The sequence below is a fragment of the Dehalococcoidia bacterium genome (assembly GCA_003597995.1).
Taxonomy (GTDB): Bacteria; Chloroflexota; Dehalococcoidia; order Dehalococcoidales; family UBA1222; genus SURF-27.
Genome location: QZJY01000059.1, coordinates 1 through 54,137 on the forward strand (window position 1 = coordinate 1; position 54,137 = coordinate 54,137).

Here is a 54,137-nt window from a genome sequence, read left to right on the forward strand (position 1 = left end):
CAGTTCCATGCCTCATATTATATCCCTAAGAAAAAGATGCAGGGAGAACTTCATCCCTCGACCTTACGGTCGGGGAATTAAGTATGGAAAGTTAAATTAGGTTCGTCCGCTCAATGCAGGCTAAAGGGTATTGCTCTTCAATTCGCACAACAGCTCTTTACAGAATCCAGCACCCATATCCGGTGCCGGCCTGCGGAAGAAGGTGGTGTGCAGCGGCGTGATAGAGATATAGCCGTGCTCGACAGCCCAGATATCACTGCTGTCTGGCGATTGATGCTCCAGTTTGCGTCTCACCAGCCAGAAATAGTCGCGCCTTCCGTCATTGCCTTCTTCCACGCTGTCGATATGGGTTTTATGCGTCGGCTGAGTCATAACGATGCCCTTGATTTTGGGAAGCGGCACGTCCGGCAGATTTACATTGAGGAAAATGTCGCGCGGGAGAGTTCCACTTTTAATGTACCCGACCAGCAGCCGTACCAAATTTGCGGCTGTTTCCAGGTTTTCCGTATCAGAGTGTCCCACTGAAACAGCAATGGCCGGCAGGTTGCGCAGGTATCCCTGCAAGGCGGCTCCTACTGTGCCGGAGATAAGCACATCGTCACCCAGATTCTGACCGCTGTTGATGCCAGAAACCACAACTTCAGCCGTGGTAGCCAGTTTCTCAAGCGCCAGTATCACGCTGTCGCTGGGCGTACCTTCTACGCCATATGTGTTGACGTCCGGTACAATTGCAGCGACCTTACGCACTCTGAGCGGTTGGCGCAGCGTAACGCTGGTGCCGGTGGCGCTCTGCTCGCGGTCTGGGGCAACAACCACGATACTATCGATTTTCTTAAGTTCGGTGGCAAGAGTCCACAGGCCAGGGGCAAAAATTCCGTCGTCATTGCTGATAAGAATCATAGCATGTGAAGGATACCATATCGACAGATCAGGCTCAAAACAAGGAGAACCGTATTTGTTTGAAACTCGAAAACCCATTGTGCTATTATATGGCACTTGGTTGCCATAAAGATGGATATAAAAGCCAGTAATACCGCATCTGATCATAACAAATTCAAGAGTGCCCTTTTAAACAAGGACACGTTTTGTATTACATGGGAGCAGGTACCCGGGCGGGGCGCTTCCGAGAAAGAACGCGAAACCATACTGCAAAATTCCGAGCTGGCGGCACGCGGAGGGCGCATTCATGCCATCAGCGTAACTGACAGCCCTGGAGGCAGTCCGACCTTTTCAAGCGGCACGCTTGGAATTGAGATACGCAAGCTGGGTATCGAATCCCTGGTCCACCTGGCCATGCGCGATAAAAACCGCAACGAAATTGAAAGCCTTTTGTACGGCCTGGCCGCCGTAAATGTGCGTAATCTGCTGGTGATATCCGGGGATTACCCCGCCAGAGACGGGTTCGAAGGGCGCGCTCACCCGGTATTCGACCTCGACCCCACCCATGTCATGCAACTGATTGACAGGATGAATCACGGGCTCAAGTATGAGAGCATGGGCAAGACGATTACGCTGGCGCCGACGGACTTTTTCGGCGGCATAGCTGTTTCTCCCTTTAAACAACTGGAATCTGAATTGATGTGCCAGTACTATAAGCTGGACAAAAAAATCCGAGGTGGCGCCGGTTTCGTCATAAGCCAAGTAGGTTATGATGCCCGCAAGGCTCAGGAACTTATTCTGTGGCTTAAGGAAAAAGGGTATGAGATTCCGGCGCTGGCAAACATATATGCGCTCAGCTATCCCGCGGCCAAACTCATGAATGAGAATAAAATACCCGGCTGCGTGGTAACTGATAAGCTGCTGGCCCAACTGGAAGAGGAGAGAAAAGCGCCCGACAAAGGCAAATCCGCCCGTCTGCTGCGCGCCGCCAAAATGTACGCTATCGCCAGAGGCCTGGGATACAAAGGCGCCCATTTCGGCGGACACGGCATGACCTACGACATGATGGAATACATCCTGCAAAAAGGCGAGGAGCTTTATCCGAAGTGGCCTGAACTTGTAGCGGAGTTCGATTATCCCCAGCCCGATGGCTTCTACCTGTATGAGAAAGATACAAAGACCGGATTGAACACAGACAAGGCATCGAAAAGGCCGTTCAAGGGTAGGAAAACATTGCTTACAGGGTTCTCCCGCGCCCTGCATGAGATTTTCTTTAACCCGCAGCACCCGCTTTTTAAACCTTCGCAGAAGGTATTTCAAACTATAGATAGCTCAAACTGGATGCGCAAGACCTTCGAATTTCTGGAACATCAGGGCAAGGGAGTCTTTTTCGAGTGCCTGCGCTGCGGCGATTGTTCTTTGTTCGACACAGGGTATCTTTGCACCACGTCCCAGTGCCCGAAAGGCGAACGCCTGGGGCCTTGCGGCGGCAGCTTCCAGGGCTGGTGCGAGGTTTACCCGGGCAAACGCCAATGTGTGTGGGTAAGGTCTTATACCCGGCTGAAAGCCTACCGCGATGAGGATAAACTGTGCACCTTCGTTATCCCGCCGCGTGACTGGGAGCTATGGCAAACTTCCTCATGGATAAATTTCTATATGGGGCGCGACCACACCGCCAAGAGACTGGGCGTCAATCCTCCCATAAAAAAAGCCAAAAAAGCGCGCCCTGACACCAATTCCGCCTGACTCAAGCCAGTATCCCGCTTCCGTTGATTCTCTAATCTTTTGTAGAATCCCCCTTCGATTGCTGACCTGACCTTCTGCATGATACTCTACACCTATCGCCATGAAAACGAGTGACTTCGATTATCATTTACCACTTGAGCTTATCGCTCAGACTCCGGTTGAACCACGGGACAGCTCACGTCTGTTAGTGCTTAACAGGTCTGATGGCTCAATGTTGCATCGCAAGTTTCAACAAATAACCGACTTCTTAAAAAGCGGCGACGTCCTTGTCATGAACAACAGCCGTGTCATTCCGGCCCGCCTGCTCGGCAGGAAAGCTGACACAGGGGCAGCCGTGGAGATACTCCTCCTCAGGCGTTCGGCTCTTTCCTTCGCCTGGGAGGCGCTGGTCAAACCGGGCAAGCGGCTGCCAGTGGGCACTGTCATCAATCTCGGAGAGGGTAGAGAGCCATCAGTCAAAGCGGAAATCCAGGCTGTGTTGCCCGACGGCCTCAGGGAGGTCAGCTTCTCCGATGAGCGCTTGCTTCCCGAACTCGGGCATATTCCCTTGCCGCCTTATATCCATACCCCCCTTAGCGATTCTGAGCGCTACCAAACGGTTTACGCCAGAGAGTCCGGCAGTGCGGCGGCGCCGACAGCAGGTCTGCACTTCACCCCGCAACTCCTCGCGGAGTTAAAGCAGAAGGGCATCGAGTGCCTGGAAACGACGCTTCACATTGGCCTGGACACCTTCCGCCTGGTGCAGACGGAAGACCCCACCCAGCATCATATCCACCGCGAGTACGGCATCGTCTCCGCTGAGGTGGCCGCCCGTGTTTCAAAAGCCAAAGCTGAGGGCAGGCGTGTCATATGCGTGGGGACGACATCGGTGCGCATTCTTGAGTATGTCGCCCGGAAGAGTACAAAAAATACCCTGGACTCATTTGAGGGGTGGGTGGACCTGCTCATCCTGCCCGGCTATCGCTTCCGCATCACCGACGCCATGCTTACCAACTTCCACCTGCCGCGCTCGACACTGCTCATGCTGGTGAGCGCCTTCGCCGGCGCGGAACAAATCAAGAAAGCCTATGACGAAGCCATCGAGGGAAAATACCGTTTTTATAGCTTCGGCGATGCTATGCTTATCCTTTAATCTATTCCCACTAGGCCGTGTTTTATTTGCACTGGCTCATGGTTATACCGATGAAAACGAAAAAGGCTACGAAAACGAGCCCCGCCACTATCAGGAGCACCAGGCGCGTTGATTGCATGGGCTGGGCGCCAGACTCTTTCGCGATTTGACTGAGGGCTTCGGCGGAAGGGATTTCCTCGGGCGCGAGGATGCCGTCCTTGGTCCACTTGCGGTAGAGACGCCTTAGCCTCCACTGCCCGCTGACGAAATCCTTGAGCGGCTGGAGGGTCATGGACATCCAGACCGTGATTTTGGGCCACAACGGCTCTCCGGAGGCCTCGGGCGTTGTGGAGGGGACGACGTGCATGGTCGGCAGCAGAGGATGTGCCGGCTTGGGCTCAGGTTTGGATTCTAAATATGGTGACGATTTGACAGACGGTTCCGCTACCTCTTCGTTTACCAGTTTGCTGATGTCCTCGCGGCTGGGCATTGGAGGAGGGGTGGCCGTTTCGGTTACCTTAGGGGTTGCCAGCTCGGTGATGTCTTCACGGCTGGGGGCGGCACGGCGCACGGGTATCTCACACTCTGGAGGAGGCGGAGCAGCCTGGGGCTGTTCTGCTTCGGTGCCACCTTCTAGTAGAGTAATTCTTTGGCCGCAGCGCAGGCAGAACTGAGAACCGGGCGGGAGCTTCTGACCGCAGGCGGCGCAGAAGGATACCTCCACAACGGGCGGTTCCTCGCTTACAGGTTGCGGGACGTCTTTGAGGGCAGTGGCAGGCGGAACCGTTGACGTTTCATGGCGCGGAGGAACTGTTTCTTCACTGGCAGGCGGCGGCTCTTCATGCCGGACAGGCTTTTCTATCACAGTCTGCGGGATTTCCTCCGGTGTTTCAGACGGCGGTTTACTGGCCGTTTCTATCACTGGTGGCGTGATTTCCCGCTGGAGCCGTTCGCGATTCTCCCTCTCCCATCTCATGTACGGCGTTTCTTCGATGTCCGTCTTGGAGACTTCCGAGCGAGCGCTGGCGAGAGTAGGTTGCTCCGGTTCGCAGCTGACGGGTGGTGCTTCCTCGACCACATGGAGCGGGGTTTCCTCGCGCACAGGCGCGGCAGGAGGCTCCTCCGGTTTTGGCGCGACACCGGATTCTGCATTTGGGGCTGGCGCGATATCTTCATCCTTTTGAAGGGGTAATTCTGCTTGGGGTTCAACCATGCGTTGCTCGCAGTAAGGGCAGATAATGAGTTCTTCAGGGGTTAATTTGATGTATATCTTATGCCCGCATTTAGGACATTCCATAACAGACCTCCAAGCGAGTAACTACATTCGTTGCGATTATAACACAGGCCATTTTGTAATGAAAACCATCCGCAAGATTAGTCTCTTAGTGCCCGGAAGCACAGGGTTTGGCTGGAGAAATATACGCACCATGGAGGCCACTACAGGAATAATAAATATTCTTCTCCCCTTTTGCGGGGGAGTTAAGAGTGAGGGGTAAAGTCATTGAATCTCAACTGAGGCAGGTATGGACTGCCTGTGGTTTTCAGGCTATAATCACGCATGATGACAGAATTGCAGGTTCTACTAACGCAACCTGAGATTGCTTCCGCCGTCAGGCGTCTGGCCGGTGAAATCAGCAGCGACTACCGCGATAAAAATCCTCTTGTTCTCGGTGTTCTCAAAGGCTCCTTCATTTTTTTGGCCGACCTGGTGCGCCTGCTCGATTTCCCACTCGAGGTGGATTTCGTCACACTTTCAAGCTATAAAGAGCAAACCGAGAGCTGTGGCGATGTTAGCATGGACAGGTGCTTTGCTGCCGATATCAAAGACCGGCACGTGCTGGTGGTGGAAGACATCGTGGATACCGGCCTTACTCTGCATTTTTTGCTGGACCACGTGCACGCGGAGTCGCCTGCCTCGCTCCGCCTGTGCGCCCTGCTGAATAAACCTTTGCGGCGTAAGATTCCCGTCAGCATAGACTATCTGGGATTTACCATTCCCGATAAGTTCGTCGTCGGCTACGGCACGGACTGCGCCGAAAAATACCGCAATCTTCCCGATATCCGCTGTATTGAAAATGGAGATTGATACGTTGAAGCGAACATTGGAACTTATCGAGGTGGCGCGAGGACTCAAACCCGCTGACCTTATACTTTCCAACGCCCGCATCGTCAACGTTTTCAACGGCGAAATTGAAAAGGGAAACGTAGCCATCTATGGCAGTCAAATCGCCGGCATCGGAGATTATCATCTTGCGCGGGAAATTATCGATATAAAGGGACAATATCTTGTTCCCGGCCTCATCAACGGACATACGCACGTCGAAAGCTCGATGCTGGATATCGGGCAGTACGCCAGCGCAGTCATCCCGCATGGCACTCTGGGCGTCGTCACCGACCTGCACGAGATAGCCAATGTAAGCGGAATCAAAGGCATCGATTACATTTTGAGCGCTTCTCGCCATCTCCCTTTCGAGTTTTTCGTGATGGCACCTTCGTGCGTGCCAGCAACCCACCTTGAGACTTCGGGAGCTGGCATCGATGGCAAGGCATTGAGACATCTGCTGAGGCGCAAAGAGGTCATCGGCCTCGGCGAGATGATGAACTACTCGGGCGTCCTCTCCGGCGATACAAACGTTCTGGATAAGATTGAGGCTTCACGAGGCAAGCCTGCCGACGGTCATGCCCCCGGTCTAAGTGGTCGCGACCTCAACGCCTATATCGCCTCCGGAATCTCATCCGACCATGAATGCGTAACGCTTGAAGAGGCATGTGAAAAGCTGGCTCGCGGTATGTACGTCATGATACGCGAGGGTTCGTCCGAAAAGAACCTGGAAGCCCTTCTGCCGATGGTTACCGACTTGACGTATAAACGCTGCCTGTTCGTAGTGGACGACCGTAGTTGCACAGATCTTTTACGCGACGGCGATATAGACGCGGTAGTGCGTAAGGCCATCCGGCTTGGTCTAGAGCCTGTAAGGGCTATTCAACTGGCAACCATTAACACAGCCGAGCGCTTCGGGCTGAAACGTATTGGCGCCGTAGCGCCGGGTTACCTTTCTAATCTAATTGTCACGACGGATTTGAATCGTTTGGATGCTCGTCTAGTCTTTCATCGAGGGAGACTGGTCGCTCACGACGGTCAGTTTTTATATAAGCCGAAGGCAAACAGCAAACGAAATCTCGAAAATACGGTCATGGTCAAGCCTTTCGGCCCAGAAGCACTACGTTTTACTTCTCCAGGTGAGGCCTTCCCCGTTATCGAAGTCATTCCTGGCCAGATAATCACGCGCAAGCTAAAACTAAAGGTAAGGCGCGACCAAAACGGATTCATTATCTCCGACGTGGAACGGGATGCCCTCAAGCTGGTGGTCGTGGAACGGCATAAGGCCAGCGGCAACATTGGCAGGGGATTAGTCAAAGGTTTCGGCCTTAAGCGCGGCGCGCTGGCGTCCTCTGTGGCTCACGACTCGCACAATATCGTGGCTGTAGGGACAAATGATATAGACATACTGACCGCCATTCGGGAAGTCATCGCCATGCAGGGGGGCCTGGCAGTAACTGGGGACGGACGCATCCTGGCGAGCTTGCCTCTGTCCGTGTCTGGTTTGATGTCGGATAGACCTCTAGCGGAAGTAGTTAAGAATTTCGCCTGCCTGGAGGAAGCCGCTAAAGAGCTTGGTTGCGGATTAGCCGCTCCCTTCGACGCGCTCTCGTTTCTGGCCTTGCCGGTGATACCGCAGCTGCGGCTGACCGACATGGGGCTGGTGGATGTAAATGCTTTTAAAATAATCCAGACGTAAAGAGAAAACTTACCCCTCACCTTTTCCCGAATACCCCGACCATTGTGGTCGAGGGATGTAGTTCGCCGCGAAGCGGACCGAACGAAGTTCGTATCTGTTAATACCCCGATCGTAAGGTCGTGGGAAGTTTATTCCCGAGAACACTTCTCTCAGATATCAGGGTTGCCGCAGGACCCTTGTTACTCGCCAAACAGCTACATTACTGAGTCGCAACGATGATAATCATCACAACCTTGGTGTAGACTATGCCCATGAAGATAAATAGCAGAATCCAATTGGCAGTAGAAAGCTTGATTCTTAGCTTTCCCAGAAAAGCATAGGTTTTACCACCGACCACAGGTTGCATTAACTCAAAGAAGATAAGTATGGCGATAAGAACTATGGCGACAAGGATACCAACATTGAGTCCCATATCCGCGCCAAAGGTAGTCTGGTAATAGGTCATGCTGATCATCGAACTCATTATCGATGTAGAAAATGAGGCAAAACTAATAAAGCTCGACCAGATCTGCGGAGGATACGGCGGTGTGGAGATCTCCATTCGGTCATTCCCGAGTTCCGACTGGGTCTTAACCAAGAAGTTCAGTTGCTGGCCTGTATCGAGAGGATTCCTGTAGGCGTACTGGTAGGTCTTGCTGGCCCCGGGGGATAAAATGGTCTCCTGGTCTTGCAGAATCGAGCCGTTAATAAAAAACTGGTAGCTGACCGGCAAAGCGCGTGAGGATGGGTTGTTCAATTTAAAAGTGACTACTACCGGTTCTCCCTGTCTGGGTACTTGCGGCATGACTGCCATAGATATCGGGGAAGACGTATCTCTTACTGACAACCAGAAGCTGCCAAGAAAAACTATGGTCAACCATACCATAATTAGCTTAAATGTTGCGCCTTTGGCAACGCTTTGTTCCATAGCTCATTCCCCTACTGCCGGCAGACCTGAAAGTTGTCGGTTGTCCCACGGCCTTTGCGGTCGCTTCACCTGCCGCAGGTAAACATAAGCAAATATGATAAACCATATCGGGAAAAAGATATATATTGTCCAGGAATGGGCTGTCTGCAGGGCATTCCATCCAAAATAATAGCCAACCAACAGCAGAAACACCATCCTGAAGAAACTCTGAAACCAGGTGCCGACCAAACCAGAAAGAAAAATCCAGACGGCCTTCCGCGGTGGCAGGGGCATGTCCAGCATCATCAGAGTGAACAAGGCCAGGAAAACTCCCATGGTAGCCGGCCCGGCACAGGCAGCGGTAATGGCTACCGATATAGTTCCGCCGCCGCTAGTAACAAAGTTTACCCATTGCCCTTGGTTTTGAAACGAGTACCCCAGCGCGGTCAGCAGACCTATCACGGGTGTAATAGCCGCGCGGGAATAGGCTTCTTCAAAAAACCGCTCGATAACCAACGGGGCGGAAACAGCTAGTCCGTAGATGACAAGGCAGATGGCAGGGAATCGGCTTCCCTTACCGAAAATGATGGTGAAAAGGCCCAGCGATGCCAGCAGAACCTGGAACACCAGGAAATCGCGTGAAAATGGTACCAGAATTGCCGTTGCCAGCATAACCAGACCCAGCAAGGCATATGCCGGGTTTGTTCCGAGGTTCATCTGTGCCCAGACCACTTTCCTTTTCAGCCACAGGAATAGCAGGCATAAGGCCAGTATTCCCCATGGTGAGGCATGGAACTGTCCGAATATCCAGTCGGGAGAGAGCATCACAGGCAGGCTGCGCCAGAATTCGCGGAAGAAGATGGCAGAGAGCAATAGAGCCAGAGCCAAAAACCCTAGCAGTTTGGTGGTTGCACGATTGCTGAGCCATGCTCGTGAATTTTTTATAATGGTTGCCATCATTTTCATTTCCCAAATAGATATGGCATAACTGCGACCAGCAGCACATTGCCGACGGCATGGGCCATAATCGGTGCTAGCAGACTTTTTGTTTTCAAATACAGGCCACCCAGAAAGAGCGCGGCAATGAATACAAAACCCAGTTCAGCAATTGAGCGCCATGTCAGATGCATCACGGTAAAAAGGAATGAGGCGCCGAACAGCCCCCAGCGCCATCCAAAGGCCTTGACAAGGTCTTGCTGAATCAGGCCGCGGAATAAAAGCTCCTCGCCCAAACCTACAAACAGGAGCATATACGCAAAATCCCGCAGGAAATACTGTAACTCAAATGTGGGGAAGGCTGCAGCCGGTCGGAGCACGAAATATTCGGCTACCCCCAGCGGAATACCAATAAATGTGCCTATCAGTATGTATTTCAGCACTTTTTGCTTGCTGATATTGAAAATTTGCTTCAGGTTCAGCTTGTGGCTGTAAACGTACCACAGGCAAAGCACCAGGATGCAGGAATAAACCGCCGGGAGGAGATACTGTTGATTGATGAAGAACCACGGCAGGGAAGATGTGAACAGGATATACAGCGGGATGAGGGCCAGCGACTCAGCGCAGCTGGCTATATTCTCGTCAAAACGTAGAGCGGAGAGCACGAAATAGATGACCATCGCCAGAACAAGCGCAATAACGATGCCATAGGCTACGTTCTGATAGGTGAATACGTATTCGCAGACAGCTATGGTAACTGCAATAGCCACAATGAACCAGGCCTGCCAGCGTCTGCTCCTCGCCGAGCCATCGGGGTGCGCCCGGATGGTCCCCTGTGTAACTTCTGATGCGATTCTGTCCATGATTTACCTTAGATAATAGGTGCCCTGTTCGAATGGCGCGCCCTCGCCATCCTTGCTAATCTTGACCTGCATCTCTCCATTCGTCAGGTCGCTTGCAGGGATCTGGTGAATATAGGTAAAAAGCCCCCCGGAAACTATCTGGCAGCTCTCTTGATAAGGCTTGCCATCCACGTTGATATAGATATTGTATCTGGCATCCTCGCTGGCGTGGTTGGTGATATCAAATTGCAGAATCCACCCATTTGCCGTTTCAATCAGGCTCTCACGGGATATCTCGGAGTATTTCGGCGCACTTCCCATCAGTGGCCAGATGAAAACGCGTGCCAGGAGCACTCCCAGTACCACCAGTGAAATAGCGAGGAAAATTCTAAACTTCAACAAGAGCCAGCCTCTTCTTTTTCATCCAGTAGTAAATGGCAGAGCAAAGCCCGGCCACAGCGATAGCAGCAAATATAGTGGAGAATTCGGGTATGGCGTCCGCCTGGACGGTGAAACTGTGGTCGGCCAGGGCATTTGCCCAATTCGCATCGTAGGTATCCGGAGCTATGTTGCCTATATAGCTCACCACCGCATGCCATGTGCCCGCATCGGACGTGCCCATGTAAGTAGTAAAGAGAATTTGGGCGTCGAGATTGGAGCCATCAACCCCATCCACTACTAGTTTTTTATGGGCATCGTCAAAGCCACCACCGCCCCCATCGGCATCGTAGAACGTAACATGATATAGCGCACCCGAGGTAAGGTTGACCGAACGCATATAACCTGTGGTTTCCGGGCTGCCGAAAATATCATCCGGCACAGTCCGTTCAGCGTCGTTATAGGACAACCAGTTTAGCTGCCCTACCGCAAAATCGCTGAATGCCGTCAGTCCTGTCGTCTGAATTGTCGTAGATGTCCGCGTGCCCACGGTCGGATATGTCCAGCCGCCGGTATATTTTCCCACGATAAAGAGGCCGGTGCTGGCTCCGCCGTCTACTTCACCGGAAACAAAGGTAAACGTCGCAGTGTAGTTATCAAATGCAAGGCTGCCGTCTTGCGTCATAGTCCAATATGCATTAACGCTCGCGCTCGAATCAATGGCGGAGGTAGCGATATTGCCATGTTCTCCGTTGGCCGAGTTGACGGTCAGGTTTCCCGCGACGCTGACGTTGCCGAAGGCTACGGTCACTGGGTTATAGTAACTGGCTGTGCCCACCTCAAAGGTTCTGGACGTAGCACCCGTCGCCACGTTCTTCTGCAGGTTGCCGTTGACATAGCTGCTGCTGCCGCCGGAAACGCTGCCGGTTGAAGCGATTGAAAGGGTATTGGCCCCGGTGGTGACTATGCCGCTGGTCAGGGTCAGTGTGTAGTTTATGGTTTTGGAGCCGCCCAGGGTGATGCCGGAAGCGTTGTTGATGATGACGCCGCCTGTGCCGGTGAACGTTGACGGGAACTCTGAGTTGGTAGTTTGAGCGGCACTTCCCTTGTATTGCAATGTAGCTGCTGCGCCGTAGGAGAGCGTGCCGGTTACGGTAGTTGTGGCCGTACTTTCTATTGAAAGAATGCCGTTGACGGTAGTTGTGCCGGCTGGAAATGTTTTTGCGTTAGAGCCGGAGAGAGTAAGGTTGCTATAAGTTGTTGCTATCACTGTCTGAGTGCCGGCGCCACTGTAATTGACTGTATTACCGGCCACGGTTGCGGTCAGAGTTGTGATTGTAGGTACGGTGGGAGTAGTGCTGATGTTAAGCGTGCTCGTGGAGGTGGCATTATTAAAACTGGTAATTGTACTCGAACCGGAGTGGTTAACTATACCACCGGCATTGTTGGTGATGCCGGTAATTGCTCCCGAATCAGTGATGTTGATTGTGCCTGTGTTGGTAAAATTGGCAAGAGCGGTGGTAGTTGTGCCCGCGGCAGAGCGGTTAATGATGCCCGCATTAGTAAGGGTGGTAATTGCACAAGAACCAGCGCCAGCGCCGCTGAGGTTAAGTATACCAGTTCCACTGTTTGTTAATGTACCTGCTCCGGTCAGAGCTGTGCTAACTGACAGGGTGCCGTTGTTGGTATAAGTGCCTGTTACTGCGACATTAGCAATTGAAGTAGTAGTAGACCCGCTTATTACCTTGGTCGCGCCGGAAAATGTATGGGTACCTGCGTTGGCAGTGAAGGTAGTGGCGTTATTCGTAAGGTTGCCGGCCAGGTCTATGCTTGCTATTCCGGTTTCGTTCCAGACCCCTCCGGAATTGAGTGTAACGTCTCCGGTAAAAGTTTTGGTCCCTTTATTGGCAAGCGTCAGTGTACCGGTAACTGATGTGGTTCCTGTAACGCTGAGGGTATAACCCTTACCCGCACCGGTGGCGAAAGTAGTTCCACTTCCAACATCAAGATTGCCGCTGACAGTCAATGCCGCTTTAGTCGTCGCGGTTGCCGTCCCGCTCAGTGTAAAGTTGCCACCTATGGATGTGATAGCGTTTCCCATAGTCTTGGCACCGCTGCCGAAGAGAGTAAGGCTGTTGGGATAAGCCGCATTTAAAAGAGTTTGTGCGGTGCCACTATAGTTAATGTCACCGGCTGTAAGAGTGACTGAGCCGCCCTTAATGGCAAGGCTGCCAGAGATAAAGAGTGTTCCTGCACTTTTATTTACTGTGACACTACGGAATGTGTTGGCACCGGCGACCGTCTGGTCGCCGGTGCCGTTGAAAGTGATAATCCCTCTGTTGGTGGTAGTCCACGTGCCGCTAAAGCTCCAGTTGCCGCCGACGTTGATGGCGGAGCCCTTGCCTGAGGGGGTGATTGTTCCGGCACCGCTGACATCGCCACTAACGGTCAGTGCGATGTTGTTGGTTATTGTAAGGGTACCGGTTACAGTTATACTGGCGCAAGCTGAGGCCACGTTGACTGTGATAGGGGAGCCCACTGCAATTGTGACTATATCACCGGCAACGGGGATTTGCGCAGGACTCCAGCTTGTGGTTGCATTCCAGTTGCCTCCTGCTCCGGTGCTGGTTATGGTCGCTCCGCGGACCGGCGCCGGCATAAGCACCAGCCCTGCCAGGCCAATGCTCAGCGCCAATAAAAACGAGAGCGCCAGCCTTGCCGCCAGTGAAACCGGCAAGACAAAACAATTTATCTTTAGCCGCATACGCGCCATACTTTATTTTTCATCCCCCACCTCATTCTACAATCAAGAGGTGTTCAGTGTGATTGCTCACACAAGAAATAATTCTAAAATTTTATAAACGCTTCAGTATAGCACCTACTGAACCAGCCTGGTTTCCAAAACACTACCTTTGCCGCCAGCGTGGCAGATAAAATTGTTAGTATTGCTTTGGAGATTTACAATCATTTCAATTCGAAGCATTTTAGTGGTTTGCCAGGGCGTTGTAAGTGACCACCATCACTATTTATCAGGTTTCTCGTCATGCAGCTCGTGCAAATGCGCAAAACATCCCTCCCGGGTGTAATACTTACCTATTCTATTGTTTTCTATATTATCGTGAAATCATTTACCATATATAACTATAAAGGGACACAGAAATGCATAAGGTGTCTAAATATACCGAATGAGCCAAAGCGGCTATGGCTTTGGCTCATTGTTGCATTGACTCCAATATTTTTAGTACACATTAGATATTTTTAGTATATATTAAGTACATAACGTTAGTCAAATAAATAAGAACAGATGACCTACTTCAAGCACGGCATGTCTCCAGATTACAATAACCCTCAGAAACAAACGGAGATCGCGCTTCACTAATCGAATAAACAAAACACCACCTTGACAAACAGCGGCTGGGCAAATAGAATTAATCTGCAGGCGACCGTGGAGACACGGCGTCGAGCTTTTTAGGTAATCGGACAATTTAGTCGCTTGGATCGCAAGACCGAGACGGCAGGTAATGGAGCTATTCGACCTCCGCCGCTTTCTCGGTGGAGGTTTTTGTTTTGAACAGGGATTTGCCCCGTCTGGGTTTTATCGGCGCCGGAACGGTAGCCACTGCCTTGGCGTGTGCTCTGCACGGCAAGGGCTATCCTGTGATGGCAGTTGCCAGCCGCAGCTTTTCATCGGCGCAAAGGGTAGCGAAACTTATCCCTGATTGCCGGCCATGCCCGTATAAACAGCAGGTCATCGATTGCTCGGACATAATTTTTATCACCACTCCGGACGACGTTATCGCGCGGGTGGCTGGAGAGCTCAGGTGGCAGGCGGGCAAGAGCGCCGTGCATTGCAGCGGGGCGGATTCAAGCGGAATTCTAAGCAAAGCCAAATCCGATGGCGCACAGACCGGCGTTTTCCATCCTTTGCAAACGTTCGCGGGAGCGCAGCGCACAGCAGAAGCTCTGTATGGTATCACCTTTTCCCTTGAGGCCGAAGAGCCGTTGCTGACACAACTTAAGCAGATGGCGGAAGCACTCGGAGGGCGATGGTTCGTCCTTATACCTGATGCCAGGGTACTCTATCATGCTTCTGCTGTTATGGTAAGTAACTATCTGGTCACGCTGGTGAAACTGGCTACGGAGCTGTGGCCCGATTTTGGCGTAACGCGCGAAGAGGCAACCAGGGCGCTGCTTCCGCTTATTAAAGGCACAGTCAATAATATAGAAACTCTCGGCTTGCCGGGCTGCCTCACTGGGCCTATTTCAAGGGGCGATACGGGGACGCTCAAAAAGCATTTACAAGCACTGAGCAAGAGACACAACGTCATCACATCCGCCTATTGTGAGCTTGGATTACAGACCGTACCTGTAGCCCTGAAAAAGGGCAGGATAGACGCATCGAAGGCTCAGGAGATCGTCTCTATTCTGTCTAACTCGGCAAGCGAAAGGAGCAAAACATGAGAACCATGCTGAAGAGTAAGATTCACCGGGCGCGCGTGACGGGCGTGCATCTGGATTATGAGGGCAGTATAGCCATCGACCGCGAGTTGCTGGCCGAGGCCGACATACTGCCTCACGAGCAGGTGCATATCCTCAACCTCAATAACGGGCAGCGCTTTACCACCTATGCCATCGAAGGGGAAAAAGGGCAGGTGGACCTCAGAGGAGCGGCGGCAAGACTGGCGCAGAAGGGCGATATCGTCATCATATTGACTTATTGCCAGATGCAGGATGAAGAAGCCCGCAGCTACGAGCCAAGAGTGGTCTATGCCGATGAGCAGAATCGTATCAAGGATAAAGTCCGGCAACTGTTTTCAATGGAGGTTGACGAGTAGGTGTAGGGGCACGGCATGCCGTGCCCGTTCGAAGTCCGTCTCCTCTCCCCTCAAGGGAGAGGAGACAAGGTGAGGGTGAGAGTTGGGATGTTGTAATTCGGATGGAGGAAATCCCATGCGCGTGAATATTAACCAGATAAAAGAAATGAAGCAGAATGGTGAGAAAATCGCCATGCTCACCGCATACGACTATGCCACTGCAAAGATAGTAGATGAGGCCGGCGTGCCGCTCATCCTGGTGGGCGATAGCCTGGGGATGGTGGTGCTAGGCTATGATTCTACCATCCCGGTGACTATGGACGTCATGATTCATCACACTAAAGCGGTATCTCGCGCTGTGAAAAACGCTATCGTCATCGGCGACATGCCCTTCATGAGCTATCAGGTGAGCATTGAAAAGACTCTGGAAAACGCAGCCCGATTCATGCAAGAGGGTGGTGCGCAGGCAGTCAAGCTTGAGGGCGGTGTGAGCGTGGCCGCGACAGTAAAACGTATCGTGGACTGCGGCATTCCGGTCATGGGACACATCGGCCTCACTCCCCAGTCCATCCATCAGCTTGGCGGTTTCAAAGCGCAGGGAAAGACTCTGGAAACCGCCGACCGTTTAATTAAAGATGCGCTGGCGCTGGAGGAGGCGGGAGCTTTTGCCGTTGTCCTGGAAACAATGCCGGCGGAGTTGTCGCGACTCATCAGCCGCAAGCTGAGCATACCGACTATAGGCATCGGTGCCGGAGCGGGCTGCGACGGGCAGGTGCAGGTTATCAGCGATATGCTGGGTCTGTTCACCGATTTTGTGCCCAAACACGCCAAACAGTACGCTCATATTGCCGACATTATGTCGAGCGCTGTGTCGCAATACGCCCAGGAAGTGAAAACAGGCGTTTTCCCAACCGACAAGGAAAGCATCTCGATGGACGAGACCGTTCTGGCGAAACTCGAAAGACGGAATAGCGAATGAAAGTAATACGAAATGTCGCCGGGATGAAGGCGATTCGTAAAACGTTGGCCGAGCCTGTTGGCTTCGTGCCGACTATGGGCTTTCTGCATGCAGGACACATCTCTCTGGCGAGCCAGTCAAAGAAAGATAACGCTTCCACTATTGTCAGCATCTTCGTCAATCCCACCCAGTTCGGGCCCAAAGAGGATTTCGATAAATATCCCAGGGACGAACAGCGCGACCTCGCCATGCTGGAAAAAGCGGGGGTGGATATTACTTTCCTGCCCTCAGCACACGAGATGTATCCGAGTGGTTTCAATGCATGGGTGGAGGTTGAAGGCATCACGACGAGGCTGGAAGGAGCTGTACGCCCGGGGCATTTCAAGGGAGTGGCAACAGTATGCAACAAACTCTTCAACATCGTCCAGCCCTCGAAGGCTTATTTCGGGCAGAAAGATGCCCAACAGGTGCTGGTCATCAAAAAGATGGTGTCCGACCTGAATATGAATCTAGAGATTGTGGTCATGCCGACTCTGCGCGAGGCCGACGGCCTGGCCATGAGCAGCCGCAACTCCTACCTCAAACCAGACGAGCGAAAAGCGGCGACGGTGCTCTACCGCGCCCTGCTCAAGGCTAAAGAAATGAGGCGGGCGGGCGAGCACAATGCGGAGAGTCTCCGCGAAGCGATGACTGAGCTCATACAGGCTGAACCTCTGGCTAAAATCGACTACGTCTCAATCGCCGACGCCGCCACCTTGCAGGAGCTTGAACATCTACACTCGCAGACGCTGGTTTCGCTGGCGGTCAGAGTCGGCGAGGTTCGTCTGATAGATAACGTTTTGCTACCTTGAGCCATCCCGTGGCATGTCCTCGATGTTGACACTCAAGACTACTAAAAGATACAATATCAAGTCGTGCCGAGGTAGCTCAGCTAGGTAGAGCAGCGGACTGAAAATCCGCGTGTCCCCAGTTCGATCCTGGGCCTCGGCACCACTAGTCGCACATTGAAAACTTGACAGGCTTTCGAGCCGGAGTGGCGGAATAGGCAGACGCGACAGTCTCAAAAACTGTTGAGGGGCAACTCTCATGTCGGTTCGACCCCGACCTTCGGCACCATGAAACGCCGGTACGGTGCCGAGTTGTGTAGTGGTAGCACGAAGGACTTTGAATCCTTTTGCCCAGGTTCGAATCCTGGCTCGGCAGCCAGATTTTATACTCCCCGATAGCTCAACGGTAGAGCGGGCGGCTGTTAACCGCTAGGTTCTAGGTTCGAATCCTAGTCGGGGAGCCAATTTTTAAAGGCTCAAATGATGGAGACACAGCAATACTTTGTCTATGTCTTGCGAAACCCTCAAGGCAGACTATACATCGGTTTTACTACCGACCTCCAAAGACGCTTGCAACAACATCAAAATGGCGAAACAGGCTGGACGAAAAGATACCGTCCTTGGGAATTAGTGTACCATGAAGTATATTCCAACCGCTCAGAAGCCATAAAACGAGAAAGAAGCCTGAAGCAAGGAAAGCGGAACCAAGAGTTACGACAATTCTTAAAACCAACCTTGGAATGGTAGAGCGGGTCCTTCGGCTGAAGGATTAACCGCTAGGTTCTAGGTTCGAATCCTAGTCGGGGAGCCAGTTTTTCTAGAGGTGAATCTTGAAAGTTCTCGGTATTGACCCAGGCACCACTTCATTTGACCTCTGTCTATTAGAGGACAGGGAAGTCAAATACGAGGAAAGCCTGCCCTCAGTTGCTGTGGCGCAGTGGCCTGAGGAAATAGCCCAAAAATGCCTCGACCTCAAGCCGGATGTCCTGGTAGCCCCCTCCGGCTACGGCCTCCCCAACCGGCGATTGGGCCAGCTCAGCCGGCAGGAATTGTTTGAAACCACCCTCGTCCGCGAAGGAGAAAGCATTCCTGTTCTGGAGGGCATGAAAAAGCTTTTTGCTATCCTCAAGGAGGCCGGCACCGATGCCATTTTCCTCCCTGGAGTTATTCAGTTGCCTACTGTCCCCAGGTGGCGCAAATTCAACAAGATAGATATGGGCACCGCCGATAAAATGTGTATCGGAGCCCTTTCGGTGGAGATGACTGCCTCCGCGAAGGGCGGGTATTCCCATGTCAACCACATCGTGGTCGAGCTTGGCGGGGGTTACAATTGCGTTATGACTATCAAAGAGGGAAAGATTGTCAACGGCATAGGCGGTACTCTCTTCCCCGGGCCAGGTTACAGAAATGCCGGGGCGATGGATGGTGAAGTCGCCTACTTGTTAGGAGCCTTTGAAAAAGGGCTGCTTTTCGAAGGCGGCGCTGGCTATCTGGCCGGCATTGAGAATCTGGATATCGCCGCCTTTAACAGCGAGAAATATCCCGACGCCTTCAACAGTTTCATCGAAGGCATCCTCCTGGCCGTGTGTAGCCAGCGCTCCCTGCTGCCAAGTCTGGAGGTATACATATCCGGGCAATTGAGCAAGTATCCAAATATATATAACCCCATCATGAAACGCCTTGAAGAGTTGGGTTATGTGGTAAAACCATTGCCGTTGCTTTCCCAGGGTAGCAAGGCAGCGGCACAGGGATACGCCGTCGTAGGCAACGGGCTGTCCGGGGGCGTATATAAACCACTGGTCAGACATATGATGATAGATAAGGCATCAGGCTCTGTGCTGGATTACATTTATTGGAAATTGCCATGAACAATCCGGTATACATAGACTGGGCAATCGCCCGCAAATGTAACCTTAGTTGCCAGTACTGCGTCGGCATGGAAGAATCCGAGCTATCGCGCGAGCAAGCGGTCAAGGTAGCCCGGGATATTATCGAGTTGAAGCCCCGCTGGGTTATCCTCGAAGGCGGCGAGCCGTTGCTGCGCGGCGATATCTACGATATAGGTGCCATGTTCAAAAAGAATAGTATCGAAGTTTATGTCATAACCAACGGCAATGCTTTCACATCGGAAAAGCTGAGCAAGCTGGCATCTTTTGCGCCAAAAGTCCTTTTCAGTATTGACGGTGCGACTGCCGGCACTCACGAGGCCATTAAAAGGGGCTCTAAATTCGATACCGCTCTGAAATGGGCCAGGGAGTGTGCCTCGCTGGGCATCTTTCAGGGAATCACTGCCGTGCTCTCCAGGCAAAACCGCGCGGAAGTCAAGGGCTTCATCGACCTCACTGAAAAACTGGGGGGGAGCGAAATTATATTCTTGCCGCTCAAGCCTTTTGGCGATGACGCATCGAGCTTGGAGTATTATCGACAGCATGCTTTATCGCCGCAGGAACAAGAGGAAACCATCAACGAGATATATAGCTATCCAACCGGTATCAATATTTTCTATGACGAGCCTTTTTTGTGGAATATTTCGTATAAACATGACCTCCGTCTAAGCCAGACCGACGGCGGAGTCACCATCCCCGATGTCGCCGGCTGTGCCTCTGCCTGCTCTCTCTATATCCAGACCATGGGCGATGTCAGGCCATGCATGTTCTCGCCGCGCGAGTTTTCTTTTGGCAATGCCGCCAGAGAGCCTCTAAAACAAATATGGCAGAGGATGCAGGCGAGCCAGCTACTTACCGCCTGGTCTGACCAGAAAACGAGAAGCGGTGCTTGCGGGCGGTGTCAGAAGTTTGAAAGTTGCCACGGATGCCTGGCGCGCACGGTCAGCATCACCGGAGATAGACACGGCAGCGACCCTGCCTGTCCCCTGGCCTGTTCTCCAGCCTGCCGTTGATTAATCCGGTTCCCGCATGAAGTCCGGCACAAGCTGACTGATTATAGAAAGCAGGTTAATAAAATAGTCCGTTTTCTATATTTTATGCCCCTTGACTGGCTGCCTTTGATAATCTATTCTTTGGTTTAATGGATACGACTCTCGCCCCTGCCATTGATATCAATAGCGTTTCTTTCAACTACGGCAAGCTCAAAGCCCTGGACAACCTGTCCTTGCACATATCAAAGGGCATCAGTTTCGGCCTGCTCGGCCCCAATGGAGCCGGAAAAACCACCCTCATCCGCCTGCTGGCCGGGCTTTTGACGCCTCAATCCGGCAGCGTCAGGATAATGGACAAAACACCTTCGCGCCGGACGGCGCTTTTGACTGGCTACATGCCGCAGCTTCACTCGCTTTATAACGAGCTTTCCATACAGCAGAATGTAGGTTTCTTTGCCTCTATCTACGGCCTGAAAGGGAAACAAAAGCAGGGCCGTATTGAGGAGGTTATCCGGCTGGTGGAACTGTGGGACAGGCGCAGAGACTCCGTGCAGAACCTGAGCGGCGGCATGAGGCAGCGCGTCAGCCTGGCCTGCGCCATTGTGCACAATCCTCCCTTGCTGTTGTTGGATGAACCGACTGTCGGCCTCGACCCGGAGCTGCGAGTAACCTTCTGGGACTACTTCGCCAGGCTTACGCAGCAGGGCACTACCCTGATAATATCCAGCCACACTATGGACGATGCCGCTCATTGTGACCGTCTGGCTTTTATCAGGCAGGGGCGTGTCATCGCCAGCGGCACGCCGGATGAGCTGCGCAAAGACACAGGGGCTCCTGACGCCACTCTGGAAGATGCGTTCCTCTATTACATCCGCCACGGAGAATTCCCCCATGCCTAGATTTGCCTTTCCTATTGCCGGGCGCATCATTCTGCAACTCGGACGCGACCACCGTACAATGGCGCTGATAGTTTTAGCCCCCATTCTGGTCATGACGCTTATCGGCCTCAGTTTTCCGGACAAAAGCCAGTTCAATTACATAGCACCCGCTCTGCTGGCGACCATCGCGCTGTTTTTCAGTTTCCTCATTACCGGAGTGACTTTCCTGCGCGAGCGCTCGCAGGGCACTCTCGAGCGTTTGATGGCCTCGCCGGTGTCGCGGCTGGATGTGGTGCTGGGCTACCTGTTCGGATTGTTCGTTTTCGCTTTGCTGCAAACGCTGATAATATTCTTCTTTACCATCTATGTTTTAAACGTCACCTATCGCGGCGACCTATGGCAGATATTGGTTTTCCAGCTTGTTGTCATCATGGGTTCGGTCAACCTGGGGATATTCACCTCCACTTTCGCGCGTAACGAGTTTCAGGTCATCCAGTTCATACCCATAATCATTCTGCCGCAGGTATTCCTGGGGGGCATCCTGTGGCCGGTGGAACAGATGCCGAAATACCTGCAATATCTTTCAGACATCCTTCCGCTCACCTATGCGGTAAAAGGGCTGCGCGACATCATGCTCAGCGGTAAGGGTTTGTTGGATGTGGGAGTTGATCTGGGAGTGCTTGTCGGTTTCACTATTTTAACCTCCATTCTAGCTGCTACTACACTCAGGAGAGGAGCAAACTAGCTCCCTTTTCGCAAAGTGAAAAACAAAGACTAAAGAGATGTCCTGATTCCTCGACTGGAGGCCGTTTTTGCGCAGATGGTGGCTTAACTGGAAGCTGTGGACTGGCTTCCTCGCTTTGGCGGGAGCTATCGCTGTATTCTTTTCACTTAATTCAGACACGCCGCGTCTGGCACTTTTCTGGGTTTTTGGCCTGGCCTTCGGATTTATCGTTCAGCGCAGCCGTTTTTGTTTCGTTTCCGCCATCAGCAACTTCTTCCTGTTCAAAGACGTCAGGCTTCTAAAGGGCATACTGGGCGGGCTTTTCGTTGCCACTATCGGCTTTAGCATTATCATGTACCGCCAGGTATCCGACCCGTCCTCGGGCATTCCGGCCACCGCCTATGTCGCCCCCTTCGGCTGGCATCTGGTTCTGGCGGGGCTGCTTTTCGGTCTGGGTATGATGCTGGCCGGTGGCTGTATCATGGGTACGCTTTATCGCATCGGCGAAGGCGCGGTGACCTCGCTAGTAGCTCTGCTGGGCATCATTATCGGCATGGGTGTGCTGCAACACAACTGGTCATGGTGGTGGAACAGCTACATCTCGCACCTTCCTAATGTCTGGCTGCCGGCTCATATCGGCTGGATACCTGCCGTGCTTCTGACACTGGCGGCCATCGGCCTGCTTTACTGGCTGGTATCCTCCAGAAAGAATCCTGATGCTGATGCTGTTGCTGATGATTCCAAAACGAGTGCGGAGTCGGTGCCTCTCAAATCCCGTCTCTCAGGAGTGGGCAAAGGCATTTTTGTCCATCGCTGGCCGATGGCTCTCAGTGGAGTCATACTCGGCGTTGTAAATATCCTGCTTTATCAGACGGCAGAGCGCCCCTGGGGGCTTACCGGCGAGGTGATGCGCTGGACGCAGAACGCGCTGGACGTGGTGCGCCTGCCCGCGCCTCCCCTTGCCACCGTGCCGGGTACCTGAGTGGTCTCCGCCGCGCCGGGTCAGTTGACCTGGGGATTGATGCTCAACGGAGGGCTTATTCTCGGCGCGCTCGTGGCCGCCATGTTGTCCGGTGATTTCAACCTGCGCTGGCCGCGCCAGAAGGCCGTCTATCCGCGCGTCTTAATAGGCGGACTGCTCATGGGTTACGGCGCCGGGCTGGCCTCCGGCTGCACCGTGGGAGGCTTTTTCTCCGCCGTGCCGTCACTGGGCCTAAATGGAGTCGTATTCGGAGCCTCCATACTTTTCGGCGCTATCATCGGTTTGCAGGCGATTAAGAGGATAGGTTAAATCCTGTAAGGGTATGCGGCTCGCTCCCATTTCTCAAACATTACGTAGTTTGTGTATAATATATTATCACTAGCAAGGAGAAACATATGAAACGTTTACTGTTGGTTTCGGCGGTTATTATCATGGCTTTCGCCGCAGCGTGCGGAGGCGGCTCTTCAGGCACCACTGCGCCTTCGACCACTGCCTCATCGACAGCAATGCTGGGAACTCCGGTGGCAGTCGAAGGCGGCGGCACATACTGGAGTATCACACCGGCGCAGCTTCATTCCATGAGTCCGAACGATTTATTCATAGTGGATGCCGATACCGCCTACATGGGCGAGATAGCCAACACCTCCCTCTTTATCAACTCTGACACCGTAAGCCAGAATCTGGATAAATTTCCATCCGACAAGGCGACCAAAATCGTCGTTTATTGCGCCGCGGGAGTAAAGAGCAAGGTTGTGGCTGCAACGCTGGTAACAGCAGGCTACACGCGCGTCATGCAGCTTGAGGGCGGCATTATAGCCTGGCAGTTGCAGGGGTATCCCGCCACCAACAAGACCAGGACGATGACCTAGGCCGCCGCCCCGACTAACTTAAATAATAGAGGCCGTGAGTTTTGGCTCGCGGCCTCTTTGTTTATTTACGTTATGTCAGTCTAATACTGCGCGTACCACTGGGAACCGCGCATGATGCTGTTGATGAACGGCCATAGCCAGAAGACAGGCCAGACAAAGTAGGAGATGTAATACATCCCGGAGGTGACATACAGGGCGGAAACCAGGATCGACAGCAACAGGCAGATGAAGAACTTGGCGCGGTCTCTCTTGAAGGTATACAGCCAGCTCCAGTAGCCGAAAAAGAATGCCAGGATGATTGCCGTGGATTTGCTCTTGCTGCCGTATCGCTGTTGGGCCTGCATCATATTGTTATATGGCATGGGCTGAGGCGGAGGCGCGTAATTTGGATAAGGAGCCTGCGGAGGCGGAGCGTAACCGCCGTAGGGCGCTTGCTGGGGCGGAGGAGCATATACCGGGGGCGCCATCGGTTGAGCGGCTGCGCCGCAGCGCGGGCAGAAGCGTGTCCCGTCCTGGTACTGTGTGCCGCAATTGCTGCAAAAAGCCATATTCCCTCCTTTTAGCTATTGGGGAGGATTATACATTATGGCAGGCACTAAATGAAAGAGGGCATTTACGGATAGGAGGAGATACGGTATTTGCTTACTTAAAAAAGCTGGTGTTAACGTTATGACCATTAAAGACTTGGGCAGATGGAAAAGCTTGGAGATGGTGCAGAGGTATACTAGGTCGGTAAAGTTTCGGGATAGCCTGAAGTTTTATAAAGCTACTTTGTCATGACATTGAAGTTAAAATATAATCAATTGTTAGCACAAATAATGCAGAAAACAAGCGGACAGCGTGTTATAATAAGCCGGGTTTTGAAATAGGAGTTAGCTGTGCCCTTATGGTGATTTACTCAGCCGAAAAGGGGGCAAAAGATGAGTTGGTATCTTAAAATATTGAAGAAGTGCGCAGTCTTCAATGGACGAACAGGACGCAAAGAGTATTGGGTATTCGTCCTTTTCAATGTAGGTATTATATTTGTCTTAAATGCGGCCTCTTTAATAATCCTCTCCTTGCTTCCTAGGTCTTCTCCTATCGATTTTCTAGGGGTTTTCCTGCTTAGTCTCGTTTTATATGGTTTGGCTACCCTTAGTGTGACGGTTCGCCGGCTCCACGACACGAACCACAACGGATGGGTGTTGCTTGTCCCCTTTTTGAGTTTTATCGGATATTATTTTTCGCACTATCCGCTTCTTGCTTCGTTATGTAGTTTGGGGAGTATTTATGTAATTGTGTTGTCGGTCAGGGGTAGTCAACAGGGTGAGAATAAATACGGTTTAAATCCAAAGGGTAACCCTGCTCTAGCACAACACAAGACAGCACCGCACAACAAAACACAAGAAAAGGAAGCTAAAGAAAGAATATCAAATGTTGTTTCGACGGTGGCCACTCCAAGGAGCGCAAAGGAAGCTAATCAATATAAGGTTAACAATAACAGGAAAATTGTTGGATACTTGAAGATTGCTTGTCTAGTATTTATCGTTTTATTAGCGTCCTCCAGCATTTTATTGTTTTATCAAAACTCGAAAATTAAAGAACTTCAAGATAATATCAACTCTCAAAGAAACACTACAGCCATTTCCTCACCTCTACCATCGACAACATTAAATCAAACCACAATCTCCACACCAACAATAATGATTGGGTTTTCGGGGGTAACCACCAATCGCATCGGTGTTGCATCTCCCAAGACCCCTGAACAATATTATACTTTCCTTATAGTTACTTATACCATAATAAATAATGGTTACAGTCAGTTTTCAGTCAGTCCATTTTACTTCAACGTCATGATTAATGCGATTAAATATAATTACGATTCATCATCCAATTACGTGGATAAATATTTTCCTACCGTTACAGTAATGGAAGGTGGAACTCTCACTGGCCAATTGGCATACCAAATTCCAAGCTACCCCGCAAACGTTTCTTTCAACCCAGTCTATGAAGGAGTCGCCAACTACAATATTCAATGGACTCCCCAATCAGGCGTAGCAACCCCTACGACTTTCATATCTAACAACTCAATTGAGGTTAAGTATTCCCAGGGTATAAATAATGTTCCGCCTTTATATATGCTGAGTGGTCTGAAGCCAAGTGCAGGATACGATTTCTTTTCTGTCACCTATACGATACGCAATAATAGTCCCGATGGGTTCTTAGTTATCCCGAGTGATTTTCACATCATTATTGATTCAATAAAATACAACTATGATACGGCTGCTTCTGGTGATAAGACGAAGGCTTATTTGGGAGTTAGTTCCACAATGGTAGTAGTGTTAACGTATCAAATCCCTATTCCCTATCAGGGTTTTAGTAACCTTAGTTTTAGCCCAACTTGGGACGATTCGGTTTCGGGCGGCTTTTTTGTATATTTTGTTAAACAATAACGCTAGTCGAGTTTTTAATTGTTGTTTGTCAATGTTAACGATATGAGTAACCAACAATTCGCTGATATTCCGGACAAACTTAAACTTGTACTTTTCAGTTTAGCTGAAGAAGTTCAAGGCGAAATTCAGCCCAACAAGTGCGTGTTTGAACTATCTGAAGACCAAGGAAAATACCAATTGAGAGTAATAGGGGGCAACCCTGGCATCATAGCATGGGCAACCAACGACCCAGATTGGCTCAAATTAGAAACTGAGGATTCAAGACGCACACAGAATCTAATAATCAACGTCCGAGGGGATTTGGTTCCCGAAAAGTGGAGAAATCCCTCAGCCCCAATGCCCGCTTTTGATAGAGTACTTTCATCAATGGATTTTTCGCTTAGGCCAGCTTTCAACTATGCCCCATGGGTTGAAGATTATGGCGAACTGTCATTCGAACTAATCCCTTTTGGCTTAGGCACAGGTGCTGGATGCGTCATAACAGGTAGAGACGGGCCTATGAGCGGATATAACACAGCTTTGAAAGTGCTAGTGGTCGCTGCCCAGAAATGTTTACGCAAATGAATTGACAAGCTTACTAACGAGTACTAGTAGCTGAATTCGCATGGTTATCTTGACGGATAGAACCCCATGATTCGGCAATGAGATAGTGAATCGCCAACGTTTTAAGACAAAAGGGTACTTCTCAACAACCTAGTTATACATTTTAATCGTTAGATTTTGCCACTAATGTTTTTTAATAGTGTCGTTAAAAAGTTCCTTATCTATTGCCTTGCGCACAAAAAAAGAACAAATGATATATAGGACGATGCCGCCTACTAAAAAATACCACCAAAAGGAATAATCCATGAGTAACAATATCCCAGAACTTATGGATGTGCCGATCAACAAAAAAACAATTACTGTGCTCCATGGACGGCCAACCTGCACTACCCGCCCCCGCAGAACAAGTGACAACCACCAAACACCCATTATGATGCCGATGATACCAAAGGCTACATTCATCTTAGCCTCCATTGATAAAACTTCATCTACAAGAAGATTTTGGCGTGATTAATAACGATTATAAAGCATGTTTGATGGAAGTCAAGAAGCGCCATCTGATATTTAGTCCCGCAGGGTAGAATAAAAACTGATAACATTTTAATTAAGAGGGAAAGAAAACCAAGAGAAGAGCAAAGAATGAGAAAAAGTTAAGCGGTTAGTTAAGCAAAGCAAGAGGTTTTAAAATGAGCCGCCCGGGACTCGAACCCGGAACCTACTGATTAAGAGTCAGTTGCTCTGCCAGTTGAGCTAGCGGCCCAGACAAAGGTAAAGTGTATCAAAGAATGGCTATCTTGGCAACTTTGGTAGGCAGCTTTCTCCCTTTGGCAAAAGAGCCTGCCCTGAGCCTGCCGAAGGGGAGATTGAGAGGGATTTTCCCCGTATCGTTCTGAGAATCTGCCCAACGTGTAGTGGCGAGGCATGCCTCGCCCTCCCGTTTGAGAATAGCATTCGTGCTTGGAATGAAACGTTAATATGACAAAAACCTCTTGCTATCCTCCTGAAAAGCCATGCTATTATTTTACCTGGGAATCCGGTATCCGCTTTTTGCCGGAAATTTGCGCCGATTGGAATCTCATTCGTTTTTTGCCGTGCCTGAAAAACAGGAACGAATACCCCGGACGCCGCATTTGATCGAGAATTGAGTGCGTGGGCGCAGGAACGAAACATCAATCACGACGAATTCCTGCGTGACGTTTGAAAAACCATTCAAGGCTAAATGGGAAACCAATCGTCGTTTCAGCGACACGGCGCCCATGCTTCCCTAAAGCTAAGTTTTGGGGCGTCGTTTCCCGAAAAGAGCTGCCCTCGGAAAACGAAAACGGATCGTAGGGGCGCGGCGTGTCGCGCCATCCGACCGGGAGTAGGGGCGTCCGGCTGGACGCCGTTTGGGTTATCCGGCGGCGCGGGCTAACTCGTCGGGGTTGGTGAAGCCCGATGCCTGCTCCACGAAAGCCGCGAGAGTGGCGCTCTTTGCCCGCAGTGCCTTCAGGTTATCGGCGATGGGATTTTCGAATCCCGGCTGGTCGGCATAGCTGCCGTAGAAGGCGAAAAAGGCCTGGTTCAGCTTGCGGATGAGGTAGCCGTGCGAAGCCAGGATGAGCCGCTGCTGCTCCATGTAGGCCTCGGCCTGCGTTATCTGTCCCTGCGCCAGCATGCTGTCCACCGTCAGTCGCGTGTTGCGCATAAAGCTGTTGAAATTAAAGGTGGGCGGCGCGCTATCCCCGCCCGACGATGAGACAGGAGGATAAAAGCTGGCATAGTACGTGTCATAGATAATGTCTGCGACTTCATGGCTCACCATGCCGGCCAGCGTCTCGTTCATGGTGGCGATATAATCAGGCCCGTGGAAACCCAGCGACTCCAGCCCGTAGCGGAAGCCCAGCGGCCGGAAGAAGAAGTACTGGTGCAGCCACTCCTCCACGGCTGTGCTGAGGGCGAAGCGCAGCCCGTAGCGGTTGGCCACGAAAGACGGATAAGTGGCGATGCCTCCCAGGTCAACTACCAGCGCCGAAACGTCCAGCCCAGAGACTGAATCTTCCAGTTTTGAGATGTTGTCCAGGCTCAGATTGTTATTGAGGGTGACGGTCGTTAGTCTTGATATATTGCCGCGTGGCGAGACCACCAGCAGTTTGGGCGGCTCCTGCAAGCGCAGCTTGACGGGCGGGAAGGTGGATGTCAGGTTCAGGGTGCTGTCCAGAGGGTTGTAGATGCCGAGTGAGTTGAGCGTGACGCGTAACTGGCTCTCTAAAACCCTCTCGGCCTGTGTAGTCAAAGCGTCTCGCTGTTGTTCCAGAGCGTCAAGAGCGTCCTGATGCGCTGAAAGGTCTCCGCTTTTTATTCCGCTGGTGATGGCCTCGATGGCCTGCTGTTCGGCGTTTATGCGCGACATGATATCAAAGTAGTCTACAACTACCCGTGCCTGGTCGGGTGTGGCCTTGTCTTTATCCGAGAAGACTTCATCTATTTCCTGGGATAGAGCCTTGACCTCCCATTTGAAGATGCTGAAGCGGTAGGGCGAGACGATATTGCCCAAGCGGCTGTCGAAAGTGGCGTTTGAGCGGCAGCCACCCGCCACCATCACAGGCAATAGGAGCAAGGACAGGGTGAGCGTAAGCTTATAACTCAATGAACGGCGCGGCATTTGGCAATATCTCCGATGTGACCTATAATCTTAATTTAGTATATAGCATCAGGCAGGTGACATGAAAGATTATTACAAGATACTGGGCGTGCCGGACAACGCTCCCCAGGATGACATCAAGAATGCCTTCCGCAAGCTGGCTTTCCAGTACCATCCCGACAAGAACCCCGGTAACGAGAAGGAAGCCGGAATCAAGTTCAAAGAGATAAGCGAGGCCTACGCCGTGCTGGGCGACTCCGTCAAACGCAAGCAGTACGACCTGTCGGGCAAAGGCATGTACGCCGGGGCGGATTTCGGCAACTTCTCGCAACAGGATATCTTCCGCGACAGCTTCGCCAATCAGGCGGTATACACCGACATGGCCTCCATGTTCCGCCAGGCGGGGTTGCGCTTCGACGATGACTTCCTCAACAGCACTTTCTTCAACGGCCAGAACGTGGTCTTCCACACCTTTAACTATGGAGGCGGCGGCAGCCCGCAAAATGCCAATCCCGCCAGCGCCATACCCGCGACAGCCTTCGGCACAGGTATAGGCGGTAAAGCCACGCGTTTCGTCATTAAGAAACTCTTCGGCGTAGATTTGAGCCCGGCCAAGAACCTCGACGCGGTGACCGAAATCCGTCTAAAAGCCAAAGAGGCTGCTAGAGGCCTGGAGAAAGAGGTCAATGTCAAGCGCGATGGTGTGAAAAAGAAGTTGATAGTAAAGATACCCGCCGGCATCCAGAGCGGCACGCGCATAAGGCTGAAAGGCATGGGCAAGCAGGAGGATGGTCGTAGCGGCGACCTGTACGTGCGAGTCAGGGTATTTTAAGCATCGACCAACGGGCGTTTGGAATTAATCCATCCCCGAGGCCGTGCGCGCCAGTTCCCAGGCGTACTCGTAAAGGTGCATGCCCTTGCTGATGGCCAGCATCTCGCCATCTTCGACGCCTATCTCCTGCGCCATGTACTCTTTAAGGAGCTGCATGGCCGCCAGGTTGGAGGGGAAGCCGGCCCACAGGTCCCACGAGCGGAAGTAAGCCACGAAATGCAGCTTTCCGTACCTGATGCGCGTGTCTATGCCGCGCAGGCAGGGAGGGTCAGTAAGATATATGGATTTGGCGTCGCCCACCGCCATGTATCCCTGGTTCGTGTTAAAGCCGTCCTCTTTGTACATCTTGATGACTTCAGCAATTTGTGGCTCCAGATACTGGCCGTAGGTGTACTGCTCGCCCTCCGCCCGGTTGGCCGTCATCAGGTAGGGCAAATAGCTCTCGATATACTCCATGGTGGTGGGAGCCGGCACACCTGCCGGCACGTCCGGGGTTAAAGGGCGTGTCCCCGGATTCTTAATCTGCAACACTGCCAGATCAAGCTCTTTACGCCGCTGCCCGGCATAACTGCCTCGTTCTATTTTGTATTCAAACCCTTTTTCGAGCGTTTTTCTCAGGCAAAGAAACCAGGCTTCCGACAGGTCACGGGCTTCGATAACGGAAATATTCAAGAGACGCTCCTATCATGATAGATTTGATTACCGCCTGAAAGCGGAGAGAAAACGGTCTTGATATGCCTCGAAAAGCCCCCAGCGCTCCAGCTCCTGTTGCAGCTCATGCGGTTTGATGCTGCCTTCCTTGAGGCGGCGGAACATATCCTCTATGTTGAGTCTGGCGTCGACCGGCACGCCCTCCTTGATGCCCAGCAGGCCGCGCGAGTGGAAATCCGCTAGGTTGCCGCCCAGCGAGGCGCTGGTCAGGTCGAAGATAAATTTCATCAATGATACATCCCAGAGGGTATCCTCGCCCTGGATGATGGCCGCCAGCGGGTCGTTGCGCGCGTCTATTTCAGCATTGAGTTTGGACAGAACGTCTTCCAGTCCGTTGGATATGATGTCCGTGCTCTGTGGCTCGTTGCGATAGGTATAGTAGATACCCGGAGCGTCCGCCCCCTGCGTCTCTATGAGTTTCTGGAAATAACGCTTGGCATCCGCGCTGAATCCGTCCAGCCGCGACAAATAGTATGGCGTGACGATACGCGGGCGGTTGGCTATAACGCGCCCCATGCGCACTACTGTTTCGGGCTCATTTTCCTGGGCATAGACCGGACGCGTCAAGAGATAATAGCTGATGTTGGTCACGCCGAAAGTGGCAAGAGTTTGCTTGGGGTGACGCAGCACCTGTGTCCGGCTTACCGCTTGAGCCAGCCTTTCTTCTTCGTTCATAGTCTTCAGAATGCTATTTTACCTTGCTCATCTCGTGTTTGAACTCTTCGAGGAGTTTGATATATTGCTCGTCCATCTGCGCTGCGGCGCGCCGCCATTCCTCCTGAAACTGCGGCAAAGTTTCTACGCTGATGCCTAAATCTGTATCGGCATGGGAGCCGAGCTGCTTGCTTACCGCCTTTTTGAGCTTGGCTTCGAATTGCTGCTTGAGAGCCTCGTACGTCTGCTTGCGCTGTTCGGCTCCCTGGGCAGTGTAATGTCCCAGTATTTGTTTCATCTGGTTTAAGAGCTTGGTGGCAGCATTCTTGTCTTTCTTTATGGATAACACGCCGTCTATAGCCTTTTTGTTGCGGTTCTGGATTGTCTCATTTACAGGAAGCTGGATGTTGGAAAGCAAAATATCCTCGACGCCGCTTCTGACGTACGGCTGGGCTTCTTGGGTATAATTAGATAGAGCGGACGCGATATCCTGCCCGTCCTTGAGGTATTTGAGAGCAAGTTGCTCGCCCTCTGGCACGAACTTCCATTTAAGCCTGTCGCCTTCGGTTACCGCATCCAGAGCGGCAATCTTTTCCATGGCTATCTCGCGGGCGCTTTTTATTTCATCATTCATGCGCATTACTCCATCAAAAGGGAGCCTCCCATTTATTATTATACAAGATGGGCGCTAAATGAATAAATACCTTCTTGGCTATATTTTGTTTCGTACATGGTTTAATATGCCAAATAATGTAGACCGAAAAAATGTCGCTAAATTCAGGCGCATCTCGCCGGTGGAACTTTTGAAAGCAGCGAAGCTGAAAGTCATTTTAGTCGTTGAAGACCAAGAGGCTTGTCGCTTAGGGCGTGGGATGGGTTATCAGCCAGTATTCCAGGCTGTCCGCCAGCGCCAGCCAGCTGGCTTCTATGATGTTGGTGGAGCTGCCCACCGTGCGCCACTGTTCAACGCCATCGGTGGACTCAATTAATACCCGCACCTGGGACTCGGTGCCTGTGCTTTCCTCCAGGATGCGCACTTTGTAGTCCACCAGTTTGATGGCCGCAAGCCCTGAATAGAACTCCAGCAATCCCTTGCGCAAGGCATTGTCCAGCGCGTTTACAGGGCCGTCACCTTCGGCGGCTGTGTGCATCAGCTTGTCGCCTACTTTGACCTTCACCATAGCTTCGGATAGCATGTCGCCGTCGTGCATTTCAGCACCCTGCCTGCGTTCCTTTTCCACCACCACTAGGTAGTCCACCAGTTCAAAGGGAGACTTGTATCCCGGTTTGGCACGGTGCACCAGTAAATCGAAGGAAGCCTCGGCGTTTTCATACTGGAAGCCACGGCTTTCGAGATATTTTACTTTCTCCAGCAGTTCGGCAGCCTCCGGCCCTTTGGCGGGAAGCTCAACGCCTATCTCCCTGGCCCGTTGAACGATGTTAGCTCTTCCCGACAGCTCTGATACCAGTATTCGGGGTCGGTTGCCCACCAGAGCGGGATCGATATGTTGATAAGCCCCTTTCCATTTTGAAAGCCCTGAAACATGCAGACCGCCTTTGTGACTGAAGGCGCTGGCCCCTACATAAGGTAAAAAAGCTTCCTGTCGCAGATTAGCCGTCTCGCTGACGAAGCGCGAGACTTCTGTGAGACGCCCGAGCTGTTCATCCGAGACGCAGTTAATACCCATCTTGAGCTTGAGAGCGGGGATGATGGAACACAGGTTGGCATTGCCGCAGCGCTCGCCGAACCCATTGATGGTGCCTTGTACCTGCGCCACACCCTCGCGCACCGCCGCCAGCGTATTGGCCACTGCCAACTCCGCGTCGTTGTGAGCGTGGATACCGAGAGGGGTCTTAACCGATTTTTGCGCGTCATTGATGGCAGAGATGATGTCCGTCGGGAGAGTTCCCCCGTTAGTGTCGCACAGAACCAGGCACTCCGCTCCTGCTTTTTCAGCCGCCTTAAGCACCTCAATAGAGTAATCGCGGTTGTCTTTGTAGCCGTCGAAGAAATGTTCGGCGTCCAGGAAAACAGTGAGCCCCTTGCTCCTGAGATAGCGGATGGAGGAAGCCACCATTTCGAGGTTCTCGTGCAGCGTCGTCTCCAGCACTTGTGTTACCTGCTGGGCGGAACACTTGCCCACGATGGTGACCGCGCCCGTACCGGCTTCTATGAGAGCTTTAAGGCCGGGGTCATCCTCGGGTTTAATGCCGTGGCGCCGCGTGCTGCCGAAGGCGACTAAAGTGGCATTGCGCAGGTGCAGTTCGCGCGCCAGGTTGAAAAACTCGCTGTCCTTGGGATTGGCGCCAGGCCAGCCGCCCTCGATGTACTGCATGCCCAGTTCGTCCAGTTTGCGCGCTATGGCCAGCTTGTCCGCCGCCGTGAAGGAGATGCCTTCCCTCTGCGCGCCGTCCCTGAGCGTGGTATCGTAAAGCTGGACTACAGGCACTATTTTTGCCCCTTTAACTCTTTCACAATCAGGCGGCCCATTTCCGACGTGCCGACCTGTTTCTTGCTTGTGCCTATTATATCACAGGTGCGATAGCCTGCCTTGAGCACAGCAGAAACTGCTTTCTCCACAGCCTTAGCCTCATTTTCCAGGTTAAGTGAGTAGCGCAGCAGCATGGCCAGGCTGAGCACGGTGGCGATAGGATTAGCTATATCTTTCCCCGCGATGGTGGGGGCGCTGCCGTGTATTGGCTCGTAGAGTCCGAAGATACGTTTGCCTTTGGCCGGTATGCCAGCAAGGCTGGCTGAGGGAAGCATACCCATCGAGCCTGCCAGCATCGAGGCTTCGTCAGTAAGAATGTCGCCGAAAGTGTTTTCCGTCACCAGCACGTCGAAATCGCGCGGGGTCAAAATGATGCGCATGGCGCAAGTATCCACCAGCATGTGCTCAAGTAAAACTTCGGGGTAGTCCTTGGAGACCTCGAGGGTCACTTGCCGCCACAGGCGCGATGATTCGAGCACGTTGGCCTTATCAACCGAGGTGAGTTTCTTGCGCCGCCCGCGCGCCAGCTCGAAGCCAGCTCTCACGATGCGCTCGATTTCCTGCTCGGTATAATACATGGAGTCCACGCCCTTGCGTCCGGTTGAGGTCTCCCAGCGCTTCTTGGGCTTGCCGAAATAGAGGCCGCCGGTCAACTCGCGCACGAAGATGAAATCGGCGCCCTTGATGACCTCAGGCTTGAAGACTGTGCCGTCCGCCAGCTCGTCATACACCTTGACCGGGCGCAGATTGGCAAACAACTTGAGTCCTTTGCGGACGGCCAGTAATCCGTTTTCAGGTCGCTCTTTTATTTTTGGGTCGTCGAATTTGGGGTCGCCTACTGCACCGAACAGCACGGCGTCGGAGGATTTGGCCAGCTTGAGCGTTTCCTCCGGCATGGCCGAGCCGGTCTTGTCGATGGCGATGCCGCCAATGAGGCCGCTTTTCACCTCAAACTCGTGGCCGAAGATGCTGCCCACGGCTTCCAGCACCTTAACGGCCTGTGCCACAACCTCGGGGCCGATGCCGTCGCCGGAAAGCTGCGCTATCCTGAACTTCATTTCACACTCCCGGCTATCTTCTTTTTGGTGTACTCCACCAGCCCGCCCGAGGCAATTATCTGGGACATGAACTCGGGATAGGGTTTGGCCTTAAAGGTCTTGCCTTTGGTGACATTATTGATAGTACCTGTCTCCAACTCGATTTGCAGTATGTCGCCTGCTTCTGTGCCAGCCACCGCCTCCGGGGACTCCAGCAGGGGCAGGCCTATGTTGATGGCGTTGCGGAAAAAGATGCGCGCGAAGCTCGACGCCACTACAGCCGAGACGCCCGCCGCCTTGATGGCAATGGGGGCGTGCTCACGCGATGAGCCGCAGCCGAAGTTGGTGGTGGCCACGATGATGTCGCCTTTGTGAGCTTTCTTCACGAAATCCAGGTCTATATCTTCCATGCAGTGTTTGGCCAACTCCGAAGGTTCCGACACGTTGAGATAGCGTGCCGGGATGATAACGTCGGTATCCACGTTGGCCCCGTATTTAAAGACTTTTCCTGTCATCATAATGGTTTAACCTCCTTAACGAGCTTGGCGGTCATAACAACGACACTATCTTCCCAACCCTTCTTAGCCAATTCCCTGATCCCCTTCCTTATATCTTCAGGGAGAATGAGCCGCCACTCTTTCAGTTTAAAATACTCTTTTAGTTTTTCCTCATCCCAAGTAGTCGCAATATTGCCTGCAACTAACGCATAACTGATACTTGTTTCTGCATTTATAAGACCCGCGCCTAGATATTCTTCACGGAGTCTTTCAGTAATGATTTTGCGAAAGCCATCATCGTTAAATAGCCTATACTTCCGTGCATCAGCTTTGTCTGAATTCGAATTACCAGAACCCGAGACAGCATAATAATGTACGCCATAAGAGTCCAAAAGCGACTTCACCTCAACGAGGACAAGTGTGTTTGAACTTACTTCATAAGCCACAATATCAATTTCTGGGGTCGGTAGTGATGGTCTCTCCAGAATGACCTTGTCTTCTTTTGTGATGTTATGAACCTTGACATGTTGTCTTACCCAATAACCGTTTTCTTCCAAATATAGGGCCACGATGTCTTCAAATGCGTTCATGCAAGCCTCCACACAGGCATTTGCCTGACTTAAGCGCCACTATTCTTTGGCGTCTTTCCTTATGACAAACTGGAGGGCGGATTCTCCCTCGCCTATGGAGACAACCTTGCCCTTGAGCAGGTTGGTATATTCCGAGACCTCTTCCTGGATACGCTCCAGACCGAGTTTGGAGGCTTTATTCTGAACCACCAACCAGAGATACGCCCGCTGGGCTTTATCTGGCGCTCCAGGTGCGACATGATGTCCCGCAGGTCGTCCTGCGGCCTGAGCCAGTAGATGATGTTGTCGCAATCATTCTCCGCCCAGTCGAGCATAAGGCGCAGGTCGCCCTTCATGAACTGGGGCAGCAGGTCCTTGCGGGCATGAAACAGGCAGACTTTGCTGTCGGGCTTAACGTTCAGTTTTATGCGAATGCTGTCTTCCATCTCTCCAACTTTCAATTCAACTCATATAAGAGTATTTCAGCGTTCTAAGCGAGTTTACAACTCTTCGGGGCTAGCAATGCGCCCCAGAACGGCGGAGGCGGCGGCCACCGCCGGATTCGCCAGGTACACCTCAGATTTCGGGCTACCCATGCGCCCTACGAAATTGCGGTTGGTGGTAGAAATGGCGCGCTCTCCGGCGGCCAGTATGCCCATGTGACCACCGAGACACGGCCCGCAAGTGGGCGTGCTGAAGGCGCAGCCGGCGTTGATAAATATCTCCACCAGACCTTCGTGCATGGCGTCCAGATAGACTTGCTGGGAGCCGGGGATGACAATGCAGCGGACGTATGGCGCGACCTTCCTGCCCTTGATGACAGAGGCCGCCAGCCTCAAGTCTTCCAAGCGTCCGTTGGTGCACGAGCCGATGACGGACTGGTGTATCTTGACGTCACTGAGAGCGCTCACTGGTTTGACATTGGAAGGCAGGTGCGGCGCCGCCACCTGCGGTTCCAACTTGCTGACATCGTATTCAATTACCTGCGAGCATTCGGAAGCCGGGCTAAGCTCGTAAACGGAGTAGGCACGTTTGGCTCGCGGCTTTATATATTTCATGGTCTTGCCATCGGCTTTGCACATACCAGCCTTGCCCCCGGCCTCAATGGCCATGTTGGACATGGTGAAACGACCGTCCATGGAGAGGTTATCGATAGCCTCGCCAGTGAATTCCATAGCTGCATAGAGCGCCCCGTCCACGCCTATCTTGCCGATGGTATAGAGGATAAGGTCCTTACCGCCCACCCACTTTGGCAGCTTGCCGCTGTAGATAAAGCGGATGGTGGGGGGTGCCTTCATCCATATTTCACCAGTGGCCATGGCTGTGGCGATATCGGTAGAGCCCATGCCGGTGGCAAAGGCACCCAGCGCACCGTAGGTGCAGGTATGCGAATCGGCTCCTATGATGACGTCACCGGGAAGAACTAGCCCCTGCTCGTGCAGCAGCACGTGCTCAATGCCCATTTGGCCGCACTCGAAGTAGATGATGCCCTGCTCCTGGGCGAACTCGCGCAGCATTTTGGCCTGCTCGGCGGAGGCGATGTCTTTATTGGGCACGAAATGGTCTGGTACCATGACAATCTTCTTGGGATCGAAAACCTTCTTAACTCCCAGCTTGCGGAATTCCTTGATGGCTATGGGGGCCGTGATGTCGTTGGACAGTATCATGTCAGGGCGCACGTTTATAAAGTCGCCCGGGCTGAGACTCTTTTTGCCGCTGTGGGCTGCCAGTATGGTTTCAGCTAATGTCATATATATTTACTCCGTTCCCAGAGTCAATAATCTGGATTTATGTTGCGCCAGATTTATCTGGCGCCTGCGTTTTCCTGGATGAGAGCAGGCGGTTGAGTGCGTTCATATAGGCCTTGGCGCTGGCCACTACGATGTCAGGGTCGGCACCGCGACCGGTGTAGCTCACGCCGTCGCTCTCGATGCGTATAAGTACCTCGCCAATAGCGTCGATGCCCTCAGTAACTGAATTGACAGTGAACTCAGTTAATACGTTAGGCACTTTCACCAGACGGTTGATGGCTTTATAAGTCGCATCTACCGGCCCTGTGCCCAGGGCCGCGTCGGCCAGTTCCTTGCCGTTCGGGCCGATGAGCTTGACCGCCGCTGTAGGTATTCCTCGGTCGCCGCAGGTCACCTGTATGCGCTCCAGGTGGTAGTATTCCGTCACCGTGCGCTTATCCTCAGCCATGAGGGACTCGACATCTCGGTCGGTGACCTCTTTTTTCTTGTCCGCCAGCTCCTTGAAAGAGGCGAAAGCGCGCTCGAATTCGGAATCAGACAGGCTATAACCCAGCTCCGCTAGGCGCTCCTTAAAGGCATGTCTGCCGCTCAGTTTCCCCATCACCAGACTGGATGCAGGGACACCTACTGTGCGCGGGTCGATTATTTCGTAGGTGCTGGAGAGTTTTATGACGCCGTCCTGGTGTATGCCGGACTGGTGGCGGAAGGCATTGGCTCCCACAATGGCCTTGTTGGGCTGCACGGCGAAACCCGTCAGTTCGCTCACCAAGCGGCTGGCGCGGTATATCTGCTGTGTCTTTATATTGGTGGTCAGGTTGAAGAGGTCGGAGCGTGTAGCGATGGCCATGACGACCTCTTCCAGAGAGGCGTTGCCGGCGCGTTCGCCGATGCCATTGACGGTGCACTCCACCTGGCGCGCTCCGCACCTCACGGCCTGCAGACTGTTGGCTACCGCCAGCCCCAGATCGTTGTGGCAGTGCACACTCACCACAGCCTTATGAATGTTTTTGACATTCTCGAAGATGTTTTTGATTAGCTGGCCAAATTCCTCGGGTATGGCATAGCCCACTGTATCTGGTATGTTGACCGTAGTCGCTCCCGCTTCGATAACATCCGTGAGCAGTTGGTAGATGAATTCAGGATTAGAACGGCTGGCGTCCATGGGCGAAAACTCGATGTCTGAGGTGTGGCGCTTGGCATGCGCCACCATGGCGACGGCCATCTCGTGCACCTGCTCGCGACTTTTCTTGAGCTGGTGCATGAGGTGGATATCCGAAGCGGAGATAAAAACGTGGATGCGGGGGCTCGCCGCCTCTTTGACGGCGTTCCACGCTGTATCTATGTCGGCCGGGACAGCACGCGCCAGGCCGCAGACAGAGCTTTGCTTTATTTCACAGGCGATGCGCCTGACGGCCTCGAAGTCACCGGGGCTACTGATGGGGAAGCCGGCTTCAATTACGTCGACCCCCATCCGCTCCAGATGACGGGCTATTTCCAGTTTTTCCTGCACGTTGAGCGAGCTGCCAGCGGCCTGCTCGCCGTCTCTTAACGTGGTATCGAATATGATGACTTTATCCATAAGTCCCTCCTTGAGACTCTATCCTTATTTTGCGCGCGCTGAGGCGGATACCCCTCTCTTTACAGAGAGGGGATTATAAGGATGAGCTTGTCTCGACCAGCCAGAGCGTGAACGCCCGGCCAGCGGCGGTTTATGGCATAAAAGTCAGGCCGTTTCAATTTCGTTCCGTCTACTTGGCTTCCTTGAGCCAGGGCATCATCTCGCGCAATTCGGCCCCTACTTCTTCGATAAGGTGTTCGCTCTCGATGCGCTTGAGGGCGTTATACACCGGGCGTCCGGCCTGGTTCTCCAGAATCCATTCGCGGGCGAAGCGTCCATCTTGGATTTCGGACAGGATTTCGGACATCTCGTCCAGCACCGTCTCGTTGACGATGCGTGGGCCGCGCGTGTAGTCGCCGTATTTGGCGGTGTCGGAAATGGAATTGCGCATGTAGGCAATGCCGCCCTTGTAGATGAGGTCCACAATAAGCTTGAGTTCGTGCAGACATTCGAAATAGGCGACTTCCGGCTGATAACCGGCCTCTACCAGAGTCTCAAACCCTGCCTTTATGAGAGACGTCGCGCCGCCGCAGAGGACAGCCTGCTCGCCGAAGAGATCGGTTTCTGTTTCTTCCGCGAAGGTGGTTTCCAGAATGCCGGCGCGCGAAGAGCCGATGCCCTTGGCGTAGGCCAAGGCGATTTCGAGAGCCTTGCCGGAAGCGTTCTGCTGCACAGCTACCAGTGCAGGAGCGCCGTTGCCCTCTACATAGACTTCGCGCAGCATCTGCCCGGGGCATTTGGGGGCAATCATGGTGACGTCCACGTCCGCCGGGGGTACTATCTGCCCATAGTGGATATTGAAGCCGTGGGCGAATTGCAGGACTTTACCAGCGGTCAGTCCGCCGACGATTTCATTGGTATAAATCTTGGCTTGATAGGTATCCGGGGCCAGCATGACGATTATGTCGGCTTTCTTGGCGAGCTCAGCAGCAGACATGGGGGTAAAGCCGTCAGCTTCGGCCCTCTTCCATGCCGCCCCGCCCTTGACCTCGGCCACGATAACCTTGAGGCCGCTGTCGCGCAGGTTCATGGCCTGAGCGTGCCCCTGGCTGCCGTAACCCACAATGCCGATTACCTTGTTTTTAATGATAGACAGGTCGCAATCTTTGTCGTAATAAATAGTCGCCATGTTACACCTTCCTCTTTATAATTTATATTCTGTTTATTGAGATTCTTCTTCCGAGGTGGCCTGGACAATGCCCCCGCGCGTCATGCCGATGACGCCGGTCCGGCTGATCTCCTTGATGCCAAAGCCCTTTAAGAGATTATACAACGAAGTTACCTTGGCTTCATCCCCGGTGACCTCCACAGTCAAAGAATCAACAGCCACATCCACTATCTTGGCGCGGAAAATGTCTACTATCTGCATTATCTCGCTGCGCGTGTTGGTAGTGGTCTTCACTTTGATAAGCGCCAGTTCTCGCATGATAGTGCTCTCGCCGGTAATGTCCGAGACCTTGATGACATCGATGACCTTGTCCAGCTGCTTGCGCACCTGCTCCACCAGCGTGGTTGCTCCATCAACCACTATGGTCATACGTGAAACGTCGGGGACTTCGCTGGCTCCCACAGCGATGCTTTCAATGTTAAAACCCCGGCGGCGGAATAAACTGGCCACGCGGTTAAGGACGCCGGGTTTGTCGGATACCATTGCCATTATAATGTGCTGCGACGAGACCATGCCGGTACCTCCTTTTTGGGTTCCTCGATGAACTCGTGCAGGGACGCTCCGGGCGGAACGAAGGGATATACATTCTCTTCCGACTCGACCTCGAAGTTAATGATATAGGGGCCGGGGATGGCCATAGCCCTCTGTATAGCCGGTACGACCTCTTCTCTGGTTTTGACATTCTGTGCCGGTATGCCGTAGGCATCTGCTAGTTTTACAAAGTCGGGGCAATGCAGAGGCGTGGCCATGTATCGTTTCTCATAGAAGAACTGTTGCCATTGTCGCACCATACCCAGGTAGTTGTTGTTGAGGATTGCTATTTTTATAGCTATATTCTCACGTGAAACGGTAGCCAACTCCTGTATGGTCATCTGGATGCTGCCGTCGCCGGCGATACACCATACTGTTTCGTCGGGTTTACCTACCTTGGCTCCCATAGAAGCTGGCAGCTCAAAGCCCATAGTGCCCAGCCCGCCGGACGAGATAAAGCTATTGGGCTTGTCATAGAAGAAGTGTTGACCGGCGAACATCTGGTGCTGGCCCACGCCGGTAACTACTATAGCATCGCCCTTTGTGACTTCCCAGATCTTGCGGACAACGTACTGTGGCAAGAGTCCTTCGGACTCGCGTATGGAGAGCGAAGGATGCTCCTTACGCCAGGTGTCCAGCTGGTGCAGCCACTCGGTATGGTCTAAAGGTACGAGCAATTTGTTGAGCGGCTTGAGTACCGTTTTGGCATCGCCCACGATGGGTACGTCAACGCGCACGTTCTTGCCGATTTCTGCCGGGTCGATGTCGATGTGCACGATTTTGGCATGCGGGGCGAACCCGCTCACTTTGGCGGTGGCGCGGTCGTCGAAGCGCATGCCGACAGCGACGATAAGGTCGCTATCCGTCACAGCCATGTTGGCATAGGCCATGCCGTGCATGCCCAGCCAGCCGTAGGAGAGGACATGAGACTCGGGGAAGGAGCTGATGCCCAGCAAGGTGGTGATAACAGGCATTTGAGCCGTTTCAGCGAGCGTTTTGAGTTCGGCGTAGGCCCCGGAGATAATTATGCCTCGCCCGGCGATGATTACCGGTTTCTTGGCTCCGGCAATCAGCTTGGCAGCCTTGGCTATCTGCGCGGGATGGCCTGTGAGCGTCGGTTTATACCCCGGCAGGTCTACCTTTGAAGGATAGTTGAACTCTGCCTGTTCCACCTGCATGTCTTTGGGTAAGTCAACCAGTACTGGACCCGGCCTGCCTGTCCTCGCCAGATAAAAGGCTTCTTTTATGGTTTTGGCCATATCTGCGACGTCGGTTACCATATAATTATGTTTCGTGATAGGCAACGTAATGCCCGTTATGTCTATCTCCTGGAAGGCGTCTTTGCCGATGAAAGGTCGTCCTACCTGGCCCGTGATAGCCACTATGGGTGTAGAATCAAGGTAAGCATCTGCAATGCCGGTAACCAGGTTGGTAGCCCCCGGCCCCGAAGTGGCAAAGCACACACCCACTTTGCCAGTAGCACGGGCATAACCCTCAGCGGCATGCGCTGCCCCCTGTTCGTGACCCACCAGGATATGTCGCAGTTGCGGATACTGGGTAAGTGTGTCATACAAGGGCAAAATTTGTCCGCCAAGAATGCCGAATATAACGTCTACGCCTTCCTTGAGCAGGCTTTCACAAACTATCTGCGAGCCGGTCATCTTCATATTTCCACGCTCCTAAGCCAGCACCGCTCCATGGCTCGCCGAGGTTACCTTTTCCACATAGCGGGCCAGGTAGCCCCCGGTCACTCGGGGCTGAAAAGGCATAACTTGCGCCAGACGCTGCGCTATTTCCTTGTCGGACAGGTTAACGTTCAGCTTGCAATTTGGAATATCTATCATTATCATGTCGCCTTCACGTACGGCGGCGATGGGCCCGCGCAAAGCTGCTTCAGGCGCTACGTGTCCGATGGAAGCTCCGCGGCTGGCACCCGAAAAGCGCCCGTCGGTGATGAGTGCCACTACTTTATCCATGCCCATGCCCGCCAATAGCGAGGTAGGTGTGAGCATCTCGCGCATGCCCGGACCGCCCCTGGGACCCTCGTAGCGGATGACCACTACGTCCCCCGCTTTGATGGCACCTGCCATGATAGCTTTTGTAGCCTCGTCCTCAGACTCGAAAACGCGGGCGGGGCCTTTGTGCGCCATCATCTCCGGCGCCACGGCGGAACGCTTGACCACCGCCCCCTCCGGAGCGATGTTGCCAAAGAGGATGGCCAGGCCGCCTTTGGCGGAATAGGCCGTTTTCTCCGAGTGGATGACATCTGCATCCTCGACGGTGGCGTGGGTAACGATATCCAGCACGGTGCGGCCAGAGACCGTCTTGAGGTCGAGGTTCAGATGGCTTTTGAGTTCTTTCATCACCGCCGGTATGCCGCCGGCGCGATCCAAATCTTCTATGTGATAACTGCCTGCCGGCCTCAAGCTGGTCAGGCAAGGTGTTTTCTCACTTATTCCATTAATGCGCTGCAGCGAAAACTCAACGCCAGCTTCATGAGCGATAGCCATGAGGTGCAGCACAGAGTTGGTGCTGCCGCCCAGCGCCATATCCACGGTAAAGGCGTTCTCCAGTGATTTTTCGTTTATGATGTCCTTGGGCTTGACGCCGGTGGCCAGCAGCTTCATGACCTGTTCGCCGGCCTGCCAGGCCAGCTTCCAGCGCCTTTCATCTACGGCGGGAATGGTACCGTTGCCGGGCAGTGCCATTCCCAGGGCTTCTGTGATGCAATTCATAGTGTTGGCGGTAAACATGCCGGCGCATGAGCCGCAACCGGGACAGGCGGCGTTCACCAGGCATTCCAGTTCCGGCTCACTCATCTGGCCCTTTAGCACCTTGCCCACAGCCTCAAAAACCGAGTTGAGGTCCACCTTCTTAACGCCTTCTTTGGTTTGTAAATGGCCCGCCATCATGGGGCCTCCTGAGACAAATATAGCAGGCACATTGAGCCGGGCGGCGGCCATTAGCATGCCGGGGATGACCTTGTCGCAGTTGGGGATAAACACCAGTCCATCGAAGGCATGCGCCTGCGCCATTACCTCTACTGTGTCGGCTATCAGCTCGCGCGAAGGCAGGCTGAACTTCATGCCGGCGTGGTTCATGGCGATGCCGTCGCAGACAGCAATGGTGTTAAACTCGAACGGCATGCCGCCGGCGTGTCTTACGCCTTCCTTGACGGCTTGGGCCAGCTCGCGCAGGTGCACGTGTCCGGGTACTATTTCCGTAAAGCTGTTGACCACGCCGATGAAGGGGCGCGACATCTCTTCAGGCTTGACGCCCAAGGCGCGCAGTAAAGAACGGTGTGGCGCTCTCTCAATGCCTTTTTTAATGGCTTCGCTTTTCATCGTCGTCTCCGAAAATTAAAAAATCCGCCCTTGTGGGACGGATTCGCTTCCAAAACCCACCGAAAGAGACCTCTAAAATATCACAGCCACGATTGGAGTGTCAAGAAATTTACTTCTTTAACTATGCAGGATGGGTTTGATCGCTCTCCATCTTTGCGATTTTATCCAGTCGATTCTGGTGGCGACCGCCTTCATATCTCGTGGTTAAAAAGGTGCGCACGATTTCGGTGGCTTTGGGAGTTCTCTCCGCGCCCAGGCATAAAATATTGGCGTCGTTATGCAAGCGAGCACGTTCCGCCATAAAGGTGTCACAACACAGAGCGGCACGGATGCCTTTAACCTTGTTGGCGGCAATGCTCATTCCGATGCCAGTGCCACAGATGAGAATACCGCGCTCAAACTTGCCTGCGGCGACCTTTTCTCCTACCGTCTGTGCGATGTCCGGGTAGTCCACACTCTGCGTATCATACGCGCCGAAGTCCTGCAGCTCGTGCCCCATTTCGGACAAAAGACTGGTAATCCCCGCTTTCATTTCAAGGCCACGGTGGTCGCTGCCTATGGCTACTTTCATATCTGTCCTCAATATATGCGGCAGAACTTTTCGAGCGTGGCGCGGGCGACGGCTCCCTGCCGTAAAATCCTGGGTCTATCCGTGCTCATATCTAGTATAGTGGACTCGACGCCGCCCGGCGTCTTTCCGGCGTCAATAATCAGTTCGACTTTGTCGCCTATCTGTGAGGCGACGCCTTGTGCCGTGGTAGGGCTGGGTTTGCCGTGGATGTTGGCACTGGTGCCGATGAGGGGCACGCCTACGCCTTTTACAATCTCAATGGCCAGCGGATGAGCGGCAATTCTCACAGCCACCGTCGGGCCTCCAGCAGTGACTATGTCTGGGACAAAAAGCGTTTTTTTAAAGACGAGCGTAAGTGCCCCCGGCCAGAATTCGCGCATGAACGCCCTGGCTATGTCCGAGACCTCCAGCGCCACCAGGCCGATGTCATCGGAGTCCGCCAGCAAAATAGGCAGGGGCATGCTGAGCGGCCGTTGCTTAATCTCATAGACTTTCTTGATGCAGGCGACATCATTTATCGGAGCGCCGAGGGCATAAACGGTGTCGGTGGGGAAGGCTACGGAACGTCCTTCTTTGAGCAAACTTATGCCTTGTTGAACGGTTTTCGACGTGGCTTTTTGCAAAGAAGACAACCGTAAAATATCTCCGGATTACTTGACCATCAGTATAGCATAATGCTAATCTACAGCGTAAAAATATGACTGAAGAAAATACCCCCAAACCAAAAGAGCCAATCCCCCGCATACGCACCAGCGGAGACCTGGAGGTCTCGGCTTACCTGGAGATAGCCAAGGAAAAAGGCGGCCAGCAGCCGGTAACCGCAGGCAAAGCCGTCTCAGGCGCGGAGCGCGAGGCTATCATCGTCATCGATTTCGGCTCACAGTACAGCCTTCTCATCGCTCGCCGCGTGCGCGAACTGCACGTCTATTGCGAGTTAGTACCCCATGACACTCCATGGGAGAAAATCGCCGCTCTCAACCCCAAAGGCTTTATCCTCTCCGGCGGCCCGTCCAGCGTCTATGAGCCGAACGCTCCCATGGCCCCCTCCTATATATATGAAAAGCACCTGCCAGTTTTGGGTATCTGTTACGGCATGCAGGTGCTCGCCAAGCAACTTGGAGGCAGGGTGGCCGCCGGACAGAAAAAGGAGTATGGCCATGCTGTGCTGCATATCGGCGACACGCATTCGCCGCTCTTCGCCGAACTGCCTGAATCCTCACCCGTCTGGATGAGCCACGGCGACCGCATCGAGGAAATGCCGCCTGGCTTTAGACCGCTTGCTTATACCGAGAACTCGCCGGTGGCTGTCATGGGCAGCGAGGACAGGATATTCGGTTTACAATGCCATCCCGAGGTGGCGCATACCCTCTACGGGGCTACTATTCTGAAAAACTTCGTCTACAAGATATGCCATTGCCAGGGCAACTGGACCATGGGCAACTTCATCACCGAAAGCATGATACGCATCAACGAACAGGTGGGCAACCGCAAGGTCATCAGCGCCATCTCCGGCGGTGTGGACTCTTCCGTAGTGGCTACGCTCATTCACCATGCCATCGGCGACCATCTCACCTGCATCTTCGTTAATAACGGCCTCTTGCGCCGCCAGGAGGCTGACCGCACATTGGAGGTCTTCCGTAATAACCTCCACATGAACATCATCTATATCGAAGCTACCGACCGTTTTCTGGAGAGGCTCAAGGGAGTCACCGACCCGGAGACCAAGCGCAAGGCCATCGGGAGTGAGTTTATCAAGGTTTTTGAGGAAGAAGCCGCCAAGCTCGGCAAGATAGACTTTCTGGCGCAGGGCACGCTCTATCCCGACGTCATCGAGAGCACCTCGTCAGTGAGCACGACTTCTGCCAAGATTAAAACACACCACAACGTGGGCGGGCTGCCTTCCAACATGACACTCAAGCTCATCGAGCCGTTGCGCTACCTCTTCAAAGATGAAGTGCGTCAGGTAGGTCTGGAGCTGGGCTTGCCTGAAGAAATGGTGTGGCGGCAGCCGTTCCCCGGTCCCGGTCTGGCCATCCGCATCATCGGCGAGGTGACGCGTGAAAAGCTGGACATCCTCAAGGCCGCCGACTGGATTGTCATGAACGAAATCAAGAAGGCCAACCTCTACCGCCAACTATGGCAGAGCTTCGCCATACTTACCGACAGTAAGAGTGTGGGCGTCATGGGCGACTTCCGTACTTACGGCTATATCATAGCCATACGCGCCGTCACAAGTAACGACGCCATGACCGCCGACTGGGCCAGATTGCCCTACGACGTGCTGGCCACCATCTCCACCCGCATCGTCAACGAGGTGCCCGGCGTCAACCGCGTGGTGTACGACATCACCTCCAAACCCCCCGGCACTATTGAGTGGGAATAAGGAGGCAAAGCCTATGGTCATAATGGGTAAGGGCCGCACCTACGAGCCTGAGACCTGCAGTGGCGCTATACGCAACGCACTGGCCAAATCGGCGGGGAGGGCTTCGGCGGAAGAGCTTTTCAATGTGGTCAAGCGCCAGGGCCACTGGACGGACGACAATATCTGGCAGGAAATGCTCTCGCACACAGTGAACCTGCCGGCTTCCTACCACCACTATGCCGGCGTCACGCCTGCCCAGCGCTTTCTGTATCTTCGAGAGGATGGCAATTATGAGATGTACGACCCGGCATGGCACGGGCGTTTTCAGATAGGCAAGAGGACGGTATAAGCCATTTGCCTCCTTTGAGTAAGAACTACCTGAGATTAGGAAAATCCCTCTCAATCTCCCTTTTGTGAAAGGGAGAAGAGTAAATGGTTCTCCCCCTTTGGCGAAAGGGGGAATACAAAGGAGATTTTCCAAGCGACAATTCTTCTCTCCCACGCGGGAGAGATAAGAGTGAGGGAGTAGTCATTAAATCTAGAGTCTCACCCTCACCTGTATCCTCTCCCCCCGTCGAGGGAGAGGAGTAATTTTTTAGGCCTCTGGCGAGGGAATTAACAACAATTAATTTTTCTACTCGCCCCTTCCATTTTGGGGGTAACTTAATGATAAAATTAGGTAAGAGCAAATTATGAAAATTTTGGTAATCGGCAGCGGCGCCAGGGAACATGCCATCGTCTGGAAGTTGTTACAGAGCCGCAATATAGAGAGAATTTTCGTTGCGCCGGGTAATGCCGGCACCGCGCAGATCGCCAGCAACCTCCAGATTAATGCTACGGACATCATCTCTCTCATCGCAGCAGCGCACCAGAACAAAGTGGATTTCACCTTCGTGGGGCCCGAGACGCCGCTGGCGGATGGCATCGTGGACGAGTTTCAGAAAGCTGGACTCCCCATCTTCGGCCCCAGCAGTGCCTCCGCCAGAATAGAGGCCAGCAAGATCTTTTCCAAGGACTTGATGCACAGATACGGCGTACCCACATCGCAGAGCCGCAGTTTCTCATCCTTCGATGAAGCCTCAGTTTACATGAAACAGCAAACGCCGCCCATCGTCCTCAAGGCCGACGGGCTGGCCGCCGGCAAGGGAGTAGTTATCGCGCAAAGCGTGGAAGAAGCTCTCTCTTCACTCAAATCCATGATGCAGGATAAGGCTTTCGGGGTTGCGGGGGAAAAGGTAGTCGTCGAGGAGTATCTTACGGGCCGCGAGATGAGCGTTTTTGTTTTCACCGATGGCAAAACCCTTTCTCCTCCTGTAACTGCCTGCGACTACAAGCGCGTGTTCGACGGCAACCAGGGGCCCAACACCGGCGGCATGGGCAGCTTCTCGCCGCCCGATTTCTATACCGAAGAGCTTGGGGAGCGGGCCATGCGCGAAATCATGCGTCCCACCATCAAGGCACTGGCCGCAGAGGGAGCTCCCTACTCAGGAGTGCTTTACGGCGGTCTGATGATTACCTCAAATGGCACGAAGACCATCGAGTTCAACTGCCGCCTGGGAGACCCGGAAACTCAGGTCATCCTGCCGCGTTTGGAAACAGACCTGACCGAAATCGCCCTGGCCGTTGTTGAGAAGAAACTGGACCGACAGAAAATCCAGTGGAGTAAAAAAACCTGCGTCGGCGTGGTGATGGCCTCGGGGGGTTATCCGGGGCATTACGAGACGGGCTTCCCCATTAACGGGCTGGAGAACGTGGACCCGAATGTCATGGTTTTTCACGCCGGGACAAAGCTTGATTCATCAGGCCGTGTGGTAACCGCCGGAGGGCGCGTGCTGACGGTCGTCGCCACGGGCGAGACGCTAGCTCAGGCCCGCCAAAAAGTTTATAATAATATTTCGCGCATTGATTTTAAGGGCGCGCATTACCGCAAGGACATCGCAGCTTTTTAATTCTGACGCGAGGTGAATTATGCCATTAGTAGCCGTGGTCATGGGTTCCAAATCAGACAGCGAGGCCGTACAGCCATGCCTGGACACACTTACAAAACTGGGCATCGAGTACGAGGTGAACGTCATATCGGCGCACCGCACGCCTGAAAAGGCACGCCAGTTCGGCCAGGAGGCCCGAGGGCGCGGCATAGAAGTCATCATCGCCGCCGCCGGAGGCGCGGCCCACCTGCCCGGCGTGCTGGCTAGCTGGACGACGCTGCCCGTTATAGGCGTGCCCATCGCATCGAGCGAGCTCAAGGGTGTGGACGCCCTCTACGCCATCGTGCAGATGCCAGCGGGAATTCCGGTGGCCGCCGTGGCTATCGGTGGTGCCGGAGCCAAAAACGCGGCCTTTCTGGCAGCGGAGATACTGGGGCTGAAACACGATAACATTCGCCTGACTTATGATAAGTACCGCCAGGAATTGTCCGCGGGATAAAGAGAGGCCGAGATGATAGAACGCTACAGCCGTCCCGAGATGAAACGGATTTGGTCCGACGAGAACAAATATAGCAAGTGGCTGGACGTAGAGATCGCCGTATGCGACGCCTGGACTGAGTTAGGCCGTATACCTCGCGCTTCACTTCCCAAAATAAAGATGGCGCGTTGCAACCAGAAGCGCATGCTGGAGATACTGGCCGAGACGCACCACGACATGACCGCTTTCCTGGGGGCCGTATCCGAAAGCATCGGGCCGGAGGCACGCTTCATCCATCTCGGACTCACCTCCAACGACATTATGGACACGGCGCTCTCTTTACAACTGGTGGAAGCTTCAAAAATTCTCAGCCAGGATATGAAAGACCTGGTGGCGGCTCTGGCCGTTATGGCCATCAAGCACAAATACACACTTATGATAGGCCGCACCCACGGCATACACGCCGAACCGACCACCTTTGGCCTCAAACTGGCCCTGTGGATGGAAGAGATGCAGCGCAACCGCCACCGCCTGGACGAAGCGGCCAAAGTCATCGCTTTCGGCAAGATATCCGGCGCTGTGGGAACGTACGCCACTGTGCCTCCGGAGGTCGAGGAAATCGCTTGCGCCAAGCTAGGGCTGACCCCCGCGCCCATCTCCAACCAGATACTCCAAAGAGACCGCCATGCACAGTTCGTCACCACACTGGCCATCACGGCGGCCTCGCTTGAGAAGTTCGCCACCGAAATCCGCCTGCTGCAGAAAACGGAGACGCGCGAGGTCGAGGAACCCTTCCAGGAAGGGCAAACCGGCTCCTCCTCCATGCCTCACAAGCGCAATCCGGAACTGTGCGAGAGAATCTGCGGCATGGCGCGCCTCATGCGTGGCTATGCCCTGACCTCAATGGAAGACGTGGCCTTATGGCACGAGCGCGACATAAGCCACTCGTCCGCCGAGCGCGTCATTTTGCCGGACGCCTGCCTGTTGCTGGACTACACGCTAACCATGTTCACTTCTATTATAAACGGCCTCAACGTCTATCCTAAAAATATGAAAAAAGACCTCGAACTTACCAAAGGCCTGGTTTTTTCGCAGAGGGTCATGCTGGCGCTTATCGACAAAGGCATCTCGCGCCAGGAGGCGTATAAATTCGTGCAGAAGAGCGCCATGGAAAGCTGGAGCAGTGGCAAAAAGTTTTTGACTCTACTGGAAGCAGACAAAGAGCTGATGCAGCGCATCTCCAAAGAAGAGCTTGAGGCCATTTTCGATTATGACTTCTATCTAGCTCACGTGGACACCATTTTCAAACGTCTGGGACTCACTGAAAGTCAGTGGAAAAACAAGATGACGAACGCTGCTAAAAGCAGGCTGGCACCGGGGGCGATATAACATGGACCAGCAAAAAGGCGTTCTTCTCAAGAGTGAACTCGATTTACCGACCTTCATAAACGGCAAGGTGCGCGACACGTATGAACTGGGGGAGCATCTGCTCATCGTGGCCACCGACCGCATCTCGGCTTTCGATGTCGTGCTGCCTGCCGGGATTCCAAATAAGGGTAAGGTGCTCAACCAGCTTTCGGCCTTCTGGTTCGAGAAAACGGCTCACATCATATCGAACCACGTCGTGGAGCCGGTTACTAAAAAATCCAAACTAGAGCGCTACCTGCCGCAGGGGAGCAAGGTTAAATTCCCTGGTTATCTGGCTGGACGTTCCATGGTAGTCAAGAAGGCCCAACGACTAAGCATCGAGTGTGTCGCCAGGGGTTATCTGGCCGGTTCCGGCTGGTTGGAATACAAGAAGGAGGGCACCGTCTGCGGAATCAAGCTGCCCGCAGGGCTGGTGGAAAGTCAGGAACTGCCCGAACCTATTTTCACGCCCACCACCAAGGCCGATGCCGGTCACGATATGCCGATGACTATCTCCGAAGCACGTAAAATGTTCGGTAGCGAGCTTGCGGAGAAATTTATGGCCACCTGTCTTTCCATTTACAATTACGCAAGGGATTATGCCAGGACGCGTGGTTTTATTATCGCCGACACCAAGATGGAGTTCGGGCTCGATGGCAGTGATTTGATTCTTATCGATGAACTGCTAACGCCGGATTCGAGCCGTTTCTGGGACATCGAGCGCTACGAGGCGGGCCGTCCGCAGGACAGCTTCGACAAACAGCCGCTAAGAGATTGGCTGGAAAAATCGGGCTGGAACAAAGAGCCTCCCGCGCCCGCCTTGCCGGATGAGGTTATCGCCAGCACAGCCAAAAGATATGAGACAGCCTTCAAGAGGTTGACAGGCAAGAAGCTGGCCTAGCTCTAACTGGATTCCAATAGAATCTGGAGGCTATTTCTCCATCCACTCCTTGGTTGACGGCAACTCTCCCGCCTTGCGCTCGTCTATGCGGGTAGCCTTATCCAGCGCCTTGCCCAGCGCCTTGAAGAGGGCCTCGGCCTTGTGATGGTCGTTAGTGCCGTAAAGCGTGCGCGCGTGCAGGTTCATGCGCGCTTCGCTGGCCAACGTTTCCAGAAAATGACGTATCAGGTCGCTGGGGAACCCCATCATGTCGTTTTCGGCGAAAGACATGTCCAGCACGGCATAGCCCCTCCCGCTTATGTCCACCGCAACCATCGATAGGGCATCGTCCATAGGCACAGTTGAATCCGCCATGCGCACGATACCGCGTCGCTCGCCTAGCGCCTCTAAGAAGGCCTGACCCAGGCAGATAGCCACATCTTCAACTAGATGGTGCGCGTCATCCCCGGTGGCCGAAACGCTGATATCGAAAGCCCCGTGTCTGGCGAGTTGCGACAGCAGATGATCGAACATGCGTATGCCAGTCACGGTTTCATAACGGCCAGTACCGTCCAAGTTGAGTTTGAGATTAACGCTGGTCTCTTTGGTTTCGCGCTTGATAGTGGCTGAGCGATTCGACATGTTTTACCTCCCGATTTCTTTAAGAGCTTTAAGCAAGATATCGTCTTCTTCCGGTTTGCCTACGCTGAAACGCAGACAATTCTTAAGTCGCGGTTCGGCATAGTAACGTACGAGCACGCCCCTATTTTCCAGTGTCTGCTGTACGTCTTTGGCATTACCTTCGAGCAGGTCACACAGAATAAAATTGGATTTTGACGGATAGGGTTTGAGCCATTTGAGTTCTTCAAACCGCTTGTACAACCTCTCCCTCTCGGCGACAATCTTTTTGACATTCCCCATGAGGTAGTCCATGTCCTGGAACGACGCGCGCACCGCCGTCAGCGCCGCCACATTGACATTGTAGGGGTCGCGGATACCGTGCAAGTAATCCGCTATGCGTCGTGGGAAAACGCCGTAACCAATGCGCAGTCCGGCCAGTCCTGCCCATTTGCTGAAAGTGCGCAGCACCATCAAGTTCGGATACTCGGCCATCAGAGGAAGTGCGGTTTCACCGGTAAACTCGTAATAAGCCTCGTCAACCACCAGCGGTAAGCCAGTCTCCAATAATGCCAGTACATCTTCACGGAGAGTCATCGTCCCGGTGGGGTTGTTGGGGTTGGCCAAGAAAATGAGCTTAGATTTTGGCGTGACGGCCTTTATGATAGCTTTAACATCGATGTGAAAATTAGCGTCGCGCGGTATTTCCACAACAGTGGCGCCGTAGAGGTCGGCGTAAAAGCGGTACATGGCAAAGCTGGGCACCATATTGATAATTTCATCACCCGGTTGAGCGAACAGTTTTACCAGCAGGTCTATCAGTTGGTCGCTGCCTGCCCCCGCCACTATCTGCTCGGCGGGCATGCTCGTATATTTGGAAAGCAGTTCGCGTAGCTCGGTCTGCGCCGCATCCGGGTAGACGTGATAACCGTTAAATTCTTTCAGGGCGCGCGCCACTTTGGGCGAAGGCCCGTAGTTGTTCTCGTTGGCGTCCACCTTGACCACGCGCCCAATTGGTATGCCCAGTTTCCGCGCTATTACGTCAGTCGATTTGCAGGCTGAATAACCCCGGAAACCCGTCAGTTCGGGTCGGACAAAACGCTCGATTCCCTTTTCTTTATCCATAATTTTCTCGCTTATGCCGCCTACACTTTGTCACTCCCAGACTCTGCCGCCCTGGCGTGGGCCGTCAGCCCTTCTGATGTCGCCAGAGTGGCGGCCACCGGGCCGTACTTTTTCATCATGGTTTTATCCACTGTTATCAGGTTCATCAGACGCACGAAATCGGTGGCATTGAGCGGGGAAGCGAAGCGTGCCGTGCCGCTGGTGGGCAGGGCGTGGCTGGGCCCGGCGACGTAGTCCCCCATGACGACAGTGGGATGGTCTCCCACGAAGACGCATCCAGCGTTGTGGATTTTATCGATAATATCCTTATAGCGTTTCACATATAGACAAAGATGTTCGGGGGCATAGCGGTTGGCCAGTTCGACGGCCTGCTCCATGCTTTCAACTACGCACACTATACCGCGAGCGGCTAAAGACTCTTCAACGATGGCTTTGCGCGACAACGTTTTGGCTTGAGT

At 53.2% G+C, this 54,137-nt stretch carries 54 protein-coding genes and 5 tRNA genes; 30 read left to right on the forward strand and 29 right to left on the reverse strand.

Going from position 1 to position 54,137, the window contains the following annotated elements:
• Positions 1–120: 120 nt before the first annotated feature.
• The gene (gene surE, locus C4542_07665; GenBank protein RJO60871.1) at positions 121–900 is read right to left on the reverse strand and encodes a 5'/3'-nucleotidase SurE; all 780 of its coding nucleotides are present in this window, start codon (positions 898–900) and stop codon (positions 121–123) included.
• Positions 901–1,011: 111 nt separating this feature from the next.
• Between surE and C4542_07670 the strand changes: the two genes are divergently transcribed.
• Both C4542_07670 and queA read left to right on the forward strand, forming a co-directional pair.
• Entirely contained in the window at positions 1,012–2,625 is a 1,614-nt protein-coding gene (locus C4542_07670) for a methylenetetrahydrofolate reductase (protein ID RJO60872.1), read from the forward strand.
• A gap of 100 nt (positions 2,626–2,725) precedes the next feature.
• On the forward strand, positions 2,726–3,757 hold the full coding sequence (gene queA, locus C4542_07675; GenBank protein RJO60873.1) for a tRNA preQ1(34) S-adenosylmethionine ribosyltransferase-isomerase QueA: 1,032 nt from the start codon (positions 2,726–2,728) through the stop codon (positions 3,755–3,757).
• 22 nt (positions 3,758–3,779) lie between these two features.
• Here queA and C4542_07680 read toward each other — a convergent pair whose 3' ends face one another.
• Complete coding sequence (locus C4542_07680) at positions 3,780–5,033, reverse strand: hypothetical protein (protein RJO60874.1); 1,254 nt, start codon at positions 5,031–5,033, stop codon at positions 3,780–3,782.
• A gap of 261 nt (positions 5,034–5,294) precedes the next feature.
• Here C4542_07680 and hpt point away from each other — a divergent pair, with 261 nt between their 5' ends.
• Both hpt and ade read left to right on the forward strand, forming a co-directional pair.
• Positions 5,295–5,822 (forward strand): hypoxanthine phosphoribosyltransferase, encoded by a 528-nt coding sequence (gene hpt / locus C4542_07685; GenBank protein RJO60875.1) that lies wholly within the window; start codon positions 5,295–5,297, stop codon positions 5,820–5,822.
• A 4-nt stretch (positions 5,823–5,826) separates the two neighbouring features.
• Positions 5,827–7,536: an adenine deaminase gene (gene ade / locus C4542_07690; protein ID RJO60876.1), complete on the forward strand. Its 1,710-nt coding sequence runs from the start codon at positions 5,827–5,829 to the stop codon at positions 7,534–7,536.
• Between the two features lie 199 nt (positions 7,537–7,735).
• Here the strand turns inward: ade and C4542_07695 are convergent, their stop codons facing one another.
• The 5 genes from C4542_07695 to C4542_07715 are packed head-to-tail and all read right to left on the reverse strand — an operon-like array spanning position 7,736 to position 13,351.
• The gene (locus tag C4542_07695) at positions 7,736–8,443 is read right to left on the reverse strand and encodes a hypothetical protein (protein ID RJO60877.1); all 708 of its coding nucleotides are present in this window, start codon (positions 8,441–8,443) and stop codon (positions 7,736–7,738) included.
• A 3-nt stretch (positions 8,444–8,446) separates the two neighbouring features.
• On the reverse strand, positions 8,447–9,388 hold the full coding sequence (locus C4542_07700) for an exosortase/archaeosortase family protein (GenBank protein ID RJO60878.1): 942 nt from the start codon (positions 9,386–9,388) through the stop codon (positions 8,447–8,449).
• The gene (locus C4542_07705) at positions 9,385–10,221 is read right to left on the reverse strand and encodes a CPBP family intramembrane metalloprotease (protein ID RJO60879.1); all 837 of its coding nucleotides are present in this window, start codon (positions 10,219–10,221) and stop codon (positions 9,385–9,387) included. Before C4542_07705 ends, C4542_07700 begins: the two co-directional genes overlap by 4 nt.
• A gap of 3 nt (positions 10,222–10,224) precedes the next feature.
• Positions 10,225–10,599 (reverse strand): hypothetical protein, encoded by a 375-nt coding sequence (locus C4542_07710; protein RJO60880.1) that lies wholly within the window; start codon positions 10,597–10,599, stop codon positions 10,225–10,227.
• Complete coding sequence (locus tag C4542_07715) at positions 10,589–13,351, reverse strand: hypothetical protein (GenBank protein RJO60881.1); 2,763 nt, start codon at positions 13,349–13,351, stop codon at positions 10,589–10,591. Before C4542_07715 ends, C4542_07710 begins: the two co-directional genes overlap by 11 nt.
• A 779-nt stretch (positions 13,352–14,130) precedes the next feature.
• On the opposite strand from C4542_07715, the gene C4542_07720 reads away from it, so the two are divergent.
• The 16 genes from C4542_07720 (at position 14,131) to C4542_07795 (ending at position 23,508) form a co-directional block, all read left to right on the forward strand.
• On the forward strand, positions 14,131–15,039 hold the full coding sequence (locus C4542_07720; protein RJO60882.1) for a DUF2520 domain-containing protein: 909 nt from the start codon (positions 14,131–14,133) through the stop codon (positions 15,037–15,039).
• Between the two features lie 5 nt (positions 15,040–15,044).
• On the forward strand, positions 15,045–15,413 hold the full coding sequence (locus tag C4542_07725) for an aspartate 1-decarboxylase (GenBank protein ID RJO60923.1): 369 nt from the start codon (positions 15,045–15,047) through the stop codon (positions 15,411–15,413).
• Between the two features lie 115 nt (positions 15,414–15,528).
• A complete protein-coding gene (gene panB, locus C4542_07730) occupies positions 15,529–16,371 on the forward strand; it encodes a 3-methyl-2-oxobutanoate hydroxymethyltransferase (GenBank protein ID RJO60883.1) in 843 nt (280 codons plus the stop codon).
• Positions 16,368–17,201 carry a pantoate--beta-alanine ligase gene (locus C4542_07735; protein ID RJO60884.1) on the forward strand — a complete coding sequence of 278 codons (834 nt, stop codon included), beginning with the start codon at positions 16,368–16,370 and terminating at the stop codon, positions 17,199–17,201. Before panB ends, C4542_07735 begins: the two co-directional genes overlap by 4 nt.
• A gap of 65 nt (positions 17,202–17,266) precedes the next feature.
• Positions 17,267–17,343: transfer RNA gene (locus C4542_07740), tRNA-Phe, on the forward strand.
• Between the two features lie 34 nt (positions 17,344–17,377).
• A tRNA-Leu gene (locus C4542_07745) sits at positions 17,378–17,466 on the forward strand.
• A gap of 16 nt (positions 17,467–17,482) precedes the next feature.
• Positions 17,483–17,556 (forward strand) — tRNA-Gln (locus C4542_07750).
• A gap of 10 nt (positions 17,557–17,566) precedes the next feature.
• Positions 17,567–17,641, forward strand: a tRNA-Asn gene (locus C4542_07755).
• Between the two features lie 19 nt (positions 17,642–17,660).
• Entirely contained in the window at positions 17,661–17,924 is a 264-nt protein-coding gene (locus C4542_07760; protein RJO60924.1) for a GIY-YIG nuclease family protein, read from the forward strand.
• 80 nt (positions 17,925–18,004) lie between these two features.
• Positions 18,005–19,045, forward strand: a complete 1,041-nt coding sequence (locus tag C4542_07765; protein RJO60885.1) for a DUF1464 domain-containing protein — start codon at positions 18,005–18,007, stop codon at positions 19,043–19,045.
• On the forward strand, positions 19,042–20,076 hold the full coding sequence (locus C4542_07770) for a radical SAM protein (GenBank protein ID RJO60886.1): 1,035 nt from the start codon (positions 19,042–19,044) through the stop codon (positions 20,074–20,076). The genes C4542_07765 and C4542_07770 overlap by 4 nt, the downstream gene beginning before the upstream one ends.
• Positions 20,077–20,204: 128 nt before the next feature.
• Complete coding sequence (locus tag C4542_07775) at positions 20,205–20,954, forward strand: ABC transporter ATP-binding protein (protein ID RJO60887.1); 750 nt, start codon at positions 20,205–20,207, stop codon at positions 20,952–20,954.
• A complete protein-coding gene (locus C4542_07780) occupies positions 20,947–21,678 on the forward strand; it encodes an ABC transporter permease (protein RJO60888.1) in 732 nt (243 codons plus the stop codon). The genes C4542_07775 and C4542_07780 overlap by 8 nt, the downstream gene beginning before the upstream one ends.
• Before the next feature lie 67 nt (positions 21,679–21,745).
• Complete coding sequence (locus C4542_07785) at positions 21,746–22,639, forward strand: YeeE/YedE family protein (protein ID RJO60889.1); 894 nt, start codon at positions 21,746–21,748, stop codon at positions 22,637–22,639.
• A gap of 39 nt (positions 22,640–22,678) precedes the next feature.
• On the forward strand, positions 22,679–22,948 hold the full coding sequence (locus tag C4542_07790) for a hypothetical protein (protein RJO60890.1): 270 nt from the start codon (positions 22,679–22,681) through the stop codon (positions 22,946–22,948).
• 86 nt (positions 22,949–23,034) lie between these two features.
• Positions 23,035–23,508, forward strand: a complete 474-nt coding sequence (locus C4542_07795; GenBank protein ID RJO60891.1) for a rhodanese-like domain-containing protein — start codon at positions 23,035–23,037, stop codon at positions 23,506–23,508.
• Between the two features lie 80 nt (positions 23,509–23,588).
• Here C4542_07795 and C4542_07800 read toward each other — a convergent pair whose 3' ends face one another.
• The gene (locus tag C4542_07800) at positions 23,589–24,056 is read right to left on the reverse strand and encodes a zinc ribbon domain-containing protein (protein ID RJO60892.1); all 468 of its coding nucleotides are present in this window, start codon (positions 24,054–24,056) and stop codon (positions 23,589–23,591) included.
• A 372-nt stretch (positions 24,057–24,428) separates the two neighbouring features.
• Here C4542_07800 and C4542_07805 point away from each other — a divergent pair, with 372 nt between their 5' ends.
• Positions 24,429–25,940, forward strand: coding sequence for a DUF805 domain-containing protein (locus C4542_07805; GenBank protein ID RJO60893.1), 1,512 nt, complete (start codon positions 24,429–24,431; stop codon positions 25,938–25,940).
• A gap of 18 nt (positions 25,941–25,958) precedes the next feature.
• On the forward strand, positions 25,959–26,504 hold the full coding sequence (locus C4542_07810) for a hypothetical protein (protein ID RJO60894.1): 546 nt from the start codon (positions 25,959–25,961) through the stop codon (positions 26,502–26,504).
• Positions 26,505–26,666: 162 nt separating this feature from the next.
• On the opposite strand, the gene C4542_07815 is transcribed toward C4542_07810, so the two are convergent.
• The 3 genes from C4542_07815 to C4542_07825 all read right to left on the reverse strand — a co-directional run bounded on the left by C4542_07815 (position 26,667) and on the right by C4542_07825 (position 29,127).
• A complete protein-coding gene (locus C4542_07815; protein ID RJO60895.1) occupies positions 26,667–26,945 on the reverse strand; it encodes a hypothetical protein in 279 nt (92 codons plus the stop codon).
• A 225-nt stretch (positions 26,946–27,170) separates the two neighbouring features.
• Positions 27,171–27,243, reverse strand: a tRNA-Lys gene (locus C4542_07820).
• 633 nt (positions 27,244–27,876) lie between these two features.
• The gene (locus C4542_07825; GenBank protein RJO60896.1) at positions 27,877–29,127 is read right to left on the reverse strand and encodes a hypothetical protein; all 1,251 of its coding nucleotides are present in this window, start codon (positions 29,125–29,127) and stop codon (positions 27,877–27,879) included.
• A gap of 61 nt (positions 29,128–29,188) precedes the next feature.
• On the opposite strand from C4542_07825, the gene C4542_07830 reads away from it, so the two are divergent.
• Positions 29,189–29,938, forward strand: a complete 750-nt coding sequence (locus C4542_07830) for a J domain-containing protein (protein ID RJO60897.1) — start codon at positions 29,189–29,191, stop codon at positions 29,936–29,938.
• 24 nt (positions 29,939–29,962) lie between these two features.
• On the opposite strand, the gene C4542_07835 is transcribed toward C4542_07830, so the two are convergent.
• The 7 genes from C4542_07835 to C4542_07865 all read right to left on the reverse strand — a co-directional run bounded on the left by C4542_07835 (position 29,963) and on the right by C4542_07865 (position 35,919).
• A complete protein-coding gene (locus tag C4542_07835; GenBank protein RJO60898.1) occupies positions 29,963–30,610 on the reverse strand; it encodes a thymidylate synthase in 648 nt (215 codons plus the stop codon).
• A 27-nt stretch (positions 30,611–30,637) separates the two neighbouring features.
• Entirely contained in the window at positions 30,638–31,324 is a 687-nt protein-coding gene (locus tag C4542_07840) for a hypothetical protein (protein RJO60899.1), read from the reverse strand.
• A gap of 13 nt (positions 31,325–31,337) precedes the next feature.
• Positions 31,338–31,937, reverse strand: coding sequence for a hypothetical protein (locus tag C4542_07845; protein RJO60900.1), 600 nt, complete (start codon positions 31,935–31,937; stop codon positions 31,338–31,340).
• Between the two features lie 226 nt (positions 31,938–32,163).
• The gene (locus C4542_07850) at positions 32,164–33,753 is read right to left on the reverse strand and encodes a citramalate synthase (GenBank protein ID RJO60901.1); all 1,590 of its coding nucleotides are present in this window, start codon (positions 33,751–33,753) and stop codon (positions 32,164–32,166) included.
• The gene (gene leuB / locus C4542_07855; GenBank protein ID RJO60902.1) at positions 33,753–34,853 is read right to left on the reverse strand and encodes a 3-isopropylmalate dehydrogenase; all 1,101 of its coding nucleotides are present in this window, start codon (positions 34,851–34,853) and stop codon (positions 33,753–33,755) included. Before leuB ends, C4542_07850 begins: the two co-directional genes overlap by 1 nt.
• Positions 34,850–35,350 (reverse strand): 3-isopropylmalate dehydratase small subunit, encoded by a 501-nt coding sequence (gene leuD / locus C4542_07860; GenBank protein RJO60903.1) that lies wholly within the window; start codon positions 35,348–35,350, stop codon positions 34,850–34,852. Before leuD ends, leuB begins: the two co-directional genes overlap by 4 nt.
• Entirely contained in the window at positions 35,347–35,919 is a 573-nt protein-coding gene (locus C4542_07865; protein RJO60904.1) for a hypothetical protein, read from the reverse strand. The genes leuD and C4542_07865 overlap by 4 nt, the downstream gene beginning before the upstream one ends.
• 230 nt (positions 35,920–36,149) lie before the next feature.
• Here C4542_07865 and C4542_07870 point away from each other — a divergent pair, with 230 nt between their 5' ends.
• On the forward strand, positions 36,150–36,392 hold the full coding sequence (locus tag C4542_07870) for a hypothetical protein (protein RJO60905.1): 243 nt from the start codon (positions 36,150–36,152) through the stop codon (positions 36,390–36,392).
• 6 nt (positions 36,393–36,398) lie between these two features.
• Here the strand turns inward: C4542_07870 and leuC are convergent, their stop codons facing one another.
• From leuC to C4542_07910, 8 genes are all read right to left on the reverse strand, one after another.
• Positions 36,399–37,649, reverse strand: a complete 1,251-nt coding sequence (gene leuC, locus C4542_07875; GenBank protein ID RJO60906.1) for a 3-isopropylmalate dehydratase large subunit — start codon at positions 37,647–37,649, stop codon at positions 36,399–36,401.
• A 37-nt stretch (positions 37,650–37,686) separates the two neighbouring features.
• Positions 37,687–39,228 carry a 2-isopropylmalate synthase gene (locus C4542_07880; protein RJO60907.1) on the reverse strand — a complete coding sequence of 514 codons (1,542 nt, stop codon included), beginning with the start codon at positions 39,226–39,228 and terminating at the stop codon, positions 37,687–37,689.
• 169 nt (positions 39,229–39,397) lie between these two features.
• Positions 39,398–40,396, reverse strand: a complete 999-nt coding sequence (gene ilvC / locus C4542_07885) for a ketol-acid reductoisomerase (protein RJO60908.1) — start codon at positions 40,394–40,396, stop codon at positions 39,398–39,400.
• A gap of 33 nt (positions 40,397–40,429) precedes the next feature.
• Positions 40,430–40,948, reverse strand: coding sequence for an acetolactate synthase small subunit (gene ilvN / locus C4542_07890; protein RJO60909.1), 519 nt, complete (start codon positions 40,946–40,948; stop codon positions 40,430–40,432).
• Positions 40,924–42,633 carry a biosynthetic-type acetolactate synthase large subunit gene (ilvB, locus tag C4542_07895; GenBank protein ID RJO60910.1) on the reverse strand — a complete coding sequence of 570 codons (1,710 nt, stop codon included), beginning with the start codon at positions 42,631–42,633 and terminating at the stop codon, positions 40,924–40,926. The genes ilvN and ilvB overlap by 25 nt, the downstream gene beginning before the upstream one ends.
• A gap of 12 nt (positions 42,634–42,645) precedes the next feature.
• The gene (gene ilvD, locus C4542_07900) at positions 42,646–44,310 is read right to left on the reverse strand and encodes a dihydroxy-acid dehydratase (GenBank protein ID RJO60911.1); all 1,665 of its coding nucleotides are present in this window, start codon (positions 44,308–44,310) and stop codon (positions 42,646–42,648) included.
• A gap of 121 nt (positions 44,311–44,431) precedes the next feature.
• Positions 44,432–44,881, reverse strand: coding sequence for a ribose 5-phosphate isomerase B (gene rpiB, locus C4542_07905; protein ID RJO60912.1), 450 nt, complete (start codon positions 44,879–44,881; stop codon positions 44,432–44,434).
• Between the two features lie 8 nt (positions 44,882–44,889).
• Positions 44,890–45,522 carry a threonylcarbamoyl-AMP synthase gene (locus C4542_07910; GenBank protein ID RJO60913.1) on the reverse strand — a complete coding sequence of 211 codons (633 nt, stop codon included), beginning with the start codon at positions 45,520–45,522 and terminating at the stop codon, positions 44,890–44,892.
• A gap of 56 nt (positions 45,523–45,578) precedes the next feature.
• Here C4542_07910 and C4542_07915 point away from each other — a divergent pair, with 56 nt between their 5' ends.
• From C4542_07915 to C4542_07940, 6 genes are all read left to right on the forward strand, one after another.
• A complete protein-coding gene (locus C4542_07915) occupies positions 45,579–47,264 on the forward strand; it encodes a glutamine-hydrolyzing GMP synthase (protein ID RJO60914.1) in 1,686 nt (561 codons plus the stop codon).
• 13 nt (positions 47,265–47,277) lie between these two features.
• Positions 47,278–47,592: a hypothetical protein gene (locus tag C4542_07920; protein ID RJO60915.1), complete on the forward strand. Its 315-nt coding sequence runs from the start codon at positions 47,278–47,280 to the stop codon at positions 47,590–47,592.
• A gap of 343 nt (positions 47,593–47,935) precedes the next feature.
• The gene (gene purD, locus C4542_07925; protein ID RJO60916.1) at positions 47,936–49,192 is read left to right on the forward strand and encodes a phosphoribosylamine--glycine ligase; all 1,257 of its coding nucleotides are present in this window, start codon (positions 47,936–47,938) and stop codon (positions 49,190–49,192) included.
• 19 nt (positions 49,193–49,211) lie between these two features.
• Positions 49,212–49,670 carry a 5-(carboxyamino)imidazole ribonucleotide mutase gene (gene purE / locus C4542_07930; GenBank protein RJO60917.1) on the forward strand — a complete coding sequence of 153 codons (459 nt, stop codon included), beginning with the start codon at positions 49,212–49,214 and terminating at the stop codon, positions 49,668–49,670.
• 12 nt (positions 49,671–49,682) lie between these two features.
• Entirely contained in the window at positions 49,683–51,038 is a 1,356-nt protein-coding gene (locus C4542_07935) for an adenylosuccinate lyase (GenBank protein ID RJO60918.1), read from the forward strand.
• A 1-nt stretch (position 51,039) separates the two neighbouring features.
• A complete protein-coding gene (locus tag C4542_07940) occupies positions 51,040–51,957 on the forward strand; it encodes a phosphoribosylaminoimidazolesuccinocarboxamide synthase (GenBank protein ID RJO60919.1) in 918 nt (305 codons plus the stop codon).
• A gap of 30 nt (positions 51,958–51,987) precedes the next feature.
• On the opposite strand, the gene hisB is transcribed toward C4542_07940, so the two are convergent.
• The 3 genes from hisB to C4542_07955 are packed head-to-tail and all read right to left on the reverse strand — an operon-like array spanning position 51,988 to position 54,122.
• On the reverse strand, positions 51,988–52,578 hold the full coding sequence (hisB, locus tag C4542_07945; GenBank protein ID RJO60920.1) for an imidazoleglycerol-phosphate dehydratase HisB: 591 nt from the start codon (positions 52,576–52,578) through the stop codon (positions 51,988–51,990).
• Between the two features lie 3 nt (positions 52,579–52,581).
• Positions 52,582–53,679 carry a histidinol-phosphate transaminase gene (gene hisC / locus C4542_07950; GenBank protein RJO60921.1) on the reverse strand — a complete coding sequence of 366 codons (1,098 nt, stop codon included), beginning with the start codon at positions 53,677–53,679 and terminating at the stop codon, positions 52,582–52,584.
• 20 nt (positions 53,680–53,699) lie between these two features.
• Entirely contained in the window at positions 53,700–54,122 is a 423-nt protein-coding gene (locus C4542_07955; GenBank protein ID RJO60922.1) for a hypothetical protein, read from the reverse strand.
• Positions 54,123–54,137: the final 15 nt, after the last annotated feature.

What these genes read in the sequence shown, in the direction of transcription:
- surE (RJO60871.1), bottom strand. Translation starts at nt 900, where the DNA reads ATGATTCTTATCAGCAATGACGACGGAATTTTTGCCCCTGGCCTGTGG.
- C4542_07670 (RJO60872.1), top strand. Translation starts at nt 1,012, where the DNA reads ATGGATATAAAAGCCAGTAATACCGCATCTGATCATAACAAATTCAAG.
- queA (RJO60873.1), top strand. Translation starts at nt 2,726, where the DNA reads ATGAAAACGAGTGACTTCGATTATCATTTACCACTTGAGCTTATCGCT.
- C4542_07680 (RJO60874.1), bottom strand. Translation starts at nt 5,033, where the DNA reads ATGGAATGTCCTAAATGCGGGCATAAGATATACATCAAATTAACCCCT.
- hpt (RJO60875.1), top strand. Translation starts at nt 5,295, where the DNA reads ATGATGACAGAATTGCAGGTTCTACTAACGCAACCTGAGATTGCTTCC.
- C4542_07695 (RJO60877.1), bottom strand. Translation starts at nt 8,443, where the DNA reads ATGGAACAAAGCGTTGCCAAAGGCGCAACATTTAAGCTAATTATGGTA.
- C4542_07700 (RJO60878.1), bottom strand. Translation starts at nt 9,388, where the DNA reads ATGAAAATGATGGCAACCATTATAAAAAATTCACGAGCATGGCTCAGC.
- C4542_07705 (RJO60879.1), bottom strand. Translation starts at nt 10,221, where the DNA reads ATGGACAGAATCGCATCAGAAGTTACACAGGGGACCATCCGGGCGCAC.
- C4542_07715 (RJO60881.1), bottom strand. Translation starts at nt 13,351, where the DNA reads ATGGCGCGTATGCGGCTAAAGATAAATTGTTTTGTCTTGCCGGTTTCA.
- C4542_07725 (RJO60923.1), top strand. Translation starts at nt 15,045, where the DNA reads ATGCTGAAGAGTAAGATTCACCGGGCGCGCGTGACGGGCGTGCATCTG.
- panB (RJO60883.1), top strand. Translation starts at nt 15,529, where the DNA reads ATGCGCGTGAATATTAACCAGATAAAAGAAATGAAGCAGAATGGTGAG.
- C4542_07735 (RJO60884.1), top strand. Translation starts at nt 16,368, where the DNA reads ATGAAAGTAATACGAAATGTCGCCGGGATGAAGGCGATTCGTAAAACG.
- C4542_07760 (RJO60924.1), top strand. Translation starts at nt 17,661, where the DNA reads ATGGAGACACAGCAATACTTTGTCTATGTCTTGCGAAACCCTCAAGGC.
- C4542_07770 (RJO60886.1), top strand. Translation starts at nt 19,042, where the DNA reads ATGAACAATCCGGTATACATAGACTGGGCAATCGCCCGCAAATGTAAC.
- C4542_07775 (RJO60887.1), top strand. Translation starts at nt 20,205, where the DNA reads ATGGATACGACTCTCGCCCCTGCCATTGATATCAATAGCGTTTCTTTC.
- C4542_07780 (RJO60888.1), top strand. Translation starts at nt 20,947, where the DNA reads ATGCCTAGATTTGCCTTTCCTATTGCCGGGCGCATCATTCTGCAACTC.
- C4542_07790 (RJO60890.1), top strand. Translation starts at nt 22,679, where the DNA reads ATGCTCAACGGAGGGCTTATTCTCGGCGCGCTCGTGGCCGCCATGTTG.
- C4542_07795 (RJO60891.1), top strand. Translation starts at nt 23,035, where the DNA reads ATGAAACGTTTACTGTTGGTTTCGGCGGTTATTATCATGGCTTTCGCC.
- C4542_07800 (RJO60892.1), bottom strand. Translation starts at nt 24,056, where the DNA reads ATGGCTTTTTGCAGCAATTGCGGCACACAGTACCAGGACGGGACACGC.
- C4542_07805 (RJO60893.1), top strand. Translation starts at nt 24,429, where the DNA reads ATGAGTTGGTATCTTAAAATATTGAAGAAGTGCGCAGTCTTCAATGGA.
- C4542_07815 (RJO60895.1), bottom strand. Translation starts at nt 26,945, where the DNA reads ATGAATGTAGCCTTTGGTATCATCGGCATCATAATGGGTGTTTGGTGG.
- C4542_07825 (RJO60896.1), bottom strand. Translation starts at nt 29,127, where the DNA reads ATGCCGCGCCGTTCATTGAGTTATAAGCTTACGCTCACCCTGTCCTTG.
- C4542_07830 (RJO60897.1), top strand. Translation starts at nt 29,189, where the DNA reads ATGAAAGATTATTACAAGATACTGGGCGTGCCGGACAACGCTCCCCAG.
- C4542_07840 (RJO60899.1), bottom strand. Translation starts at nt 31,324, where the DNA reads ATGAACGAAGAAGAAAGGCTGGCTCAAGCGGTAAGCCGGACACAGGTG.
- C4542_07845 (RJO60900.1), bottom strand. Translation starts at nt 31,937, where the DNA reads ATGAATGATGAAATAAAAAGCGCCCGCGAGATAGCCATGGAAAAGATT.
- leuB (RJO60902.1), bottom strand. Translation starts at nt 34,853, where the DNA reads ATGAAGTTCAGGATAGCGCAGCTTTCCGGCGACGGCATCGGCCCCGAG.
- leuD (RJO60903.1), bottom strand. Translation starts at nt 35,350, where the DNA reads ATGATGACAGGAAAAGTCTTTAAATACGGGGCCAACGTGGATACCGAC.
- C4542_07865 (RJO60904.1), bottom strand. Translation starts at nt 35,919, where the DNA reads ATGAACGCATTTGAAGACATCGTGGCCCTATATTTGGAAGAAAACGGT.
- leuC (RJO60906.1), bottom strand. Translation starts at nt 37,649, where the DNA reads ATGACATTAGCTGAAACCATACTGGCAGCCCACAGCGGCAAAAAGAGT.
- C4542_07880 (RJO60907.1), bottom strand. Translation starts at nt 39,228, where the DNA reads ATGGATAAAGTCATCATATTCGATACCACGTTAAGAGACGGCGAGCAG.
- ilvC (RJO60908.1), bottom strand. Translation starts at nt 40,396, where the DNA reads ATGGCGACTATTTATTACGACAAAGATTGCGACCTGTCTATCATTAAA.
- ilvN (RJO60909.1), bottom strand. Translation starts at nt 40,948, where the DNA reads ATGGTCTCGTCGCAGCACATTATAATGGCAATGGTATCCGACAAACCC.
- ilvB (RJO60910.1), bottom strand. Translation starts at nt 42,633, where the DNA reads ATGAAGATGACCGGCTCGCAGATAGTTTGTGAAAGCCTGCTCAAGGAA.
- ilvD (RJO60911.1), bottom strand. Translation starts at nt 44,310, where the DNA reads ATGAAAAGCGAAGCCATTAAAAAAGGCATTGAGAGAGCGCCACACCGT.
- rpiB (RJO60912.1), bottom strand. Translation starts at nt 44,881, where the DNA reads ATGAAAGTAGCCATAGGCAGCGACCACCGTGGCCTTGAAATGAAAGCG.
- C4542_07915 (RJO60914.1), top strand. Translation starts at nt 45,579, where the DNA reads ATGACTGAAGAAAATACCCCCAAACCAAAAGAGCCAATCCCCCGCATA.
- C4542_07920 (RJO60915.1), top strand. Translation starts at nt 47,278, where the DNA reads ATGGTCATAATGGGTAAGGGCCGCACCTACGAGCCTGAGACCTGCAGT.
- purD (RJO60916.1), top strand. Translation starts at nt 47,936, where the DNA reads ATGAAAATTTTGGTAATCGGCAGCGGCGCCAGGGAACATGCCATCGTC.
- purE (RJO60917.1), top strand. Translation starts at nt 49,212, where the DNA reads ATGCCATTAGTAGCCGTGGTCATGGGTTCCAAATCAGACAGCGAGGCC.
- C4542_07935 (RJO60918.1), top strand. Translation starts at nt 49,683, where the DNA reads ATGATAGAACGCTACAGCCGTCCCGAGATGAAACGGATTTGGTCCGAC.
- C4542_07940 (RJO60919.1), top strand. Translation starts at nt 51,040, where the DNA reads ATGGACCAGCAAAAAGGCGTTCTTCTCAAGAGTGAACTCGATTTACCG.
- hisB (RJO60920.1), bottom strand. Translation starts at nt 52,578, where the DNA reads ATGTCGAATCGCTCAGCCACTATCAAGCGCGAAACCAAAGAGACCAGC.
- hisC (RJO60921.1), bottom strand. Translation starts at nt 53,679, where the DNA reads ATGGATAAAGAAAAGGGAATCGAGCGTTTTGTCCGACCCGAACTGACG.